Annotated in this window: 39 protein-coding genes and 1 pseudogene; 30 read left to right on the forward strand and 10 right to left on the reverse strand. The window is 69.3% G+C overall.

Going from position 1 to position 44,581, the window contains the following annotated elements:
* Nucleotides 1-329: 329 nt before the first annotated feature.
* Entirely contained in the window at nucleotides 330-1,007 is a 678-nt protein-coding gene (locus ACZ7OI_RS38015) for a GntR family transcriptional regulator (protein ID WP_470268953.1), read from the forward strand.
* Between the two features lie 188 nt (nucleotides 1,008-1,195).
* On the forward strand, nucleotides 1,196-2,347 hold the full coding sequence (locus ACZ7OI_RS38020) for a CaiB/BaiF CoA transferase family protein (RefSeq protein ID WP_470268954.1): 1,152 nt from the start codon (nucleotides 1,196-1,198) through the stop codon (nucleotides 2,345-2,347).
* A gap of 19 nt (nucleotides 2,348-2,366) precedes the next feature.
* Here the strand turns inward: ACZ7OI_RS38020 and ACZ7OI_RS38025 are convergent, their stop codons facing one another.
* Nucleotides 2,367-3,353 (reverse strand): AraC family transcriptional regulator, encoded by a 987-nt coding sequence (locus ACZ7OI_RS38025; RefSeq protein ID WP_470268955.1) that lies wholly within the window; start codon nucleotides 3,351-3,353, stop codon nucleotides 2,367-2,369.
* Between the two features lie 199 nt (nucleotides 3,354-3,552).
* Between ACZ7OI_RS38025 and ACZ7OI_RS38030 the strand changes: the two genes are divergently transcribed.
* Genes ACZ7OI_RS38030 through ACZ7OI_RS38040 form a run of 3 tightly spaced genes read left to right on the forward strand, consistent with a single transcriptional unit; the run spans nucleotide 3,553 to nucleotide 7,153 of the window.
* The gene (locus ACZ7OI_RS38030) at nucleotides 3,553-4,029 is read left to right on the forward strand and encodes a MaoC family dehydratase (protein ID WP_409180707.1); all 477 of its coding nucleotides are present in this window, start codon (nucleotides 3,553-3,555) and stop codon (nucleotides 4,027-4,029) included.
* A 17-nt stretch (nucleotides 4,030-4,046) separates the two neighbouring features.
* Nucleotides 4,047-5,996, forward strand: a complete 1,950-nt coding sequence (locus ACZ7OI_RS38035; RefSeq protein ID WP_470268956.1) for an AMP-binding protein — start codon at nucleotides 4,047-4,049, stop codon at nucleotides 5,994-5,996.
* Nucleotides 5,993-7,153, forward strand: a complete 1,161-nt coding sequence (locus ACZ7OI_RS38040) for an acyl-CoA dehydrogenase family protein (protein ID WP_470268957.1) — start codon at nucleotides 5,993-5,995, stop codon at nucleotides 7,151-7,153. The genes ACZ7OI_RS38035 and ACZ7OI_RS38040 overlap by 4 nt, the downstream gene beginning before the upstream one ends.
* 144 nt (nucleotides 7,154-7,297) lie before the next feature.
* Here ACZ7OI_RS38040 and ACZ7OI_RS38045 read toward each other — a convergent pair whose 3' ends face one another.
* On the reverse strand, nucleotides 7,298-8,638 hold the full coding sequence (locus ACZ7OI_RS38045; RefSeq protein ID WP_470268958.1) for an MFS transporter: 1,341 nt from the start codon (nucleotides 8,636-8,638) through the stop codon (nucleotides 7,298-7,300).
* A 343-nt stretch (nucleotides 8,639-8,981) separates the two neighbouring features.
* Here ACZ7OI_RS38045 and ACZ7OI_RS38050 point away from each other — a divergent pair, with 343 nt between their 5' ends.
* Both ACZ7OI_RS38050 and ACZ7OI_RS38055 read left to right on the forward strand, forming a co-directional pair.
* Nucleotides 8,982-9,926 (forward strand): alpha/beta hydrolase, encoded by a 945-nt coding sequence (locus ACZ7OI_RS38050; protein WP_470268959.1) that lies wholly within the window; start codon nucleotides 8,982-8,984, stop codon nucleotides 9,924-9,926.
* Between the two features lie 61 nt (nucleotides 9,927-9,987).
* Nucleotides 9,988-10,875: a helix-turn-helix transcriptional regulator gene (locus tag ACZ7OI_RS38055; RefSeq protein WP_470268960.1), complete on the forward strand. Its 888-nt coding sequence runs from the start codon at nucleotides 9,988-9,990 to the stop codon at nucleotides 10,873-10,875.
* A 54-nt stretch (nucleotides 10,876-10,929) separates the two neighbouring features.
* Here ACZ7OI_RS38055 and ppnP read toward each other — a convergent pair whose 3' ends face one another.
* On the reverse strand, nucleotides 10,930-11,211 hold the full coding sequence (ppnP, locus tag ACZ7OI_RS38060; protein WP_470268961.1) for a pyrimidine/purine nucleoside phosphorylase: 282 nt from the start codon (nucleotides 11,209-11,211) through the stop codon (nucleotides 10,930-10,932).
* Between the two features lie 127 nt (nucleotides 11,212-11,338).
* Here ppnP and ACZ7OI_RS38065 point away from each other — a divergent pair.
* The 13 genes and pseudogenes from ACZ7OI_RS38065 to ACZ7OI_RS38125 all read left to right on the forward strand — a co-directional run.
* Nucleotides 11,339-11,671 (forward strand): annotated as a pseudogene (locus ACZ7OI_RS38065) (PucR family transcriptional regulator ligand-binding domain-containing protein); the annotation flags it as partial.
* A 13-nt stretch (nucleotides 11,672-11,684) separates the two neighbouring features.
* Nucleotides 11,685-12,014, forward strand: a complete 330-nt coding sequence (locus ACZ7OI_RS38070; protein ID WP_470269173.1) for a hypothetical protein — start codon at nucleotides 11,685-11,687, stop codon at nucleotides 12,012-12,014.
* Between the two features lie 129 nt (nucleotides 12,015-12,143).
* Nucleotides 12,144-12,842 carry a PucR family transcriptional regulator gene (locus ACZ7OI_RS38075; protein ID WP_470268962.1) on the forward strand — a complete coding sequence of 233 codons (699 nt, stop codon included), beginning with the start codon at nucleotides 12,144-12,146 and terminating at the stop codon, nucleotides 12,840-12,842.
* A gap of 149 nt (nucleotides 12,843-12,991) precedes the next feature.
* Complete coding sequence (locus tag ACZ7OI_RS38080) at nucleotides 12,992-13,744, forward strand: MFS transporter (RefSeq protein WP_470268963.1); 753 nt, start codon at nucleotides 12,992-12,994, stop codon at nucleotides 13,742-13,744.
* Nucleotides 13,744-14,454, forward strand: a complete 711-nt coding sequence (locus tag ACZ7OI_RS38085) for an MFS transporter (protein ID WP_470269166.1) — start codon at nucleotides 13,744-13,746, stop codon at nucleotides 14,452-14,454. The genes ACZ7OI_RS38080 and ACZ7OI_RS38085 overlap by 1 nt, the downstream gene beginning before the upstream one ends.
* A gap of 10 nt (nucleotides 14,455-14,464) precedes the next feature.
* Nucleotides 14,465-16,081, forward strand: a complete 1,617-nt coding sequence (locus ACZ7OI_RS38090) for a flavin-containing monooxygenase (protein WP_470268964.1) — start codon at nucleotides 14,465-14,467, stop codon at nucleotides 16,079-16,081.
* Between the two features lie 69 nt (nucleotides 16,082-16,150).
* Nucleotides 16,151-17,734, forward strand: a complete 1,584-nt coding sequence (locus ACZ7OI_RS38095; RefSeq protein ID WP_470268965.1) for a class I adenylate-forming enzyme family protein — start codon at nucleotides 16,151-16,153, stop codon at nucleotides 17,732-17,734.
* Complete coding sequence (locus tag ACZ7OI_RS38100; protein ID WP_470268966.1) at nucleotides 17,731-18,591, forward strand: SMP-30/gluconolactonase/LRE family protein; 861 nt, start codon at nucleotides 17,731-17,733, stop codon at nucleotides 18,589-18,591. Before ACZ7OI_RS38095 ends, ACZ7OI_RS38100 begins: the two co-directional genes overlap by 4 nt.
* An 87-nt stretch (nucleotides 18,592-18,678) precedes the next feature.
* Nucleotides 18,679-19,725 (forward strand): zinc-binding dehydrogenase, encoded by a 1,047-nt coding sequence (locus ACZ7OI_RS38105; RefSeq protein ID WP_470268967.1) that lies wholly within the window; start codon nucleotides 18,679-18,681, stop codon nucleotides 19,723-19,725.
* Nucleotides 19,726-19,747: 22 nt separating this feature from the next.
* Nucleotides 19,748-21,166 carry an aldehyde dehydrogenase family protein gene (locus tag ACZ7OI_RS38110; protein WP_470268968.1) on the forward strand — a complete coding sequence of 473 codons (1,419 nt, stop codon included), beginning with the start codon at nucleotides 19,748-19,750 and terminating at the stop codon, nucleotides 21,164-21,166.
* Nucleotides 21,163-21,963, forward strand: a complete 801-nt coding sequence (locus ACZ7OI_RS38115) for a crotonase/enoyl-CoA hydratase family protein (protein WP_470268969.1) — start codon at nucleotides 21,163-21,165, stop codon at nucleotides 21,961-21,963. Before ACZ7OI_RS38110 ends, ACZ7OI_RS38115 begins: the two co-directional genes overlap by 4 nt.
* A complete protein-coding gene (locus ACZ7OI_RS38120) occupies nucleotides 21,963-23,114 on the forward strand; it encodes an acyl-CoA dehydrogenase family protein (protein ID WP_470268970.1) in 1,152 nt (383 codons plus the stop codon). Before ACZ7OI_RS38115 ends, ACZ7OI_RS38120 begins: the two co-directional genes overlap by 1 nt.
* Nucleotides 23,111-24,127: an acyl-CoA dehydrogenase family protein gene (locus tag ACZ7OI_RS38125; RefSeq protein WP_470268971.1), complete on the forward strand. Its 1,017-nt coding sequence runs from the start codon at nucleotides 23,111-23,113 to the stop codon at nucleotides 24,125-24,127. The genes ACZ7OI_RS38120 and ACZ7OI_RS38125 overlap by 4 nt, the downstream gene beginning before the upstream one ends.
* A gap of 4 nt (nucleotides 24,128-24,131) precedes the next feature.
* Here ACZ7OI_RS38125 and ACZ7OI_RS38130 read toward each other — a convergent pair whose 3' ends face one another.
* From ACZ7OI_RS38130 to ACZ7OI_RS38140, 3 genes are all read right to left on the reverse strand, one after another.
* On the reverse strand, nucleotides 24,132-25,835 hold the full coding sequence (locus ACZ7OI_RS38130; protein WP_470268972.1) for a sigma-54-dependent Fis family transcriptional regulator: 1,704 nt from the start codon (nucleotides 25,833-25,835) through the stop codon (nucleotides 24,132-24,134).
* Between the two features lie 67 nt (nucleotides 25,836-25,902).
* Nucleotides 25,903-26,712, reverse strand: a complete 810-nt coding sequence (locus tag ACZ7OI_RS38135) for an alpha/beta fold hydrolase (RefSeq protein WP_470268973.1) — start codon at nucleotides 26,710-26,712, stop codon at nucleotides 25,903-25,905.
* Nucleotides 26,709-29,627, reverse strand: coding sequence for an AMP-binding protein (locus ACZ7OI_RS38140; RefSeq protein WP_470268974.1), 2,919 nt, complete (start codon nucleotides 29,625-29,627; stop codon nucleotides 26,709-26,711). The genes ACZ7OI_RS38135 and ACZ7OI_RS38140 overlap by 4 nt, the downstream gene beginning before the upstream one ends.
* A 134-nt stretch (nucleotides 29,628-29,761) precedes the next feature.
* Between ACZ7OI_RS38140 and ACZ7OI_RS38145 the strand changes: the two genes are divergently transcribed.
* Nucleotides 29,762-30,619 carry an SDR family oxidoreductase gene (locus ACZ7OI_RS38145; protein ID WP_470268975.1) on the forward strand — a complete coding sequence of 286 codons (858 nt, stop codon included), beginning with the start codon at nucleotides 29,762-29,764 and terminating at the stop codon, nucleotides 30,617-30,619.
* A 31-nt stretch (nucleotides 30,620-30,650) separates the two neighbouring features.
* Here the strand turns inward: ACZ7OI_RS38145 and ACZ7OI_RS38150 are convergent, their stop codons facing one another.
* Complete coding sequence (locus tag ACZ7OI_RS38150) at nucleotides 30,651-31,097, reverse strand: MaoC/PaaZ C-terminal domain-containing protein (RefSeq protein ID WP_470268976.1); 447 nt, start codon at nucleotides 31,095-31,097, stop codon at nucleotides 30,651-30,653.
* A gap of 130 nt (nucleotides 31,098-31,227) precedes the next feature.
* Between ACZ7OI_RS38150 and ribB the strand changes: the two genes are divergently transcribed.
* Both ribB and ACZ7OI_RS38160 read left to right on the forward strand, forming a co-directional pair.
* Nucleotides 31,228-32,391, forward strand: coding sequence for a 3,4-dihydroxy-2-butanone-4-phosphate synthase (ribB, locus tag ACZ7OI_RS38155; protein WP_470268977.1), 1,164 nt, complete (start codon nucleotides 31,228-31,230; stop codon nucleotides 32,389-32,391).
* Nucleotides 32,392-32,403: 12 nt separating this feature from the next.
* On the forward strand, nucleotides 32,404-32,892 hold the full coding sequence (locus ACZ7OI_RS38160) for an NUDIX domain-containing protein (RefSeq protein ID WP_470268978.1): 489 nt from the start codon (nucleotides 32,404-32,406) through the stop codon (nucleotides 32,890-32,892).
* Nucleotide 32,893: 1 nt separating this feature from the next.
* Here the strand turns inward: ACZ7OI_RS38160 and ACZ7OI_RS38165 are convergent, their stop codons facing one another.
* Genes ACZ7OI_RS38165 through ACZ7OI_RS38175 form a run of 3 tightly spaced genes read right to left on the reverse strand, consistent with a single transcriptional unit; the run spans nucleotide 32,894 to nucleotide 35,605 of the window.
* Nucleotides 32,894-33,655: a crotonase/enoyl-CoA hydratase family protein gene (locus ACZ7OI_RS38165; RefSeq protein ID WP_470268979.1), complete on the reverse strand. Its 762-nt coding sequence runs from the start codon at nucleotides 33,653-33,655 to the stop codon at nucleotides 32,894-32,896.
* Entirely contained in the window at nucleotides 33,652-34,416 is a 765-nt protein-coding gene (locus ACZ7OI_RS38170) for an SDR family NAD(P)-dependent oxidoreductase (RefSeq protein WP_470268980.1), read from the reverse strand. The genes ACZ7OI_RS38165 and ACZ7OI_RS38170 overlap by 4 nt, the downstream gene beginning before the upstream one ends.
* Nucleotides 34,417-34,426: 10 nt before the next feature.
* Nucleotides 34,427-35,605 (reverse strand): thiolase family protein, encoded by a 1,179-nt coding sequence (locus ACZ7OI_RS38175; RefSeq protein ID WP_470268981.1) that lies wholly within the window; start codon nucleotides 35,603-35,605, stop codon nucleotides 34,427-34,429.
* Nucleotides 35,606-35,843: 238 nt separating this feature from the next.
* Between ACZ7OI_RS38175 and ACZ7OI_RS38180 the strand changes: the two genes are divergently transcribed.
* From ACZ7OI_RS38180 to ACZ7OI_RS38210, 7 genes are all read left to right on the forward strand, one after another.
* A complete protein-coding gene (locus tag ACZ7OI_RS38180) occupies nucleotides 35,844-36,977 on the forward strand; it encodes an LLM class flavin-dependent oxidoreductase (protein ID WP_470268982.1) in 1,134 nt (377 codons plus the stop codon).
* Nucleotides 36,978-37,091: 114 nt separating this feature from the next.
* Nucleotides 37,092-37,763: a TetR/AcrR family transcriptional regulator gene (locus tag ACZ7OI_RS38185; protein ID WP_470268983.1), complete on the forward strand. Its 672-nt coding sequence runs from the start codon at nucleotides 37,092-37,094 to the stop codon at nucleotides 37,761-37,763.
* A gap of 115 nt (nucleotides 37,764-37,878) precedes the next feature.
* Nucleotides 37,879-39,015 carry an acyl-CoA dehydrogenase family protein gene (locus ACZ7OI_RS38190; RefSeq protein WP_470268984.1) on the forward strand — a complete coding sequence of 379 codons (1,137 nt, stop codon included), beginning with the start codon at nucleotides 37,879-37,881 and terminating at the stop codon, nucleotides 39,013-39,015.
* On the forward strand, nucleotides 39,015-40,034 hold the full coding sequence (locus ACZ7OI_RS38195) for an acyl-CoA dehydrogenase family protein (protein WP_470268985.1): 1,020 nt from the start codon (nucleotides 39,015-39,017) through the stop codon (nucleotides 40,032-40,034). Before ACZ7OI_RS38190 ends, ACZ7OI_RS38195 begins: the two co-directional genes overlap by 1 nt.
* A 19-nt stretch (nucleotides 40,035-40,053) precedes the next feature.
* Complete coding sequence (locus ACZ7OI_RS38200; protein WP_470268986.1) at nucleotides 40,054-40,833, forward strand: enoyl-CoA hydratase/isomerase family protein; 780 nt, start codon at nucleotides 40,054-40,056, stop codon at nucleotides 40,831-40,833.
* A 12-nt stretch (nucleotides 40,834-40,845) separates the two neighbouring features.
* Nucleotides 40,846-43,194 (forward strand): S9 family peptidase, encoded by a 2,349-nt coding sequence (locus ACZ7OI_RS38205; protein ID WP_470268987.1) that lies wholly within the window; start codon nucleotides 40,846-40,848, stop codon nucleotides 43,192-43,194.
* 36 nt (nucleotides 43,195-43,230) lie between these two features.
* Nucleotides 43,231-44,445, forward strand: coding sequence for an LLM class flavin-dependent oxidoreductase (locus tag ACZ7OI_RS38210; protein WP_470268988.1), 1,215 nt, complete (start codon nucleotides 43,231-43,233; stop codon nucleotides 44,443-44,445).
* Nucleotides 44,446-44,581 lie beyond the last annotated feature (136 nt).

Here is a 44,581-nt window from a genome sequence, read left to right on the forward strand (position 1 = left end):
TCCTGCTCGCGCGGAACGACCTTCGCCCGGACGAAGTCGCGCACCAGCTCCAGAATCGGCCGGAAGTCCTCGGGAGTCACCGCTGCTGCCATGCCCCCACTATGACCTACCGGGCTGGCATAGAAAATAGTTTATCAGAAATCATCGGATGGCTCACATGCTACGAGATCGCTGAGGTGCCCCATCGAGGTCGAGTATGTGCAGGTAAACGCTATGACAGTGCGGACTTCCAGGCCGGTCCGGGTGAGCTTCGCGCGATCCAAGCTCGGGCGCAGTATGTGATACTTCATGGGAAGGAACGTCGGGCGGAGGGATGGGAAGTCGTGGCGATGTCCGAGACAGCGAGTGCCGGACCGCGCCGCACCGGCCCGGCGAACCTCAACGCGATGGCCGCCCAGGAAATCCGGCACCGCGTCTTTTCCGGCCAGCTGCGCGCCGGGGCGAAGATCGACCAGGAAGCGCTGGCCGACGAACTCGGCATCAGCAAACTGCCCATCCGCGAAGCCCTGATCACCCTCGACCACGAGGGCGTCGTCGAGCACATCGCCCGCCGCGGCGCGTTCGTCGCCCGGATGGCCCGCGACGACATCCGCGACCACTACCGCGTGTTCGGCGTCGTGTCCGGACTGGCCGCGGAACGCGCGGCGAAGAACCTGACTCAAGGAAGCCTGCAAGCACTGGAAGATCTCGTCGACCGGATGGGGCAAGAGACAGATCCTGCGGAGCTGGAACGACTGAACTTCGAGTTCCACCGCCGAATCAATCACGCTTCCGATTCGCGTCGGCTGATCTCGATCCTGGCGATCCTGGTGAAGACGGTGTCGCACGGGTTCTACGAGGCGCACGCGGATTGGCCGGACAAGGCCGCCGAGGATCATCGCCGGATCCTGAAGGCGCTGAGCACCCGGTCGGCCGCGCGTGCCCGGTCGCTCGTGGAGAAGCATTTCTCCGACGGGGGAGAGCGAGCGGTGGCGTTGCTGGAGAAGCAGGGTTTCTGGGAGCACTGACCGTCCGCTCCGGCCGGATCTTTCGGCTGCTGCGCTGAACCGGCCCCGGTGATGGCTCGGGAGTCGAGCCCGCAGACTTTCCTGGGCAGAAGGTCGAGGCGCGGCGGCCCGGCAGTCGAGGGGTAGCACCGGCAGTAGATAATACATAATATGTTCGAATGCGTGCCCGAACTGCCGAGGGAGTGCCGATGACGACCGAGACGAACCGCCGTGGACCGCTTGCCGGGGTTCGGGCGGTGGCGCTCGCCGGGATGGGGCCGACGCCGTTCGCGAGCATGCTGCTGGCCGACCTGGGCGCGGAGGTCGCCCGGGTGGCGCGGCCGGCGAACAACCGGGGCCGCGCGCTTGGTCAGACCGAGGGCATGGCCGCCGAGCACGATCTCGCCAACCGGGGGGTCGACACGGTCCAGGCTGATCTGAAGTCGGCGGAGGGCGTGCGTACGGTGCGGCGGCTCACCGAAGCGGCCGACGTGTTCATCGAGGGATACCGCCCCGGCGTCGCGGAGCGCCTCGGGCTGGGGCCGGAGGTCTTGCTGGCCCGGAATCCCGCGCTGGTGTACGCGCGCCTGACCGGGTATGGGCAGTCCGGCCCGCTCGCGCAGCAGGCGGGCCACGACATCAACTACGTCGCCCAGACCGGTGCGCTGCACGCGATGGCCCGGGAAGGGGAGGCGCCGCGGCCGCCGATCAACCTCCTCGGCGACTACGCGGGCGGGGCGCTCGTGGCCGCCTTCGGCATCGTGAGCGCGCTGTTCGAAGCCCGCTCGTCGGGTCGCGGCCAGGTGCTCGACGCGGCGATGATCGACGGTGTCGCCTTGCTGACCGCCAAGCTGCAGGGCCTGCGCGCGGCCGGCCGCTACTCCGACGAACCCGGTACGAACTACCTCGATTCGGGCGCGCCGTTCTATGACACCTACCGCTGCGCGGACGGCCGATACGTCGCGGTCGGCGCGCTGGAGCCCGATTTCTACCGGGAGTTCGTCTCCCGGCTCGGCGTCGACTCGGCCGATTGGCCAGACCAGGACGACCGCGCGGCGTGGCCTCGGCTGCGCTCGCTCATCGCGGCCGCTTTCGCGGCGAAGGACCGCGACGAATGGGCCCGGATCTACGCGGGGACCGATGCGTGCGTAACGCCGGTGTTGACGTTCGACGAGGCGGCCGAGCATCCGCACAACGCCGAGCGGGCGGTGTTCGGCCGGGTCGGCGACGTGCTCCACCCGCGCCCGGCCCCGCGGTTCAGCCGGACCCCGGCGCGCGAGCCGTCCGCGCCCGACGCGGCGGTGCTCGACTTGGAGCGGCTGCTGGCCGCGTGGACGCAGCCCCGGGAGCGGTCGGCCTGACGCCCGCGGAGCCCGCCCGTCAGCTGCGGGGGCGGGCGGTCTCCGACGGAAGCATCCCGAACCGTTCGCGATACTGCTGCGCGAACCGGCCGGGGTGGTGGAACCCCCAGCGCGCCGCGACGTCGGTGACCGAGTCCGCCGCGCCGGACAGCAGCTCCCGGTGCACCCGGTCCAGCCGGACCGCGCGGAGGTAGGCCATCGGGGACTTGCCCACCGCCTCTTGAAAGCCCGCCTGCAGCGCGCGGGGGCTGATGGCGGCCATGGCGGCCAGGTCCGCGGTCGTGACGCTCTTCTCGGGATTCCGGTCGAGATAGTCGACGACTTCCCGGATGCGCGACCCCCGGGTGTGCGCGGGGCGGCTGTGCAGCCTCGCGCTGAGGCTGCTGGGCACGGTCATGAGCAGCTGGGTCATCAGCGCCGATTCGAACTCGTGGCACGCGGCGGGAACGGTGGCGAGCCCGCCGTCGCGGCTCAGTTCGGCGTAGAGGAAGCCCACTGTCGCGAGGAACGCCTGTGCGGTGCTGGACCGCAGGGAGAACGTGAGGTCGAAGTCGATCTCCTCGCGGACCGGTTCCCCGGTCAGTTTCGCCGCGTGCGCCTCGAGCAGGTCTTTCGGCAGTTTGACGTGGTACTGCCACGAATCCGCGCTCCACCGCACCAGGACCGGGGACTGCGGCACGAAGGCCACTCCGGCCTCGCCTGCCGCGAACGTCCGGTGCGCGCCGTGCTGCTCCACCGTGCTGGTGCCGGTGGCGGGCAGGTTGACGTGGTAGCACAGCCGCATCGGCGGGCCGACGATCGTGGTGTCCGCGCCGTAGGCCATCCGCCCGATCGTGAGGTGCGCCGACGGCGCGAGGTCGAGCCGGAATCGCATGCCGGCGCGGTCGGCGACCCGCACGTCGTGGCTCGCGAAGGCGCGCGTCACCTGCTCCCGCGCGGTCTCCAGGTCGGCGGTGCGGAAACGGACCGGTCCGGGCGGCACGGCAGGCCGCGGGCGATCAGGCATCGGCGCCTCCTCGGGTTGTCCCAGACGGTCGTCAAGAATATATGATGTGTGCAACCTGGCTAGACGGCGACCTATCGAGAGTATATTTTATATTTATTGCGAGCGAGGCGGCCGCGGAGGCGCGGGCCTGCCCGGACCGCAGCGGCCGAGACGATCGATCAGACGCCGCGTCGAGCGCGCGGCGGGGAGAGGACACCGGATGGCAGGCCTGTACTTCGAGGAATTCGAACCGGGGATGGTCATCGACCACCCGACCCGCCGCACCGTCACCGAGGCGGACAACACGCTGTTCAGCGTCATGACGCTCAATCTCGCTCCGCTCCACCTCGACGCGGAGTACAGCAAGAACAGCATTTACGGACAGCGGCTGGTGAACAGCCTGTTCATCCTCGGCCTCGTGTCCGGGGTGACGGTGCCGGAGACGACCCAGGGGACCACCCTGGGCAACCTGGGCTTCGAGAAGATCACCTTCCCCAAGCCGGTGTTCCACGGCGACACGATCCACGTGCGCACCGAAATCGTCAGCAAGCGCGAGTCCAAGAGCCGCGGCGATTCGGGCATCGTGATGTTCCGCCACCTCGGCATCAACCAGCGCGACGAGATCGTGTGCGACGCCCTGCGCGCGGGCCTGATGCTGAAGCGGTCCGCCGCCGAGGCGTCCGCCGCGCAGAGCTGAGCGGAAAGGGGCCGGACATGGCCGAGGACGAGACAGGCTACGCCTGGGCGCCGCCCGGAGAAGTGCGCGACCGCAGCCGTTACCTCGCCGCGCTGCGGAAGTGGGGCCTGCCCGGAGACGCGGAAGGCGTGTCCGAGGCGAACCGGCGGGCGATCGCCGACCCGGAGTGGTTCTGGCGCGCGGTCGTCGAGGACCTGGACATCGCTTTCGCGGAACCGTTCGAGCGGGTGCTCGACGAATCCGAGGGGAAACCGTTCCCTCGCTGGTTCCCCGGGGGCCGGATCAACGTCGCCGAACTGTGTGCGCACCGGCATGCCCGCGGCGAACTCGCGGGCAAGACCGCGGTGGTCTACGAGGGAGATTCCGGACAGCGGCGCACGCTGACCTTCGGCGAACTGGACGAGCAGGTGCGCCGGTTCGCGGCGAACCTAGCCGCGCTCGGCGTTTTGCGGGGCGACCGTGTCGTGCTCTACATGCCAGTGGTGCCCGAGGCGGTCGTGGCGTTCCTCGCGATCGCCATGCTCGGGGCGATCGCGGTGCCGACGTTCAGCGGCTACGCGGCGGACGCTCTTGCCACTCGGCTGCAGGATTCCCAAGCCGCCGCGCTGATCACCGCGGACGGGACGACCCGGCGCGGCAAGGAAGTCCCGCTGAAAGCGACCGCGGACGCGGCGCTGGCGGACGCGCCGTCGGTGCGCGCGGTCGTGGTAGTCCGCCACCTCGGCATCGACGTGCCGTTGACGGCTGGCCGCGACTGGCACTACGACGAGCTGGACCCGTCGCCCGCGCCGGTCGAGACCGCCGCGACGGAGGCGAATGACCCGCTCACCATCGTCTACACGTCGGGCACGACCGGTCGTCCGAAGGGCATCGTGCACTCCCACGGCGGGTTCGCGGTGAAGACCGCCGTCGATTTCGCTTATGGCTTCGACGTGCACGCCGACGACGTCGTCTGCTGGATCACCGACCTCGGCTGGCTGGTCGGTCCGATGCTGATGACCGGCCCGCTGCAACTCGGCGCGACCATCGTGATGATCGAGGGCCTGCCGACGCATCCCACGCCGGACCGGATGTGGGAGGTGGTCGAGCGCAACGGCGTTACCGTGCAAGGAATCGCGCCTACCGCGGCACGCGCATTGCGTGCGGCGCAAGGCAAATCAGGCCACGAACTGGCTACGTTGCGCTCATTCGTCTCCACCGGTGAAGCGTGGGACGAGCCGACCTGGTGGTGGCTGTTCGACCAGGTCGGACAACGCCGGGTGCCGATCGTCAACTACAGCGGCGGTACCGAGGTCGGCGGCGGGCTGCTGATCGGCTATCCGTTCCTGCCCGCCGCGGCGGCCGCGTTCACCGGCCCGCTGCCCGGAATCGACGCGGCGGTGCTCGACGACGACGGCTCGCCGATCGTCGACGCGATCGGCGAATTGGCAGTGCGCAACACCTTTCCCGGGATGACGCACGCGTTCTGGCACGACCGCGAGCGCTATCTCGACACGTACTGGGCACGGTTCCCGGACGTCTGGGTGCACGGCGATCTGTGCAGTGTGGACAGTTCCGGGCAGTGGCGGATCCACGGCCGCTCCGACGACACGCTGAAACTGGCCGGCCGCCGGGTCGGACCGGCGGAGATCGAGGCGGCCCTGCTGCGGGACAAGCGGATCGCCGAGGTCGCCGTGATCGGCGCGCCGGACGAACTGCGCGGCCAGCGCGCGGTGGCGTTCGCGGTGCTGCGTGCCGGTGGAGCGGAACCCGACGACCTGCAAGAGGTCGCGCTGGAGAACGCGGGGAAGTCGTTCGCCCCGGAGGTGCGCGTCGTGCCGACGCTGCCGAAAACCAAGAACGGCAAGATCATGCGGCGCGCCATCCGGGCGCGGTTCGTCGGGGCGCCGGTCGGCGACCTGTCGTCGCTGGACCCGGCCACGCCGCTCGAAGACATCCCGGTGCTCGCGGAGGAGAACGCGCAATGACCGATCCGGAAAGCAACGTCGAGATCGTCCGGAAGGCGACGCGGGAGCTGGCCCGCAAGTTCGACCACGACTACTGGCTGGACAAAGACCGCAAGCACGAATACCCGTGGGACTTCGTGAAGGCGTTCGCGGCGGGCGGCTGGCTGGGCGCGATGATCCCGGAGGAGTACGGCGGCATCGGTCTGGGCCTGGAGGAGGCCGCGGTGATGATGGGCGAGATCTCCGCGTCTGGGGCCGGGATGGCCGGTGGTTCGGCGATCCATTTCTACGTGTTCCCGCCCGCGCCTATCGTCAAGTACGGCTCGGAGGAGATGAAGCGCGAGTACCTGCCGAAGCTGGCGGCGGGCGAGCTGCTGATGGCGTTCGGCGTGACCGAGCCCGATGCCGGGGTGGACACGTCGCGGATCAAGACCAAAGCGACCAAGGTCGACGGCGGCTGGAAGATCAACGGCAAGAAGGTCTTCATCACCAACGCGCAGAACGCGCAGAAGATCCTGCTGCTGGCGCGCACCTCGCCGCGGCGGGAGGACAAGCCGCTGTACGGGATGTCGCTGTTCTTCGCGGACATGGACCGCGACAAAATCACCGTGCGGGAGATCGAGAAGCTGGGCCGCGCGGCGATCGACACGAACGAGCTGTTCATCGACGACCTGTTCGTGGCCGACGACCGGCTGGTCGGCGAGGTCGACAAGGGCTTCTACTACCTCCTGGACGGGCTGAACCCGGAGCGGATCGTGGTCGGCATGGAAGGCATCGGCCTCGGTCGGGCCGCGCTGGACATCGCCGCCGAATACGCGAAGAACCGGGTGGTGTTCGACCGGCCGATCGGGCAGAACCAAGCCGTGGCGCACCCGCTGGCGGATTCGTGGATCCGGCTGGAAGCCGCGGAGGGCATGGTCATACGGGCGGCGAGGCTGTTCGACGAGGGCAAACCGTGCGGCCCGGAAGCGGCGGCGGCGAAATACCTGGGCGCTGAGGGCGGTTTCGAGGCCTGCGACCGGGCGTTCTCGACGCTGGGCGGCTACGCCTATGCGAAGGAGTACCACGTGGAGCGGTTGTGGCGGGAGGTCCGGTTGCTGCGCAACGCGCCGTTCTCGCAGGAGATGGTGCGGAACTACATCTCGCAGCAAGTCCTGGGGCTGCCGCGCTCGTACTGAGGTCGGCGGCAGCGCGGCCAGATCGCGGCTGAAGGAACGGGCGGGGCTTCCGGCGGATCGCCGGGAGCCCCGCCCGTTTTCGCGTGGGCTGGCACTGACCGGGAGTCCGCCTTGCGGCGGACTCCCGGCCAGCGGCCTGAGGACTCATCCGGCGACGAGTTCTCCCCGGTCCATCTCGTAGTGCCGGGTCTCCTTGAGCCCGAGGGTGCAGACGGCGCTGATCAAGGCCAGCACCGCGAGGAACCCGCCCAGCGCGAGCGATCCGGCGGCTCCGATGATCGGGGCGGCCACCAGAGGCGGAACGGCGCCGCCCAGGATGCCGGCGACGTTGTAGCAGAATCCGGCCGCCGTGTAGCGGTAGCGGGTGATGAACAGTTCCGGCATGAACGCGCTGACCGGACCGAAGACGAGCCCGGCGAAGACCAGCGTCAGGCAGACTCCCGCGCCGTAGGAGAAGGCCGTGCCGATGTCCAGCACCGGGAACAAGGCGAGCGCCCAGGCCACGGAGACGAAGGTGGACACGAGGATGACCCGCCGCCTTCCGAACCGGTCGGACAGCACCGCGCCGAGAATCATCGAGATGCACCACACGACGCCGGCGAGTACGCCGATCGAGAGCACTGTGGTTTTCGCCAGGTGCAGATGGGCAGTCCCGTAGGAAGCGAGGAAACTGCCGCTGAGATAGAAGAAGGCGAACACCATGACCAGCACTCCAGAGCCGAACAGCATCTGGCGCGGCTGGTTGCGGAACGCCTCGGCGAGCGGGGCGGACGAGGTGCCGGACCGGCTGGTTTCGCGGCGGAACACGGGCGACTCTTCGATCTTCAGCCGCACGACGAGGCCGACGGCGATCAGCACCACGCTGGCCACGAACGGAATGCGCCAGCCGTAGCTGACGAAGTCCTCGTTGCTCATGGTGAGCCCGGCGATCAGGAACGTGAGGTTGGCCAGCACGACCGCGACCGCGCCGCCGAGCGAACCGAACATCGAGTAGAAGCCGCGTTTGGCCTTGGGGGCGCTTTCCGCCGCGAGCAGGGTCGCGCCCGCCCATTCACCGCCGACCGCGAGACCTTGCAGGATGCGCAGCAGCAACACCAGCAGGGGAGCGGCCACCCCGATCTGCGCCGCAGTCGGCATCAGTCCGATGAGGACGGTGGAGAGGCCCATCAGGAAAAGCGTGGTGATCAAAGTCTTCTTGCGGCCGACGCGGTCGCCGAAGTGTCCGAACAGGATCGCGCCGAGCGGCCGCCCGAGAAACGCGACGCCCTGGGTCGCGAACGCGGCCACGGTCCCCGCGGCCGGTCCGAGGGCGGGGAAGAACACGTGCGGGAACACCAGCGCGGACGCGGTTCCGTAGATCAGGAAGTCGTAGTACTCGATCACAGTCCCGGTGCTGCTGGCGATCGCGATGCGGCGCATGTCCTTCTTGGACGCCGTGACGGCGGGAGGCGGCTCGACGCCGGCGGTCTGCTGAGGCTGGTCCATAGCTCTTCCTTGAGGGGGCCGAGTGTCAGTCAGAAGTAAAATATAAAATGCAGAGTCACACTCTCCGTTGCGGAAGCGCGTGTGTCAACCGGCAGGCGCCGCCTCGCGAGGATCGGGCAGGAAGCGTTATTTCGGAGAGTTTTTCGCGACTTGCGCACGAGGATGGAGAAGCGTGACCGGGCGCGGAGCCAGGACCGGAAGGACGGCTGCACCTCGCCGGACTCGCCCGGTATCCAGGGATAAATCCTTCCTAGGAAAAAACCCGATCTGGTACGGCCCCGCGCGGAGGACGAGTGTGGAAGACAGGCCGGGGAAACGCCCCGAGCACGAACGAGGAGGCAGCATGGCCACCGGCACCGTCGAACACGTCAAGTTCCGCAACCGCGACATGTACTGGGACATCGCGGCGGATCTGCACTTCCCGCCGGGCTTCGACGAGACCAAGACCTATCCCGCGATCGTCGCGGCCCACCCGATCGGCAGCTGCAAGGAGCAGACCTCCGGCAACGTGTACGCCCCGGCGCTGGCCGAGGCCGGATATGTGGTCATCGCGTTCGACGCCAGCTTCCAGGGTGCCAGCGGCGGCGAACCGCGGTTCCTGGAAGACCCCGCGCAGCGCGTCCAGGACTTCAGCCGCGTCGTCGACTACCTGGTGACCCTTCCGTACGTCGACGCCGACCGGATCGGCGTGCTCGGGGTCTGCGGAGGTGGCGGGTACACCCTCGCGGCGGCGAAGACCGAGAAGCGCTTCAAGGTCGTGGTGTCCGTCACCGGCGCCAACTTCGGGCGGCTGCAGCGGGAGATGGCAGGCCAGAACGGCGGCGTGCTCCAGGCGCTCGGCACGATCGGCCAGCAGCGCACCGCGGAGGCCCGCGGCGAGCAGAGCGCGGTCAACGCGTTCCTGCCGGACACGGCCGAGGCGGCGCAGCAGACCGGGGACATCGACATCATCGAGGCCTTCGAGTACTACCGCACCGACCGCGGCCAGGCGGAGCACGGCTGCGTCCTGTTCGAGGCCGCGCACGGCACCGCCGCGCTGGGCTGGGACGCGTTCCACCTGGCCGAGGAGCTGCTCGACCAGCCGCTGCTGATCGTGATCGGGGACAAGGGCAAGCAAGGCGCGTTCGGTGCCTACCGCGACGGCCACGAGATCTACAAGCGGGCCGCGTCCGCTGACAAGACTCTCCTTGAGGTCGACGGCGCTTCGCACTACGACCTGTACGACCGCCCGAACGGGGCGGGCGAGGCCCTGAAGACGATCGTCCCCTTCTTCGCCGACAAGCTCTGAGCCAACCCGGGGAAGCCTTCTTCCCCTGATAGGCGACGGCGAGGATCGTAGGATGGCAGACATGGCTGACGCGACGGCTGAACTGCGCGAGCTGGGACAGTTCTTCCAGCATCGCCGCGCTGAGCTGCAGCCGCACGAGGTCGGCCTCGATGTCCCGGCGGCGCAGCGCAGGCGGGTTCCTGGGCTGCGCCGCGACGAGGTGGCGCAACTGGTCTCGATCAGCACGGACTACTACACGCGGATCGAGCAGGGCCGCCTCGCTCCGTCCGAACCGGTGCTGGACGCGCTGGAGCGGAACCTGCGGCTGGACGACGAACAGCGCGATTACGTCCGCACCCTGCTGGCCCGCACGGGTGCCCAGCCCGCACCGCGCGAGCCGGCCCGGCGCAAGCGCGCGGTCCGCCCCCAGCTGGAGCGGCTGCTGGGCCAGCTGGACCGGGTGCCCGCGCTGGTGTTCGGCCGGTACCTGGACATCCTGGCGTGGAACGATCTCGCCGCCGCGCTGCTGATCGATTTCGGCGCGATCGCGGAGAAGGACCGCAATTACGTCCGGCTGGTCTTCTCGAATCCGGAGATGCGCGCGCGGTACCCAGAGTGGGAGCAGGTCGCGCGCACGTGCGTCGCGGTGCTGCGGATGAACGCCGCGGGCAACCCCACCGATCCGGTGCTGTCCCGGCTGGTCGGGGATCTTTCCCTGACCAGCCCGGACTTCGGCCGCTGGTGGGCCGAACGCCGGGTGGCGCACCAGAACTTCGGCACGAAGACGGTCGCGCATCCCGAAGTGGGGGAGATGTCGCTGGACTGGGACAGCTTCCAGCAGGCAGGCAACGTCGACCAGCAGCTGGTGATCTGGTCGGCCGAACCCGGGACGGAGTCGGCGGAACGACTGGCCCGGCTGCGGGATTCCGTCGCGCAGAAAGCCAAGCATCGGCGCACCGCGCGACAGTGAAGCCATGGGCCCGCAGACCGGCAAAAGGCGTGCAGGCCCAGGACTTCCGATGGATCAGGCGTACGGGCAGAGGTAAGCGACGGTGTCGCTGACGCGCACGGTGAACGACTCGTCGGCCTCGATCTGGAACGAGTCGCCTTCGCCGAAGGTCTTCCATTCGTCGGAGCCGGGCAGCTTCGCGTCCCACGAGCCGCGGGTGAGGATCATCCACTCCCGCGTGGGTGCTTCGAAGGTCCATTCCCCGGGTTTCATCACGCCTACCGTGAACTTGCCCTGCGCGTTGGCGAACTCGAGGCTGCGGACGCGGCCGTCGTAGTACTCGTTCTGCTGGATCACCACATCTCCTTCCGTCCGGATCGGTCGCGCTCACGCTAAGAGCGCTGCCACGGGCGAACAATCTCCGCGCCGGACAATTCGGACCCAGTCGAGTCGCCGTCAACGCGAAGGTTCGTAGGACCCGGGGATGGAAAGCACCGCCCACCGGGTCACGGTCGCCGAGGTAGCGCGTCTCGATCGATTGCATCTCGCCGTCGTGCACGCGGGTTCCGGGATGGACGCGGAGGTTGGCATCCCGTATGTCGCGGAGCTGCCTTCGCCGGGACGCGGCCACTCCGGCGGCGAGCTGGTGATGACGACCGGCGGCGTGCTCGGGGAGGACGAGCAGCACTGGGAGCGGTACTTCGGCGAGCTGCGAGCGCACGACGCCGCGGCTGTGGTGGTCGGGTTCGGTCCGGACCGGACCTTCGCGCGAGTCCCGGAACTGCTCGTCGGTCTCGCGCGCAAGTACGACGTTCCGTTGCTGGCCGCGGGTGACGACGTCGTTCGTCGCCGTCACCCGCGCGGTCATCGCCGCGAAAGCCGAGGCGGAACGGGCCGTGCTGCAGAGTTCGTTCGCGATGCAGGTGGAGCTGACCCGTATCGTCGCCCGCGGCGGGAACGTCGACCGGCTGCTCGCCGAATGGCACCGCTCGACCGGCGAGAGCGCAGGAGTGCTCGACCGGGTGGGGCGGGCGTTCGGCAAGAACGCGGGTCTGGGCGGGGAGCTCCTCGCCAGGGCCGGGAACGGGTCCGCGCGGAGCCGCCTGGACCAGGCGGCGATCTGCGACTTGCCACGGACGACGGTGCCGATCTGGTGGTAGTCCCGTTCTCCGGCTAGGCGACCGTGCGCGGTTACCTCGTGCGGACCGATTCCCAACGGACCGAAGCCGAACTGGGCGTGCCGACCCTGTTGTCGCTGCTGGCGCTGGAAGTTGAACGACGCTGGTTCCTTGACGAACCGGCCCGCCGACGTCGCGCGCGCTCGTTCGCCGAGCTCCCTGTCCTGTGCTGAGGAAGCGTCGGCACGGGCGGTGCTGAAGAGCGTCGGCGCGGCGGACGGGCCGCTGTGGGGCATCGCGGTCGAAGCCCGGTCGGAGACCCACGCCGAAGTGCTCGTCGACGATCTCGCCGTGGTGCTCGGGACGCCGTTGCTGCGGCACCGCGACCGGTTCGTGGAGTGTCTTGCCGGCGTCGAGCCCAAACGGCTGCTGACCGAGTACGGGCTCGACGTGCCGGCGGGCATCGGCACCGCGGTGTCGCCAGGACAGGCTTCGCGCACCGTACGGCAGGCGACGGCCGCGCTGGCGACGAGCAAGCGGATGGGATCGGTGATCGAGTTCGTCGACGGCGCCGCGCACCAGCTCCTCCTCGCGATCGCCGACACCGAATACCTCGACTCGTTCGCGGGTTCGGTGCTCGCGCCGATCGAGGCCGCCAGCAACGGCGAAGCTCTGCTGCACACCCGGCACACCTGGCTGATCGAGCGGAGATCCGTCGAGGCGTGTGCGGAGCGCATGGGCGTGCATCGCCACACCGTCCGCAATCGGATCCAGCGCATCACCCAGCTGACCGGGCACAACTTGGAGAGCGTGGACGCGCAGACCGAGCTGTGGCTGGCGCTCAAAGCGCGTGGATTCCGCGAGGACTGAGCTTGGCCACTGTGGACACTTGCTGATCACTGAGTTGTCCGCTACGGCGATTTACCCAGGTCGTGGCCGCTGGCATCGTGAGCGCACCACGCGCTCCGGTGCGTGCCCAGCCGCCTTCGGCAAAGGCCCTGCGGATCAAGGAGACAGCCATGAGCACCGCCGCCCCCAGAACCGCCGCGGAGGACCGCGCGGTCCTCCGCCGTGTCGTGACCGCGAGCGGCCTCGGCACGCTCATCGAGTACTTCGACTACGCGTCCTACAGCTACCTGGCCACCACGATGGCAGTCGTGTTCTTCCCGTCCGAGGACCGGTCGGTGGCGCTCCTGCACACGTTCGCCATCTTCGCGCTGCCCTTCCTGGTGCGTCCGCTCGGCGCGCTGCTGTGGGGTTCGCTGGGGGACCGGCTCGGACGCAAGCCCGTGCTCGCTACGACGATCCTGCTGATGTCCGGGTCGACGTTCGCCATCGGGCTGGTGCCGGGCTACCACTCGATCGGCGTCGCCGCCCCGATCCTGCTGCTCCTCCTGCGCATCACGCAGAGCTTCTCCGCGTCCGGGGAGTACGCCGGTGCCGGGATCTTCATCGCCGAGTACGCGCCGGACCGCAAACGCGGGCTTTCACCGGAATGGTCCCGATGGCCTCGGCCGCCGGATTCCTGCTCGCGTCAATGCTGGCCACCGGGCTCTACTCCGGGCTCGACCCGGCTGCGGTCGCCGGCTGGGGCTGGCGCATCCCGTTCCTCGTGGCCGGTCCGCTCGGACTGGTCGGGCTGTACCTGCGGCTGCGGCTCGAGGACACCCCGGCCTACCGCGACGTCGTGGAGCGCGAACAAGGAAAGCCGCTTGCCCGCCGGCCCCGACTGCGGGCCGACCTGCCGCGGATGGGGCGGCTGCTGCTGGTGATGGCGCTCAACGCCGACGGCTGTTACTTGCTGCTCGGATACGTGCCGACCTACCTCGTCGAGGAGGTCAAGATGAGCGAGGCCGCGTCCAACCTCGTGGTGACCATCGCGCTGGTGGTGTACCTGGCGATCGTTCCGGTCGCCGCGGCCTTCTCCGACCGGTTCGGGCGCAAGTGGACTTTGGTGTTGGCGTGTGTCTTGCTCTCCGTGGCCACCTACCCGCTGATGATCGCGCTTTCTCGGGGCGGAATCGCGGTGGCGACGACAGCGCTGGTGCTGTTGCTCGCGATGTTTTCCCTCAACGACGCGGTATTCCCGGCCTTTTTCGCGGAAACCTTAGGCGCTCGCTCGCGCTATCTCGGGTTCGCCCTTCCGTTCAACGTCGGCGCGGCCCTGTTCGGCGGGGTCGCCCCGTACGCGGCCACCTGGCTGATCGGGTGGACCGGGAACCCGTGGTCGCCTGCGTTCTTCCTGATCGCAGTCGCGCTCCTGTCGCTGCTCGGATTGCTGCTCGCCAAGGAAACCTCGGGCAAGCCGCTCCCGGAGACGCGGAGGGAAACGTGGTGGCGGCTTCATCAGCCGCGGAGTGACCGGTCGAGCGGCGGGCATCGGCAGGGCATGGCCGTTCTCGCCGTGTCTCACATTGATACGCGGCACAGGTGCTCGCCGTCACAACTATGGGACTCAGCACAAGCCACCACAATGATGTGAGGGAGTCCCCATGCCCACTGCGGAGTCCGCCGAACTCGACGTTCTGGTCGTCGGCGCTGGATACGCGGGTCTGTACCAGTTGGACAAACTGCGGAAGCTGGGCCATGACGTGCGTGTGTTCGAGTCGGGAGCGGGCCTCGGCGGCGTGTGGTACTGGAACTGCTACCCCGGCGCCCGCACGGATTCGCCCGGGCCGATGTACCAGTTCGGCGACGAGGAGCTGTGGCGCGGCTGGCGGTTCAGCGAGCTGTACCCGTCCTGGTCGGAGGTGCGCGACTACTTCGCCCACGTCGACAAGAAACTGGCGTTGTCCAAGGACATCTCGTTCAATACTGAGGTCACCGGGGCGCGGTTCGACGAGAGCGCTCGACGGTGGACGGTCGAAGCACGAGACACCGTGAGCGGTGCGGTTCGGACTGTGCGGGCGCGTTATGTCGTGCTGTGCACCGGTTTCGGGTCGAAGCCGTACGTGCCGGACTTCCCGGGCCTCGAGACGTTCGAGGGCGAGGTCCACCACACTGCGCGGTGGCCGCAGGACCGCGAAGTCCCGCTTGCGGGCAAACGGATCGGAGTGATCGGCAACGGCGCGTCCGGGGTGCAGATCATGCAGGAGGCCGCGCCGGTCGCCGAGCATCTCACGCTGTTCCAGCGCACGCCGATGCTCGCGCTGCCGATGCGCCAGCGCCCGGCGACCGACGAGGACCAGCAGCTCGCCGAAAGGATGGCCGCACGCAACGGGCACTTCGCCGGCGTCGACTACGACTTCCTCGAGCAGGCCACGTTCGACGTCTCCGACGAGGAGCGGCTCGCGACCTACGAACGCCTGTGGGAGATCGGCGGGTTCCGGCCGTGGCTCGGCAACTTCAACGACCTCTTCTTCAGCGAAGAGAGCAACCGGAAATTCTACGACTTCTGGCGGGACAAGACGCGAGCCCGGATCGACGACCCGGCCCTGTGGGAGGTCCTCGCGCCGACCGAGCCGCCGCACCCGTTCGGGGTGAAGCGTCCGTCGCTGGAGCAGAACTACTACGAGATCTTCAACCAGGACAACGTCGACGTGGTCGACCTGCGGGCACACCCGATCGCGCGGATCACGCCCCGCGGGGTGCGCACGGCCGACGGCGTGGAACACGAGCTCGATCTGCTCGTGCTGGCGACCGGCTTCGACGCGGTGACCGGCGGGATCACCGCCATTGACATCCGCAACGGCGAAGGTGAATCCTTCGCTGACTCCTTCAAGGACGGAGCGCACACCGCGCTCGGCTCGGCGTCCAGCCGGTTCCCGAACATGCTGTTCGTCTACGGTCCGCAGAGCCCGTCGGCGTTCTGCAACGGCCCGACCGCCGCCGAGGCGCACGGGCAGTGGGTCGTGGAATTCATCGACCACTTGCAGCGCAACGGAATCACCCGGGTCGAGGCGACCGCCGAAGCGGAGCAGCGCTGGCAGACCACGATCGACGAGATCGCCGCGGCAGCTCTCTTCTCGAGGGCGAAATCCTGGTACATGGGCGCGAACATTCCGGGCAAGAAGGTTCAGCTGCTGATGTACCCGGGCGGGCTTCCCGGTTTTCTCGCAGAGGTCAACGAGTCCGCCGGTAAGGGCTACCCGGAGTTCGTGACTGCCTGAGCTGCCGTGCGCCGGGAGGACGCTTCCCGGCGCACGGTGCCCACCCGAGGAGAGAAAGGGGTGTGCGCCATGGGGATGAGCCTGGCATTCGTGACGGATGCGGTGGCGGGCCAGTTGCCGCCGGCAGCCTCGGACAAACCGGCGATCGCCTGCGGCGAGGAGGAATCCCTTACCTGGGCCGGGTTCCGGGAGACCGAACTCCGGTACGCGCAAGCGCTGTGGAAGGCCGGGGTCAGGAAGGGCGACCGGGTAGCCCTGCTGTTGCGCAATTCCGCCGATTACGTATGCCTGTACTTCGCGTGCGCGCGGGCAGGGGCGATCGCGGTTAAAGTGAACTGGCGGCTGACTGCGCCGGAGATCCGTTTCGCACTGCAGGATTCCGAGTCGGGGACTCTGGTGTTCGACGCGGAATTCGCCGAGATCGTGGAAAAAGTGCGGCCGGAGCTGCCCGTCGATCGGTATGTGGCGCGAAACGACGGGCATCCGCTGCCGGGATGGGCTGTACCGCTGGGCGAGTTCGCCGCGGAACCGGGCGGCACTGACGGCCTGCCGGAAGTGGGCCTCGACGATCCCGTGTCGATCATGTACACCTCGGGCACCACCGGAAGGCCGAAAGGCGTCGTGTTCACGCACGCCAACGTGCTCTGGATCGCGGCCATCCAGACGCAGAAGTGGAAGATCGACAGCAACGCGGTGCTGCACACCGCCGGCCCGCTGTTCCACATCGGCGGGTTCGAGGCGTTCATCCTGCCAGGATTGACGAATCACGCGTCCGTCGTGACGACTCCGTCGGGCGGGTTCACGGTCGGGGGCTTCATGGCCGCGGCGCGTGCGCACCGGTCGACGAACGTCCTGCTGTACCCGGGAATGGTCGCGGAGCTGCTGACCGCGCCCGACCCTGCGCAGCTGGTCCCCGAGTCGGTGACGCAGATCCTCACCGGCGGCGACGTGGTCGCGCCGTGGATGTACGAGCGGCTGGCCGAAACGCTCCCCGGCGTGCGACTGGACCAAACGTACGGCCTCACCGAAGGCGGCGGTCTCAATTCGACCCTCGACTTCGCTGATGCGCGCGGGCACGAGAGCAGCATCGGCCGGGCGCAGGCGATGTCGGAAGTGCGGGTGATCGCGCCCGGAGGGCGACTCGCCGACGTCGACGAGGTCGGCGAGATCCAGGTGCGCAGTGGCGGCATGAGCGTGGGCTACTGGCGCCGACCAGAGGCGACCGCGGAGACCTTCGCGGACGGCTGGTGCCGCACCGGCGATCTGGGCCGGGTCAGCGCCGACGGTTTCCTGTACCTCGCGGGGCGGGCGAAGGACATGATCCGCAGCGGCGGGGAGAACGTCTACCCGGCCGAGGTCGAGATGGCGATCACCAGCCACCTCCTCGTCAACGACGCGGCCGTGATCGGGGTGCCGGACGAGAAGTTCGTCGAAGTCGGCGTGGCGTTCCTGGTGGCAGAAGCGGATTTGGACGCAGCGGAGCTTCGGACGTTCCTCTCCGCCCGGCTCGCGAAGTTCAAGATCCCGCGCTACTTCGTCGTCGTGCCCGAACTGCCCCGCAACCCGAGCGGCAAGGTGCAGAAGGCCGTGCTGCGCGACCGGTACCCCGATGCCAGGTCGCTGCCGGCGGTCCAGAAAGGAGAGTCATCGTGAAACAGCACGACATGGCGGAGTTCAGCGCAGGGCACGGCTTCCTGGAGTCGCCCCGGTGGCACGACGGGAAGCTGTGGCTGAGCGATTTCTTCCGCAAACACGTCATCACCGTGGACGAGGACGGCTCCGTCGACAAGATCGCGGAGGTCGAAGCGTCCCCGTCCGGGATCGGTTTCCTCGACGACGGTTCGGTCCTGGTCGTCTCCCAGTACGACCGGAAAGTGCTGCGGGTGGCCCCCGACCGGACAGTGTCCGAGTACGCCGACATCGCCGCGTTCACCGGCGGGATCGCGAACGACATGCTGGTAGGCCCGTCCGGGCACGCCTACGTGGGCAACTTCGGTTTCGACGTCGTCGGCGGCGAACCACCCAAGCCGACGCATCTCGCGCATATCGCGCCAGGCGGCAAGGTACGCGAAGTGCCCGGGGAAGTGCTGTGCCCGAATGGCGCCGGCTTGACTCCGGACGGCTCGACGCTGGTCCTGTCCGAGACCTTCGGCCACCGTATTTCCGCCTATGACGTGAACAGCGACGGTTCTCTCACTGGTTTTCGGCTGTGGGCGGAGCTGCCGGAGACGTTCAGCCCGGACGGCCTGGCAGTCGACGCGGACGGCGGAGTGTGGGTCGCGAACGTCTTCGTCGACCAGCCCGAAGGCGGCTTCTACCGGGTCGAAGAGGGCGGTGAGATCACCGACTTCATCCCGGTGCCCGACGCCTGGGCGGTCGCCTGTGCGTTCGGCGGTCCTGATCGCGACGTGCTGTACCTGGTCTGCAACGCCACCACCCTCGCGGATTTCGGCGCCGGCCGATCACGCGGGTTCGTGCGCACGGCGCGTGTCGGCCGCCGCGGCGCCTGAAGCATCCCATCGGAAAGGACGAAGTCGTTGTACCAAGGACGGATCGCGCGGTTCGACGCGCCAGGACAGCCCTTCACTCTCGAAACAGTGAGCTTGGACGACGTCCGGCCGGGCGAGATCCTGATCAAGGTGACCCGAGCCAATATCTGCGGCTCGGACTTGCACGCGTGGCACGGCGAGTTCGCCACCGGCGGGCTCGGCGGCCAGTTGCCCACGGTGCTCGGCCACGAGATGGTCGGCGAGATCGCCGCGCTGGGAGACGGAGTCGGCGCGGACGCGAACGGGAAACCGCTCGCGGAGGGAACGCGGGTGGTGTTCCCGTACTTCACGGTTTGCCACACCTGCCGCAACTGCTTGTCGGGAAGGCGTGCCGCTTGCCCGAATCTGACGATGGCCATGCTCGGCCGTGCGGACAAGCCGCCGTACTTCGTCGGCGGATACGGGGATTACTTCGTGCTTCCCGTCGGCTCCGTGGTCTACACCGTGCCGGACGCGGTGTCCGACGAACTCGCCTCGGGGGCGAATTGTGCCTTGTCCCAGGTGATGCACGGGCTGGAGCGAGTTGGGCAAGGGTTTGGCGAAACCGTTGTGGTGCAGGGAGCCGGTGCGCTCGGCTTGTACGCCGTAGCGGTCGCGAAGGCGCGCGGGGCGAGCCGGGTGATCGCGATCGACGGGGTGCGCGAGCGGCTCGAGCTGGCGACCGCTCTCGGCGCGGACGACGTGCTCGACATTGCCGAGGTCGCCGAAGCCAAAGACCGGGCGAAGCGGGTGCGCGCGCTGACCGGCGGGCAGGGTGCGGACGTCGTGGTGGAGGTCGTCGGGCATCCGTCGGCGGTCGATGAGGGGCTGAAGATGCTCGGCCAGTTCGGTCGTTACCTGGAGATCGGCAACATCAACTTCGGCAAGACTGTGGAGATCGACCCGTCGCGGCTGGTGTTCTCCAACAAGACGATCGTCGGCGTTTCGCTGTACGAGCCGATCGTGCTGTCGCGCGCTTTGACGTTCCTCGAGCAGTATCACGACAAGCTGCCGCTCGAACGACTCGGCTCGGCGACGTACCGGCTCGACGACATCAACGCGGCGTTCGCGGCTGCCGAAGGCAAGCGCGACGTCCGCGCCAGCATCGTTCCCTGAACCCACGCGCGTAAGGAAGAAAATGCACAACTACGACCGCAGGTCGCTCTACATCAGCGGGGAATGGGTGCCGTCGTCGGGCGACGAGGTCATCGAGGTGATCGACCCGTCGACGGAGCAGGTGCTGGGTTCGGTACCGGCCGGCACGGCGGACGACGTGGACGCGGCGGTGTCCGCGGCCCGCCGCGCGTTCGACCCGGTGATCACCGTCGCCGAACGCCGGAACCGGCTCGAGACCGTCATCGCGGCGATGGAGAAGGCCCTGCCCGGCCTCGCCGAAACGATCGGCCGGGAAATGGGCGCACCGCTGCGGACCGCGCAGGGCGTCCAGACCCAGCTCGGCCTCACCGCCGCGCGCGGCATCCTGTCCGTTCTGGAGAGTTACGAATTCGGAGAGCGGGTGGGGAACTCGCTGCTGGTGCGCGAGCCGTACGGCGTGGTCGGCGCGATCACCCCGTGGAACTACCCGATCTACCAGGTCGTGGTGAAGGTGCTGCCGGCGATCGCGGCCGGCTGCCCGGTCGTGCTCAAGCCGGGCAATGAGGCGCCGTTGTCGGTGTTCGAACTGGTCGAGGCGATCGGCGAAGCCGGGCTGCCGCCCGGCGTGCTCAACCTGGTGTCCGGCCCCGGCCGCGAGGTCGGGGAAGCGATCGCCGGACACCCCGGAGTCGATCTCGTGTCGTTCACGGGCTCGACCGCCGTCGGCGCCCGGGTTGCCGAACTGGCGGCGTTGTCGGTCAAGAAGGTGACGCTCGAGCTGGGCGGCAAATCGGCGAACGTCATCCTTGACGACGCGGATCTGCCGACGGCAGTGAAAGTCGGTGTGGGCAACGCTTTCCTCAATGGCGGGCAGACCTGCGTCGCGTGGACCCGAATGCTGGTCCCGCGCTCTCGCTACGACGAAGCACTGCAACTGGTGGCCAAGGCGGCATCCCGGTACACGGTTGGAGATCCGTTCGACCCGGACACCCGCATCGGGCCGGCCGCTTCGGCGAAACAGCTCGAGATCGTGCGCGGGTTCATCGAGCGCGCGCAGCGGGACGGCGCCCGGCTCCTCGCTGGCGGCGCCGGGAAACTCGCCGACACGGGCTACTACGTGTCTCCCACGGTGTTCGCGGATGTCGATCCGGACTCCGAACTGGCGCAGCAGGAAGTCTTCGGACCGGTGCTCGCGGTGATTCCTTACGACACCGAAGAGGATGCGCTGCGGATCGCGAACGGCACGGACTACGGGCTGTCCGGAGCAGTGTGGGCCGGATCGCTCGAACGCGCGCTCGCGTTCGCGCGCCGGGTGCAGACCGGACAGCTGGACATCAACGGAGGCCGGTACAACCCGCTGGCACCGTTCGGCGGTTACAAACGTTCCGGCGTCGGACGGGAACTCGGCCGGGCCGGGCTGGAGGAGTACCTGCAGCTCAAGTCTCTGCAGTTGCCCGAATGATCGCGGGGGAGACAGACGCCGTGCACAGCCCTCTCGACATCGCGACGGACGGAGCGGTCCGCACCTGGACCGTCAACCTGCCCGACCAGGGCAACGCGATCGCCGGCCCGGAGTTCGTCTCGGAGCTCGAATCCGCGGTCGACTCGGTCAACGGGGACTTCTCGATCCGCGCGGTGATCCTGACCGGGGCGGGCCGGATTTTCTCGGCGGGCGGCAACGTGAAGGAAATGGCCGACCGGCGCGGAGTCTTCGGCCTGGACGCCCGCGCGCAGCGCCACGGCTACGTGGACGGAGTCCAGCGCATCCCGCGCGCTCTCGCCCGGTTGGAGGTGCCGCTGATCGCCGCGGTCAACGGACCGGCGATCGGTGCCGGCTGCGACCTGGCGTTGATGTGCGATTTGCGGATCGCGTCCGAACGGGCGTCGTTCGCCGAGAGCTTTGTCCAGGTCGGGCTCGTCCCCGGAGACGGCGGCGCATGGTTCCTGCCTCGCGCGGCCGGTTGGGAGCGGGCGGCCGAGATGACGTTCACCGGGGACCGGATCGATGCCGCCACGGCGCTGTCGTGGGGGCTGGTCGGCCGGGTCGTGCCGCACGAGGAGTTGCTTCCGGCCGCGCGCGCCCTCGCCGAGCGGATCGTCAAGAACCCCGCGCACGCACTGCGGATGGCGAAGCGGTTGCTGAGGGAATCGCAGGGCAGCGGCTTGGAATCGGTGCTCGGCATGGCTTCGGCGATGCAACCCTTGGCGCACGGCGATCCCGAACACGCCGCCCGGCTGGAGAAATGGAGGACCCGCTGATGGCTCTGCCCCGATTGGTGCCCCCGGCCGCCGCTGCCGGCCCCGGACTGGACGCGTTGCGCACGGAAGTGCGGGAGTTCCTCGCCCGGCAACTGGCGGACGGCGCGTTCACCCCGTTCGTCGACTGCTGGCTGTGCGGCTGGGACGAGGACTTCACCGCCGCTCTCGCGGCCCGAGGCTGGCTCGGGATGACCATTCCGGCGGCATACGGCGGGCACGGCCGGTCCTTCGTCGAACGCTACGTGGTGACCGAAGAACTGCTCGCCGTCGGCGCTCCGGTAGCGGCGCACTGGGTGGCCGACCGCCAGATCGGGCCCTCTCTGCTCAAGTACGGCACTGAGCTGCAGAAGACGCGTTTCCTCCCGCGGATCGCGCGTGGCGAGTGCTTCTTCGCAGTCGGCATGAGCGAGCCGGATTCAGGGTCCGACCTGGCGAGCGTCCGCACCAGGGCGGCCCGGAGCGAAGGCGGCTGGAACCTCACCGGGACCAAAGTGTGGACGTCGGGCGCACACCGGTCCGAGGCGTTCATCGTGCTCGCCCGCACCGCGCCGGCCGACCCGCAGCATCGGCACGCCGGGCTCAGCCAGTTCATCGTGGACTTGCACGCACCCGGAGTGGAGGTGCGTCCGATCATCTGGATGAACGGCACGCACCATTTCAACGAGGTGATCCTCGACGAGGTATTCGTCCCGGACGCGATGGTGTTCGGCGAGATCGGCTGCGGCTGGCAGCAGGTGACGTCCGAGCTGGGCTTCGAGCGCAGCGGTCCGGAACGGGTGCTGTCGACTTTCCCGGTGCTGGCCGCGTGCGCCGAGGGCATGGCCGCGGGCCGCATCGAGCCGGACCCGGACTTGGGCCGGCTGGTCGCGCGGGTCGCCGGGCTGCGCCGGATGTCTTCGGCAGTGGCCGGGGCGCTACAGCGGCACGAGCCCGCCGACGTCCCGGCCGCCGTGGTGAAGGTGCTCGGCACCGCCACCGAAGGCGACATCGCGGACTACGCGGACCTGCTGACCGGCGACCGGCCGGACAGCGATCGCGAGCTGCGGGAGCTGGCTGAGGTCGCCGCGGACCAGCGTCCCGGGTTCACGATCCGAGGCGGTACGAACGAGGTGCTGCGCGGCGTGATCGCGCGGGGATTGGGGCTTCGATGACGAGCGTGGACCAGGATCTGGCCGATCTGGTGGAGACGGTCTTCGCCGACTACCGGACCGCGCACCCGGAGGTTTCGGCGGAGCCGGATCCGCGGCTGTGGCAGAGCTTGGCGGATCTCGGCCTGGTGCGGCTGACCGGACCGGAAAGTTCCGGCGGCAGCGGGGCCGGATTGCCGGAAGCCGCGGCCCTGCTGTCCGCGGCGGTGCGGCACGCGGTGCGGATCCCGTTGGCGGAGCACGATCTGCTGGGGTGCGCCGTGCTCGACGAACTCGGCGTGGCGGCCGGGGACGCGCTGCGGACCGTGTGCGTCCTCGACGAAAGCGGCACCGCCGCGGGCACCCCGTGGGCGCGCGGCGCCGAGCGGATCGTCGCGATCTACCGGCGTGCCGGCGACTGGTTCGTGGCCGATGCCGATGCCGCGAAACTGAAAATCGACTACGCCGTCAACACGATCGGCGAGCCGCGCGACACCGTGTCCGCCGACGTGGCGACGCTCGAGGGAATTCGTGCTGACGATGGCCTGGTCGAGCGGCTGCGGCTCAAGTCGGCCCTCGTCCGGGCGATCCAGGTGTGCGCGGCGCTAGACCGTGCCGTGGAGCTGTCCGTGGAGCACGCGGCGACGCGCGTTCAGTTCGGCCGTCCGATCGCACGGCTGCAAGCGGTGCAGCACCTCCTCGCGGACATGGCCGCCGAGGCCGGGCTGGCGCGGGCCGCCACCGAGGCAGCGCTGGACGCTGCTGTCGCGTCGTCGTGGGCGAGTGCGGACCTCGGGTTCCTCGTGGCCGCTGCACGGTCGTGCGCGGGCCACGCCGCGTCGGTCGTCGTGCGGAACGCACATCAAGTCCACGGCGCGATCGGCGCTACGAACGAACACCGGCTGCACCATTTCACGCGACCGGCGCTCGCGTGGCGGGGCGAGTTCGGATCCGTCCGCGACTGGGATGCGGAGGCGGCCAGGCTGGCGATGGCCGCGGCCGCAGGCGACGGGTTGTGGCGGTTGGTCACCTGCTGACGTTTCAGCGCGCCAGTTCGTGACCGGAGGCGATGCCGAGCGCCCGGATCTTGCGGTAGAGCGTGGCCCTGCCGATGCCCAGGATCCGGGCCGCGTCGGTCCGGTTGTTCTGCACGCTGGCCAGGGTTTCGATGATGAGGTCCCGTTCGGACTGCTCCATCGGCGTCAGCTGCCGCCGATGGGCCCGCTTCAGCAACCAGGCCGGCACGTGCTTCAGGTCGATGTCGCCGGATCCGGCCGCGTCGAGCGCGGACGCCAGCACGTCGCGCAGTTCGGCTGTGTTGCCCGGCCACGAGTACCTCATCAGCGCCTGGACCGCGGGCAGCGTGCAGCGCACGGTCCGGCGGGGCTCGAGGTGGGCCAGCAGCGCCGGCACCAGGTCGGCGACGTCCTCGCTGCGCTGGCGCAGCGGCGGCAACCAGACGGTGCTCGGGAAAGCGGCCAGGACGAGGTCCGCGCGCGGGGAATCCTCGTCGCAAGTCACGATCAGCCGCCCCGGCGCGCCGCCTTTCCTGGCGAGTTCGGCGAGCCCCGTCCGAACGTCCGGGGCCAGCTGATCGATCCGGCGCACGACGACTGTGCTCCCGTCGCGCAGCGCCGCGTCCCATTCCGGCAGCAGGTTCGCGCCGTCGTCCGGATTCGAGTCGTGAAGCCGCAGGACGCCTCCGCGTAGCCGGTGGAGATGCTTCGCCAGGTGGATCTTGCCGGTGCCGGTCTCGCCGAGAACCGCGAGCGGACGCGGGTCGGCGGCCAGCGATTCGACGCGTTCCCGGACCAGGCTCCACTGCGCGCTCCGGCCGGCCAGTGCAGCGGGATGCGGCGCTGCAGCCGAAACCGTTCCGCGCGGCGCACGGGCGAACTGGGGGCTGAGCCGCACGACAATGCCGGGCGCGGACCGGGCCGGTCCCGCGTCGACGACGGTCAGGTGGATGCGATACGTGCCCGCCGCGAGCGGGACGCTGCCCGTGTCGCGTCCGTTCGCGACCAGTGTGGTCGCGGCGTCCCAGAGGACGGCTTGGTCGGCAGGCCCGATGTGTTCCGCGGCCGCGGTGTTGCCGAGAAAGAACTCGGGACGCATTGCGACCACTGGGCCGCGCACTGTGGTGCAGGTGCGCACGAATCGTTCGAGCAGCGCCACTTCCGCCGCCGAGGACAGATGCGACAGCCGCGTTTCGATGTGCTTGGCCGCCTCGACCAGCAGCGGCTGCATGAGCGGATGAAAGTCCCGGGCCAGACAGGTGAAGTCGAGAACCCCTTCGACCCGGCCGCTGACCGGATGCCGGATCGGCACGCCCACGCAGGAGAAGTTGCGCAGGAAATCGGCGTAGTGCTCTTCGCCGCGCACGACAACGACCTTCGCCTCTTCGAGCGCGGTGCCGACGCCGTTCGTCCCGGCGAACTCCTCAGGGAAGCCGAAACCGGGAGCGACGCTCGATTTGTCCAGTTTGTGAGCGAGGCCGGGCATGCCCACCCAGCGATGGAGGATCCGGGCATCGCGGTCGGCGAGGAACACGCTGTGGTGGGTGTCGGACATGCTGGCGACGAGCCGGTCGAGCACCGGCCGGGCGGCGCGCATCATCCGGCTGTCGTCGTCGAGGTCCTGCAGATAGGGCAGGTCCGGGTGCACGCCGTGGTCCAGCCCGCACGCCGACGACCGCTTCCACGAGCGCGCGATGACCGCACGCGGGGCCTCGCTGCCGGCCGCCATCTCACACCTCCTCGTGTGACGCAGGTCTCGCTCGACGGTACTCGCCGGCCAAGCGGGCGGCAGCGTCTCATTCTGAGACACCTCGGAGGAACTGCTCGATCAGCGGCGTTGCGCGCTCCGGTTCGTCGAACAGAAGCAAGTGTCCCGTTCCGGCCAGGATCTCCAGCCGCGCGTCGGCGAGGCGGCTCGCGAGCCAGCGCCCGTTGAGGACCGGCACGACCGGGTCGCAGTCGCCGTGCAGGACAAGCGTCGGCACTCGCATGGAGGGCAGCCACCAGAAGCTCGACCAGCAGAGAGCCGCGAACATCTGGAAGCGGTAGCCGGCCGGGTCCGGCGGCTGGACGGCGCGCGCATCGACAATCTGCCTGCGCACCTGCGGGTCGCGCGCGGTGCGGCCGCCGGCGAGCAAGGCCAGATCGCGCTCAGCCGCTGCGGTGTCCCGGTGGCACCGGGTGGACAACAACGCGCGCAGCACGGAGGGGCCGGGCGGCACCGCTCCGAACCCGAACGTGGTCCCGCAGAGCACGAGTCGCCGGACGAACCGCGGATGCCGTCGCGCGATCTCCTGTGCGACGAGCCCGCCGAACGAGAACCCCAGGACATCAGCGTGCGCCACGCCGATCCGGTGGGCGGCGGCGACGAGCAGATCGGCGATCGCGCCGATGCCGATCGGCATCGGCGGCCGGTCGGAACCGCCGGATCCGGGATTGTCGATCATGATCAAGTCGCGGTCCGGCAGACGTTCGGCCAACGGCGCCCAGCTTTCCACGGCGCCGCCGATGCCCTGGACGAGGAGGAGCGGCGGCGCCGTCGGGCCTGGCCGGTGCCACACCCGGATGCGCAGCCCGTCGATCACGAGGTGGCGTTCGAGCGTCATCGGCGGCGGTATCCATCCCGCTCCGGACCGAGCTGCCAGGTCTCGAGCGGCTCAGCCGCGCGGAGGGGACCGGCCAGCGGCCGGGACGAGGCTCCGACCGGGATCTCGGCGAAGACGAGGACTGTCAGCGGCCATTCCGGGCGAGGCAGGCGGCGCACCGCGGCGTCGAGGTCTTCCGCCGTGAGCGTTCTGCCCGGCAGAAGGGACACCGCGGCGGTGACCCGTTCGCGGTCGCCGTCAGGAGTCCCGTAGGCGAGGGCGAGGTCCACCGCGTCGATCCGCCCGAGTGCGATGCGGATCGCGGCAGGGGCGACCACCCCGTCCCGGGCACGGATCAATGCGTCGACCGGGTCGAGCAGCCACAAGTCGCCGTCGGCGTCACGGGTGAACAGGTCTCCCGTCGACTGCCAGACGTCGTCTGGGGCGAAAACACCGCGCAGCGCCCGGTCGCCGCCGCGGGCGAGCAACAGGCCCGCCTCTCCGGTCCGGCATTCGCGGCCGAGCCCGTCCGGGCCATACGCCAGCTGACGCGTTTCCGCGTCGTAGGCTGCCACCCTCACTTCCGCGGTGCCGGGCAGCGGCCGTCCGACCGCGCCGATCTTCGTGGTGCCGACGTTGGCGAGGATGGCTTCGCCGTCCGGCGACGCATAGAACTCGAGCACCTTGGCGGGTGCGAACCGCGCGGTGACGCGGCGCCACAGGTTCGGAGGCATCCCGGATCCGATGAACAGACGGATCGAGTGGTGCCGCTCATGGGGATGGGCGGGCCCGTCGGCGATCGCGCGCAGCGAGGTCCAGGTGTAGGAAACGTGGGTGGCACCGTAGCGGCGGACTTCCTCCCAAAAAGTGTCCGGATCGGTTCCGCCGGGAAGCGCCAGGCGAGCCCCGGACGCGATCGCCGCGCCGACCGCCATCAGCAATGCGGAGGGATGATGCAGCGGAGTCGCCGAGTACACGGTGTCGCTGCGTTTGAGCGCCGCCGCGCTTGCGGTTCCCAACGCGCCCAGCGCCCAGCGCCGGTTGCTGATCTGCCTGGCCCGGGTCCGGCCGCGCGTTCCAGTGAACAGGATGAACGCGATGTCGGAGCCGCGGCGCGGGTTCGGCCGGTACCACGCGGGCAGTTCGACGTCGTCCGGGTCGATCCGCTCCATGTCGACGACGTGCGCCGGCAACGTGCGCGGCGTGGCACCGCCGCCGAGTACACACCAGGTCGCCCCGGGGATCGGGTCGGGCAGCGCTTGTTCCGGATCGGAGATCAGCCAGTGCGGCGCGCTCGCGGCGACTTCGGCTGCGAGATCTCCGTCCGGACGGAGGAGGACGGCCGTCGCGCCCAGCCGGCTGATCGCAGCGATGGCGCTGAGGCCGGACGGCCGGGGGCTCATCAGCACTGCCACCCGGTCGCCCTGACGCACGCCCAGGCTGATCAGTCCCTTGACGACGCTGTCCACTCGGTTGGCGAGTTCGCGGGCGCGCACGACCCGGTCTCCCCACAACAGCACGATGCCGTCCGGGTCGCGCTGCGCGGATTCGTGGAGCAGCAGACCCAGCGAGATCTCCGTCGCCGGGCGGAGCCCGTCCAGCCGGTTCAGGAGCGGCAGTTGCGCGCCGCGCTCCTGCGCGACTGATTTCAGGAGGCTGGTGGCCGTGGACACGGTGCGAAACGCGCCGTGCGAGAGCCCCACTCCGAGGTCGACGCCGGACTGCACGCGACGGGACAGGACGCTCGGCGTCCAGGCCCGGGTCGATTCGACCTGCCCCGCGGGGATGATCCCGTCCGGTGGGTGCGCGTCCGCTCCGGCGCGCCACCGGATCCACCGGGCGACCTGGGGCCAGGTCCGCTTGCGGGCACCGGAGCCGGCGACGATCCCGAAGTGGCCGCTGGTCAAGGTCAGCTCGTAGACCTCAGCGCGCGGCGCGGCCCGGACGATGCTGCGCACCGAGTGCGGGTGCCCTTCGCGGTCGGCCTCGCCGACCGCGATGAGGACCGGGCATTCTATGTCCGCGAGCGTCACCGTGCGGTCGCCGATGACAAGCCCGCCGTCGAGGAACTGGTTGCGGATCACGGCCTGCTGGAGAAAATCCCGGACCGCCGGGCCGGACCAGGCCGTCCAGCCCTTCGAATCGAGGAAGACCCGTTGCTGCTCGCCGGGGAGGAGCTTTTCCCGATCGTGCAGCTGACTCAGGTACCGCAGCCGGCCCCGGACCGTCGCGACCGGATCGAGCAGCCGGGTCCAGCTTTTGTTGAACCAGCCGGGCAACGAAATGTGGTCGAGTACCTTGCTGTCGAGCAAGGCCTGAGCCAGGTGCGTGTAGGACTCCAGGGAGATCGGAATGGGCAGCGGGGCGGCCGAGAAGTCCAGCGGGGCGCCGAACGCGATGACCGAGTCGATGCCCTCGCAGCGCCGGTAGGCGGCCGCCTCGTAGGAGAACATCCCGCCCTGGGAGTAGCCGCCGAGCACGACGTCGCGTCCAGTCGCCTGGCGCGTCCGGTCGACCGCGTCCACGACTGCGAGAACGTGGTCGGCCATGGTCCGCTCGTGCCCGCCTGGCTCGTCCTCCGGCCGGCCGAAGTCGACCAGCCACACATCGACCCCGTTCTCGTGCGCGGCGCGGACGGAGCTGGACCGCGGCGCGACGTCGTACACCTCGGCGGCCATCATGAGCGGTGGGACCAGGACCAGCGGCGGCAAGTCTCCGGGAGGACCGGCGGGGAAATAACGGCGCAACCGGTACATCCGGTCGCCCCCGACGACTTCGTAGGGCGCCGACTCCTCGTCGACGCGCAGGCCGCCGTGCCGCGCGTACTCCGCGAAATTGCGTGCGGTCGCTTCAGCGCGTCTGATGCGGCCGACCGTCTCGCCGGCCGCGCCGCCGAGGCGTTTGCCGAGGTTCGCCGCCACTGACAACGGATTCATCGCACCCCCGTCCATTCGGGACGCCCACGGTAATCCGGTGCCGGATGCCGGCAGGCGTCTCACTTTGAGACGCCTGCACACGCTCCGCAGGCGACAGTCTCGATCCCGCACCGCTCGTGGAGTGAGGAGTTCTGATGACCGCACGACTCTCCGGCCGCACGATGATCATGTCCGGCGGAAGCCGCGGGATCGGTCTCGCGATCGCCGAACGAGCCGCCTCGGACGGGGCGAATGTCACGCTCATCGCGAAGACCGATCATCCGCACCCTTCCTTGCCTGGCACGATTCACACCGCGGCCGCGCAGATCGAACGGGCGGGCGGCAAGGCGTTGAAGATCGTCGGCGACATCAGGGACGACGAGCAGGTGGCCTATGCCGTCGAGCAGACGCTGGCGCGTTTCGGCGGTGTCGACCTGGTGGTCAACAACGCGTCTGCCATCGACCTGTCCGGCACGGACGAGATCACGATGAAGAAGTACGACCTCATGCAGGACATCAACTGCCGGGGGAGTCTTCTGCTGTCCAAGATGTGCCTGCCCGCCCTGCGAAAATCAGCCGCGGCCGGTCGCGACCCGCACATCCTGACTCTGTCCCCGCCGCTCAACCTGAATCCGGCATGGGCGGGCCGAAGCCTCGCTTACACCATCGCGAAGTACGGAATGTCCCTCACGACGCTGGGCCTGGCCGAGGAATTGCGCGAGGAGGGCATCGGGGTGAACTCGCTCTGGCCGCGCACCACTATCGCGAGCGCTGCTGTGCGAAACCTCCTCGGCGGTGCCGAGACAATCGAGAAGTCCCGCACCCCCGCCATCATGGCCGACGCCGCTTACGCGATCCTCACCTCGCCCGCCCGCGAAACGACCGGCAACTTCTTCCTGGACGACGAACTCCTCGCCGCGCGCGGAACCACTGACTTCCACCAGTACCGCGTCGTCCCCGGAGACACGGAACTGCGCTTGGACGTCTTCGTCGACGGCCCTCTCGGCGGCTGAGCCGATCGGCTTTCCCGCGGCTGCGGCCTGGCTACTCCGGACGGCAGCGCGTCAGCGACACCATTTCCCCGGCCTGCACCACCGTGTGTTCCTGGTTCACCACCTCCACCCGCTGCACCACCACGCCCCGGCCCGGGTTGGAGGTGCGGCGGGCTTCGGTGACCTCGTTGCGGACGCGGATGGTGTCGCCCAGGCGGACCGGCGCGAGGAACTGCCAAGAGCGGATTTCCAGGAACGCCACCAGGGTGTCGTCGAAGTACCCGGTCCGCGCGCGCAGGCCCACGGCCATCGACAGCACCAGGGCGCCGTGCGCGATGCGAGAGCCGAACGGCGTCGTGCGTGCGTGTTCGGCGTCGGTGTGCAGGGCATGCACGTCCCAGGACAGGCCCGAGAACGCGACCACGTCGGCTTCGGTGACGGTGCGCGCCGGGGTTTCGAACGCGTATCCGACGGGGAGATCTTCGAACCATTTGCCCATGTGCTGATGCTCCTTCGAGGAATGGCGGGCGGTCGACCGGAGGGGACCACCGTGTTATGTTCATACTAACCGGTCGGTATTAGCAAGGGCGGGGAGCGATATCCGCCCCAGAGCGAACGGAGGCACGGGCATGGCCGACGCATTCCCTTCCGGGCGCGGGGTCGGTTTCGATCCGGTGCCTACGGCGATCGCGGCGATCCGGGCTGGGCGGCCGGTGGTGGTTCTGGACGACGAGGGGCGGGAGAACGAAGGCGACCTGGTCTTCGCGGCCGAGGCGGCAACTCCGGAACTGCTGCACTTCACCGTCCGCTACACGTCGGGCTTTGTGTGTGCCGCGCTGCCCGGCGCAGATCTGGACCGGCTCGGGCTCCCGCCGATGACTCCCGTCAACCAGGACCCTCGAGGCACCGCGTACGCGGTCACGGTCGATGCGAAAACCGGGGTGACCACAGGCATTTCCGCTCGGGACCGCGCGCGCACGATCCGGATGCTCGCCGATCCGGCGACTGTTCCCGAGGACCTGAGCCGTCCGGGGCACGTCGTTCCGTTGCGCGCGGTGGCCGGGGGAGTGCTGCAGCGAGCCGGGCACACCGAGGCCGCGGTCGAGCTGGCCCGGCTCGCCGGGCTGCGGTCGGCCGGAGCGTTGTGCGAGCTGGTCAACGACGACGGCACCATGATGCGCGCGCCGGAGTGCCGGCGGTTCGCCGACGAGCACGGGCTCGCGATGATCTCGATCGCCGACCTCGTCGCGCACCTGCGCCGCACCGAATCTCAGGTCGAACGCGCCGCGGACACCCGGCTGCCGACGGCCTTCGGGACGTTCCGGGCGGTCGGCTATCTCTCGCCGCGGGACGGGCGAGAGCACCTCGCGCTGGTGTTCGGAGACCTCGGCGACGGCGAGGACGTGCTGGTCCGGGTGCATTCGGAGTGTCTCACCGGGGACGTGTTCTCTTCGGTGCGCTGCGCTTGCGCGACGCAGCTGCAGACGGCCCTGCGCACTGTCTCGCAAGCCGGTCGGGGTGTGGTGGTGTACCTCCGCGAGCACCGGGAAGTCAGTCTGCTCGACAAGCTTCGGAGGTACGAGCTGCAGGATTCCGGGGTGGACACAGTGGAAGCGAAGCTGGCGGCCCGGGACTACCCCGCGTGCGCGCACCTGCTGGCCGACCTCGGAGTGCGGTCGCTGCGGGTGCTCACTGAGGATCCAGCCGACATGACCGGGCTCGCGGACTGCGGGTTGTCCGTGCTCGGCCGGATTCCGGTGGAAAGCCTCGCTGCCGCGGACAACGTCGCGTAGGGGAGCGCGGCCGTGTCGGACGAATGGTTCGTGGCCGCCGACGGTCGGCGACACTGGGGGCGGTACGGCGCGGCGGGAATACTGCTCGTGACCCGGCCGCCGCGCCGGGCTCTGCTGGTGCGGCGGGCCGGCTGGGTGCACGGCGGCCGCGGCGAATGGTCGATCCCGGGCGGCGCACTGCTGGCGGGAGAGACGGCGGCCGAGGCCGCGGTGCGGGAATTCGCCGAGGAGATGGGCCGCCTGCCGGATGCGTGGCGGCCGCTCGCGCGGTACGTGGACGACGTGGTGCCGGGGGAATGGAGCTACACCACCATTCTCGCCGAATGCGCCGAGACACCCGACTATTCGGAGACGTTGTCCGACGAACATGACGCGCACGTGTGGGCGCCGGTGGACGACGCGCGCCGGATGGACCTGTTCGCCCCGTTCGCCCGGGTTCTCCCGCGTTTGCTCGCGGTGCTGGACGCGCGGTCCGCCGAGCGACTGACCTCAGGCCGGTAACTCAGCGGCCTTCCCACGCTGGTTCGCGTTTCTCGGCGAATGCCCGGGTGCCTTCCTGCGCGTCGCGGGATTCCCTTACCGGCACAGAGATTTCGCGAGAGCGCGGGAACCTTTCTGCCGTCGGCCAGTCCCTGGCGCGGGTCATGATCTGTTTCGTCGCGCGGACGGCCAGCGGGGCGTTCGCGGCGATTGCCTGCGCCAGTTCGAGTGCGGTGGCGGCGGCCTGGCCGGGCTCGGTGAGCCGGTTGACCAAACCGGCTTCTGCGGCGCGTTCGGCCGGAACATGCGCGCCGGTGAGCGCCCATTCGAGCGCCAGCGCCTGCGGGACGCGGTGCGGCAGCCGGAGGAGTCCGCCGCCCGCGGCTACGAGGCCGCGCTTCACCTCGGGCAGGCCGAAGACCGCGGTACGGGACGCGACGAGAAGATCGCAGGCCAAGGCGATCTCGAATCCGCCAGCGAGGGCGTAGCCCTCGACCGCGGCGATGATCGGCTTTTCCGGCGGCGCCTCGACGATCCCGGCGAATCCGCGCTCCGGCACAATCGGCCGTTCGCCGGCGAGGAACGCTTTGAGATCCATGCCCGCGCTGAACGTGCCGCCCGCGCCGGTGAGGACGGCGGCGGTCAAGTCGGCGCGACTGTCCAATTCGGTCATCGCCGCGGCGATCGCTTCGGCGGCGGGCAGGTCGATCGCGTTGCGGGCGTGCGGCCGGTCGATGGTGACGACGAGGACGCCGCCCGCGGTTTCGGTGCGCACGCCGGTCATCGCGGGGCCATCCGGATCGCGCCGTCGAGCCGGATCGTCTCGCCGTTCAGCATCGGGTTGTCGACGATCGCCAGCGCGAGACTGGCGAATTCCCCCGGGCGGCCGAGGCGGGCCGGATGCGGCACGGTCGCGGCGAGCTTGTCGCGGACCTCCGGGCCGTGCCGGTCGAAGATCGGCGTGTCGAAGATGCCCGGCGCGATCGAGCAGACCCGCACCAGCTTCCGGGCGAGGTCCCGCGCCGCTACGAGCGTCATGCCGACCACGCCTGCTTTGGCCGAGGCATAGGGAATCTGGCCGATCTGCCCTTCCCAGGCGGCGACGGAAGCGGTCAGCACGCAGACGCCCCGTTCGCCCTCGACGGGTTCGTTCCGGGCCATCCGGGCCGCGGCTAGGCGCAGCACGTTGAACGTCCCGATCAGGTTCACCTGGACGATTTCCTCGTAGTCCGCGAGCGACCCGGGGCTGCCGTCCTTTTCGACGACCCGCACCGTCGCGCCCTTGCCCGCGCAGTGGACGACCGCTCGCAGCGGCGCGCGCTGCTCGGCCAGGTCGAGAGCGGTTCCGACCGCCTCGGGATCGCGGACGTCGGCGGGAGCGAACCGCACGTTCGGCCCGATCTCGGCGGCCACTTCCGCGCCGCGCGACGCGGGCCGGTCGAGGATCACGACTTCCGCGCCGCGTTCGGCCAGTTGCCGTGCGGCGGCCCGGCCGAGTCCCGAAGCACCTCCGGTGACGAGCGCGGACGCTGTGGCGAGTTCCATGGCGTTCCCTTCAGCCGAGCCGTTCGAGGACAGTCGCGTTCGCCATGCCGCCCGCCTCGCACATCGTCTGGAGGCCGAACCGGCCGCCGGTCGCTTCGAGGTGGGCGAGCATGGTGGTCATGAGCCGGGCGCCGGACGCGCCGAGCGGATGCCCGAGCGCGATCGCTCCGCCGCGCGGGTTGAGTTTCTCCTCTGGCACCGGGAATTCGCGATGCCAGGCCAGCGGAACCGCCGCGAACGCCTCGTTGACCTCGTACGCGTCGATGTCGTCCAGTGTGAGGCCTGCCCGGCCGAGCACCCGGTGCGTCGCGGGAATCGGACCGGTGAGCATCAGCTCCGGGTCGGAGCCGCACACTGCTGACGCCACGATGCGAGCCCGCGGCCGCAGCCCGAGCACGGCTGCCTTCTCCTCGCTCATCACCAGCAGCGCGGCCGCGCCGTCGGTGATCTGCGACGAGTTGCCCGCCGTGACCGACCATTCGACGTGCGGGAAGCGTTCTGCCAGTTCGGCGGTGCGGAACGCGGGGGAGAGGGCGGCGAGCCGTTCGGCCGTCGTGCCCGCGCGGATCGATTCGTCGCGGTCCACCACCGAACCGGATGCCTCGACCGGCACGATCTCCCCGTCGAACGCACCGCCGGCCGCGGCTTCCGCGGCGCGAGCGTGCGACCGGACCGCGTACTCGTCCTGTTCCGCGCGGGACAGGCCCCATTTCGAGGCGACCAGCTCGGCGGCGACGCCTTGCGGCACGAGTTCCGGGAACCGCTCGCGCACAGCGGGCCCGTGCGGGTCCGCGTCCTGCCGGTTCGAACCGATCGGCACCCGGCTCATCGATTCGACCCCGCCGGCGATCACTACGTCGTAGAGCCCCGCGGCGACACCGGCAGCGGCGAACTCAACCGCTTGCTGCCCGGAACCGCATTTGCGTTCGATCGACACAGCGGGCACCTCGACCGGCCAGCCCGCCGCGAGCACGGCCTGCCTGCCGGGCGTTCCGGCTTGTTCTCCGGACAGGGTCACGCAGCCGACGAGCACGTCGTCGATCTCGCGCGGGTCGAGGCGATTGCGCTCGGCCAGTGCGGAGAGCACATGCCCGAGCAGGTCGGCAGGGTGCAGCCCGGCGAGCGCGCCGGAGGCCTTCCCCCGGCCCATCGGGGAGCGGACAGCGTCGACGACGACGGCTTGCGGCAACGGTTTTCGCCTCTCTTCCGGAGTGGCTTCGTCAGGCCAACATACCGATTGGTTGGAAGAAGGGGAAGTGAGCTGGCTCGCCCGAGTTCTGCGGGCGGTGCGTGCGCGAAACCGAAGAAAGGCTTGTGTGTCAACGTGATGGAGCAATGCTGTCCACGGAGTGATCGAATCGTTGACGCCCGTTCGCGGACGACCGTATGCTTCACATACCAACTAGTTGGAATCTAAGGGAGTCGAGATGCACACGGGACTGACCCTGGTCTTCCAGAACCTGGAGCGGCAGCGCGGCGACGGCGACGTCTACGCGCACGAGCTGCGCTACGCCGCCAGGGCCGAGGAGCTGGGCTTCGACTCGGTGTGGACGCCGGAACACCACTTCACCGACTACCAGCTGACGCCGAACGTCCCGCAGTTCCTGTCCTGGGTCGCGGGGCAGACCAGCAGGCTGCGGCTCGGTACGATGGTGTCGGTGCTGCCGTGGCACGACCCGATCCGCATCGTGGAGAGCTTCACCATGCTGGACCACCTTTCCGGCGGCCGGTCGCTGCTGGGCATCGGCCGCGGCCTCGGCCGGGCGGAATTCGACGGTTTCCAGGTGGAGATGGGCAAGTCGCGGAAGCTGTTCACCGAGTACACCGAGGCGATCACGAGCGCGCTGGAGACCGGCGTCCTGGAGTACGGGGGAGAGGTCTACACGCAGCCGCGGGTGGAGATCCGGCCGGAACCGCGCGGGTCGTTCCGCGGCCGCACGTTCGCCTCGGCGGTGTCGCCGGAGTCGATCGACCTGATGGCGCGGCTGGGCATCGGCCTGATGGTCATCGCGCAGAAGCCGTGGGAAACCGTGCGGGCGGAGCTGACCGCCTACCGCAAGCGGTTCTACGAGATCAACGGCCGCGAGGCGCCTAAACCCGTCATCTGCGTGTTCGTCGGAGCAGCGGCGACCGAGCGGGAAGCGCAAGAACTGCGCGACGTGTACCTGCAGCGGTACGCCCTCTCCACGGTCGAGCACTACGAGTTCGACAATGTGGGTTTCGCGGAGATCGAGGGCTACGAGTACTACGCGGGCCTCAGCCGCAACATCGCCCGGCACGGCATCGACAAGTTCAGCGGGTTCCTCGCCGACCTCCAGGTCTGGGGAACGCCGGAGCAGGTGGTCGAAAAGCTGCTCGGCTACGTCGAGTTTCTCGATGCGGGCGCGGTTCTCCTCGTCCCGGCTTACGGCGGGATGCCGGCAGAGGTCGCGGATGCGAACTTCGACCTGATCACCCGGGAGGTGCTGCCCGCGCTGAAGGCGCACGATGTCGGCGGCGACATCGGGGTCAGGTACGCGGAGGAGCCGGTCCGCGACGAGGCACAGGCAGTGTTCGGCTGAGCTGGAGACCCGGCACGCGCGCCCCTGGATGCCCTGGTCAGAGGTTACCGTCTGCTACAGTCTGAACGGTCGGTATCCACAACCCGCACGGGTTGGCCAGATGAGGAGCACGGGATGGCCGCCGCCCAGGCGCGCACCGGGAAGCGCGCAGCCGCACAGAGCCGGACCAGGGCGCCCCGTGACCCGGAGGCCACCCGGAAAGCGCTCGTCGACGCCTCGCTGAAGCTGTTCGAACGGGACGGTTTCCACGCCACTTCCGTGCAGAAGATCGTCGACGAAGCGCGGCTCACCAAAGGCGCGTTCTACTACCATTACGAGACCAAAGAAGACGTCCTGCACGAAATCCACGACCAGTTCATCGATTTCCAGCTCAAGCGGCTGCACTCGGTGCTGGACGAGGGCGGCGAGCCGGACGAGGTGCTGCGCCGGATCATGACCGACGTGCTGATCGAGCCGATCAGCATCTACCGGTCCGAGATCTCCATTTTCATGCAGGAGCACCGGTTCCTGTCCAGCAAGACTTTCGCCTCGATCGGGCGCAAGCGCAACGAGTTCGAACAACTCGTCACGCAGGTGATCGAGCAGGGGATCGAGGCGGGCGCGTTCAAGCCGGTCGCCACCCCCCGGGTGCTCGCGTTCGCGGTCATCGGCGTGGCGGCGTGGGCGCACACCTGGCTCGACCCGCGCGGTGCGATGACGCCCCGGCAGATCGGCGAGGCCTTCGGCGAGATCGTCGTCGACGGCCTGCGCAAGGGGTCGTTGCCGAAGGGCAAGAAGCGCGCCTGAAGGCCCGGTCGCGCGGGCGGTTTCCCTTGTGGTTGACGGGAAGGACTCTCATCGCTACCTTAAATACCAACTAGTCGGATTGTTCAAGTCCGCCGCGTCGAACAGGACGGTGCTCATGACCCTGCCCAGGCTGGTGCCCCCGCCGTCCGGAGACGGCGACTCCTGGCAGGACCTGCGCGCCGAGGTCAGGGAGTTCCTCGCCGCGCGGCCGGATGGGCCCCGGCGCGTCGATTCGTGGCTGACCGGCTGGGACGAGGAGTTCACCCGTGCCCTGGCGGCCGAGGGCTGGCTCGGGATGACCGTCCCGCCCGAGTACGGCGGCCACGGGCGCAGCCATCTGGAGCGGTACGTGGTGACCGAGGAACTGCTCGCCGCGGGCGCGCCGGTGGCGGCGCACTGGATCGCGGACCGGCAGATCGTTCCTTCACTGGTGAAGTACGGGACCGAGGAACAGAAACGTCGCTATCTGCCCGCGATCGCCCGGGGCGAGTGCTTCTTCGGGATCGGGATGAGCGAGCCGGATTCCGGCTCGGATCTCGCGAGCGTGCGGACGAAGGCGGAGCGCGCGGACGGTGGCTGGCGGATTGCCGGGACCAAGGTGTGGACGTCCGGTGCGCACCGTGCCGACGCGTTCATCTGCCTCGCCCGCAGCAGTCCCTGGGATCCGGAGCACCGGCATGCCGGGCTCAGCCAGTTCATCGTGGACCTGCGGTCGCCGGGCGTCGAGATCCGGCCGATCCTGTCGATGAACGGCGAACATCACTTCAACGAGGTGTTCCTCGACGAGGTGTTCGTTCCGGACGAGCTGGTGTTCGGCACGATCGGCGAGGGCTGGGAGCAAGTGACCTCGGAGCTGGCGTACGAGCGCAGCGGACCGGAACGGTTCCTGTCGACGTTTCCGCTGCTGGCCGAGACCGCCGAGCAGATGCGGGCGGGTGCCGTCCCGCGCCGGTCCGACCTCGGCAGGTATGTCGCCCGGACGACCGGACTGCATCAGATGTCGCTGGCCGTCGCCGGTGCGCTGGAGCGGGGCGAGCCGGCCGACACCGCGGCCGCGGTGGTGAAAGTCCTCGGCACCACGACCGAGGGCGACCTCGCCGAGTTCGCCGATCTGCTCGTCGAGCCGGATTCGCCGCCGGAGTTCCGCGAACTGGCCGGAGAGGCGGTGGTCCAACGCCCCGGGTTCACCCTGCGTGGCGGCACGAACGAGATCCTGCGCGGCGTGATCGCGCGGGGATTGGGGATGCGCTGATGGCTGCGGTGGACCCGGTGGACCAGTCGGTAACCGAGCTGATGGCGACGGTGTTCGCGGACTACCGGACTGAGCAAGCCGAACCGGTGCCAGGCGACCCGAAGCTGTGGCGCGCGCTTGACGAGCTGGGTCTCGTCCGGCTGACGGGCAGCGAGGAGCCCGGCGGCAGCGGAGCGGGATGGCTGGAGGCCGCCGAACTGCTGCGGGCCGCGGCCTGGCACGGGGTGCGGGTTCCGCTGGCCGAACACGACCTGCTGGCGTGCTGGCTGCTGGACGAGGTCGGCATCGAGCCGGACAGAGCGCGGCGCACCGTCTGTCTGCTCGACGACGACGCGACAGCTGCCGGTGTCCCGTGGATTTCTCAGTGCGACCGCGCGGTGCTGGTGTGGCGGCGCGGCGGGAAATGGCGGGTCACCGACGCCGCCGTAGCCAACCTCACCGTCGAGCGGGGCGCGAACCTCGCCGGGGAGCCGCGCGACCGCGTAACCGCTGATCTGGGGATTTTCCCCGGAGCGTCCGCATCGGACGAACTGGTCGACAGCCTGCTGCTGCGCGCCGCGCTCGCGCGTGCGGTGCAAGTGTGCGCGGTTCTCGATCGGATCGTCGAATTGAGCGTCAAGCACGCGAGCGAACGCACACAGTTCGGGCGTCCGCTGTCGAAATTCCAAGCGGTGCAGCATCTTGTTGTTGACGCCGCAGCCGAAGCGGGGCTGGCGCGTGCTGCTACCGACGCCGCGTTGGCGGAGGCTGTGCGGACCGAATGGGCCGACCCGCAGCTCGAGTTCCGCGTTGCCGCAGCTCGTTCGTGCGCCGGGCACGCAGTGTCCACTGTGGTGCGGAACGCGCATCAAGTACACGGCGCGATCGGGACTACCCGCGAGCATCCGCTGCACGAGTTCACGACCGCGGCGCTGGCGTGGCGCTCGGAATTCGGGTCCGTCCGGCATTGGGACGAACTGCTCACCGACCTCGCGACGGGCGCCGGGCGACGCGGCCTGTGGCCGCTCGTGTGCTCATGACCGGAGAAAGGACGTCCGCATGGCCGACCTCGAGTACACAGTGGACGACGGGATCGCGACGATTCTGCTGAACCGTCCGCACCGCAAGAACGCCTTCACCCTCGCGATGCTCGACGCCTGGGCAGAAGCGCTCCAGTCCGCTCGAACCGATCCTGCGGTGCGCGTCGTTCTGGTCGCTGGAGCGGGAGGCGCGTTCTGCGCGGGTGTCGATCTGGACGACTTCGCCGAGATCAGTTCGACCCTGGCGCGGCAGGAAGTGCTCACCCAGCGAGTGCACCGCGTTGCCGCCGCAGCGCTGGAACTCGACAAACCGCTGATCGCGGCTGTCGACGGGGTCGCAGTCGGAGCGGGCATGGACATGGCGCTCGCGTGCGATATCCGGCTCGCTTCCGATCGTGCGAGGTTCTCCGAGGCGTACGTGCGCGTCGGGCTGATTCCCGGCGACGGCGGCGCACATCTGCTGCCCCGGATCGTCGGCCGGGCCCGTGCGCTGGAGTTGTTGTGGACCGGCCGGTTCGTCGAGGCGGACGAGGCACTGGAGCTGGGCTTGGTGCTGTCCGTGCACAGTCCGGAGGCGCTGACCGAGGAGGCGGCGCGGCTGTGCCGGCGGCTGGCGGACGGGCCGCCGGTGGCCATCCGGGCGATCAAACGCCTGGTGCGCGACGGCGAGCACGTCGACTTCCGCACCTCGCTGTCGATGGTCGCGGCGGAGCAGGCGGTAGTGCAGTCCACTCGGGACTCCGCGGAGGCGATGGCCGCGTTCCGCGAGAAGCGGAAGCCGCGCTTCGTCGGCGCGTAGGGGAGGGACACGATGAGGCCGGACAACCAGGCTTTGGGGCCGGAAGACTACGAGCGGGCCGCGCAGCTGTGGCCGAGCGAGCTGCTGAAGCGAGCCACGAACCTGCTGATCGTCCCGACCTGGCTGCCGGGGGAGGACCGGTTCTGGTTCCGGCACGAGCACGGCGACGGGCACGAGTTCCTGCTGGTCGACGCTGCGACCGGCGCGCGCGGTCCGGCATTCGACCACGAGCTGGTCGCGCGGGCGCTCGGCGCGGACCCGGCCCGGTTGCCCGTCGACGCACTCGAATACGACGGGGATTCCGTCATCGTGTCCGTCGAGGGCACCCGGCTGCGGATCGACACCCGTGACGGCAGCACCACCGAACTGCCGGTCCCGGACCCGAACGGTTTCCTCGGCCCCTCCGGCGACGAACTGTTCGTCCGGGACCACAACCTGTGGGTCCGCAGCGCGTCGGGCAGCGAACGGCAGTTGACCACCGACGGCGAGGAGCACTACGGCTGGGCGGAGGCCCCCGACGCATCCGACGACCGGATCGACCGGGGCCGCACCGGTCGTCCGCCCGGCGCGATCGGCTGTTTCTGGAGCACCGGCGGGACCCGCGCGCTCGTGCCGCGCGTCGACGAACGCGCGGTGACCGCGTACCCGTTCGTCGAGAACATCCCGCACGACGGCGACATCCTGCCCAAGGTGCGTTACGTGCGCGGGAAAATGAGCGGCGACGCCGAAGATTCCCGGTGGGAGTGGTACCTGCTCGACGTGGCGGACGGCTCGCGCGTGCGCGTCGGTCCGCTCCCCGGAGAACTGCGGATTCTCCCTTGGCACGCATGGTGGACCGGGCACGGCACGATCGTCGCGCTGGCGTCCACGACCGCGCAGGACCAGGCCGCGGTCGTCGAGATCGACGCGGAGACCGGCGGGTCGCGCGCCGTCTATCTCGAATACGACCATATGTTCCGGTTCAACAACATGTGGTTCCACGACGACAACGTCCGGTACCTGCCCGAGCGGCACGAACTGCTGTGGTTCACCTTCGCCTCCGGCTGGCCGCATCTGTGGCTGATCGATCTCGCTACGGGGGCGACGAGGCAGGTGACCGACGGGGAGTGGGTGGTCCAGGACGTCGTCCGGGTGGCCGGCCGCCAGGTCTTCTTCACCGCGGGCGGGGTCGAACCAGGACGCAATCCTTATCTGCGCGCGCTGTATCGCGTCGACCTGGGCGGGCCAGGACCGAACGCCGGATTGAAGTGCCTGACCCCGGAAGACGCCGACCACGCTTTCCCGGCGGTCCCGTTCGGCACTGTGACCCGGGACAGCGGGCAGTCCGCCGATCTGCGCTCTTGCCTGGCCCCGTCCGGAAAGTACTTCGTGGACAACATCTCCCGCGTCGACCGGCCGCCGGTGATCATGCTCCGCGACGCGGACGGCGCGGACGTCTGCGAACTGGCACGTTCCGACACCAGCGGACTCGACGAGATCGGCTGGACGCCTCCCGAAGTGTTCCGTGCCAAAGCTGCCGACGGCGAGACGGACGTCTGGGGCGTGATCGTCAAGCCGCGTCGGTTCGGCGAACGGGACAGCTGGCCGGTCCTGGAGCGCATCTACGGCGGCCACCAGGTGCTGGCGCAGCCGCGCAGCTTCCTCGACGGACTCAACGGCATGTTCATGTTCGGCCTGCACTCGCTGGCCGAGATGGGCTTCGCCGTCCTCCTGCTCGACGGCCCCGGCACCCCGATCCGCTCGCGGGCGTTCCGCGACTCGACCTGGGGCGAGCTGGACCGGTTCGGCATCAAGCACCACCGCGCCGCGATCGAAGACGCCGCCCGCACCCGGCCCTGGATGGACCTTTCCCGCGTCGGCGTGAGCGGGCATTCCTCCGGCGGCTACGGCACGGTGATGGCGATGCTGCTCGAACCGGACTTCTACGCGGTCGGTTTCGCCAGCTCGCCCGCGCTCGACCCGAGCGCGTCCTCGGCTTACGTCCCCGAACCGCACTTCGGCAAACCCGATTACGGCGGCGGCCGTGCGGCCAAGCGGGCCCCGGACGAGATCGCGCCGAATTACGCGCGATGGTCGCCGAGCACCTACGCGGCGCGCCTTTCCGGGCAGCTGGCGATCGTCTACGGCGACCTCGACGAACAGGTCGAGCCGTCCGGGGTGCTGCGGTTCATCGGGGCGCTGATCGACGCGGACAAGGACTTCGACGTGCTGCCGCTGCCCGGCCGCGACCACCACTACACGACCGAGCCGTACTTCCAGAAGCGGCTGTGGGACTACTTCGTCGAGCACGTGCAAGGCCGCGCGCCGCTTCGGCACCACCGGCTGGACGTCGCTCCCTGCGAACGCCTGCACGTCACCTGAGCCGGGAACCATCCGAAACTCCAAGCAGGAGGCGAAATGCCCGAGTCGATCCGACAGCTGAAGTCCGATACCGAAAGGGCGGAGGTCCTGCGCGGGCCGTTCGATCCCGGCGGTCAGCCCGACCTCTCCGGCGACCACCCGCTGCATCTGTCCCTGTTCGCGTGGAACGTGCGATCGGGGCTGTCGGCCACCAAGGCGGTGCTGAGCGATCCGCCGCGGCTGCGCGACTTCTGGGAATGGCCGTCGGCGTCGAAACTGCTGAAAGGGGCCGAGGCGGCGGGCTTCGACAGCCAGCTGCAGTACGGGATGTGGAGCGGGTTCGGCGGCGAGATCGGCTGGAACGACTCGGCACTGGACTTCGCCACCGCGCCCGCCGCCGCCGCGGCCATCACCGAGCGCCTGGGCCTGCTCACGACGTTCCACGTCGGCTACGGCGTCCATCCGCTGTGGCTCGCGAAGATCACCTCAGCCACCGACCACGTTTCCGGCGGGCGGCTCGGCGTCAACATCGTCGCGTCGACGAACGCCAACGACTACGCCCAGTTCGGCATCTCCGACAAGCCGTCCCGCGAACAGAAGTACGAGATCGCCGACGAGTTCACCACGCTGCTGAAATACCTGTGGACCTCGGACCACCCGATCGACTTCGAGGGCAAGTACTTCCAGGCGTACGGCGCGCAGGTCAGCCCGCGGCCGAAGTCGTCGCCGCGTCCGCTGCTGATGAGCGCGGCGCAGTCGGACATCGGGTTCGACTACGCCGCCCGGCAATGCGATCTGATGTTCATCGCGAGCAACGTCACCGGCGGCAGCCTGGAGGAATACCGCACCAAGGCGGAGAAGATCCACGATGCGGCCGCGCAGTACAGGCGCAAGATCCGGATCTGCGCGATGTGTTACGTGGTGATGGAGGAGACCGACGCCGAAGCGGAGAAGAAGGTCCGCTGGATGGCCGACGAGATCGACCGCGAAGCGCTGCGCAACCACATCATCCGCACCGGACTCGGTCCCGAGGCCGACCTCGAAGATCGGTATCTGGGCTTGGGGGAGGACCGCTACACGCAGTTCGGTCTCGGCATGCACGGCTACCAGCTGTTCGGTTCGTACGACACGGTCGCGGACAAGCTGGCAGGCCTGCACGAAGCGGGGGTTGGGCAGGTCGCCCTGTGCTTCTTCGATCCGCACCGGGGCGTCGAGCAGATGCGAGACCACCTGATGCCGCGGCTTCGCGAGCGCGGGTTGCGCAACGACTGACCGGCTGCGCAGTGAAGAGGCCCGCCGTCGCGACGGCGGGCCTCCTCCCCTCCGGTTTTTTTGCACCCCCGCAACAGGACGAACCCCCCCCCCCCCCCCCCAGTTTTTTCCCCCACCGCCGGAAAGAGCCTTTGTC

Source organism: Amycolatopsis sp. NPDC114503 (genome assembly GCF_055633655.1).

Bases quoted from the DNA above. Each gene is read 5' to 3' on its own strand.
- ACZ7OI_RS38210 (WP_470268988.1), top strand. From the start codon at position 43,231: ATGCCCGAGTCGATCCGACAGCTGAAGTCCGATACCGAAAGGGCGGAG.
- ACZ7OI_RS38115 (WP_470268969.1), top strand. From the start codon at position 21,163: ATGATCGCGGGGGAGACAGACGCCGTGCACAGCCCTCTCGACATCGCG.
- ACZ7OI_RS38090 (WP_470268964.1), top strand. From the start codon at position 14,465: ATGCCCACTGCGGAGTCCGCCGAACTCGACGTTCTGGTCGTCGGCGCT.
- ACZ7OI_RS38185 (WP_470268983.1), top strand. From the start codon at position 37,092: ATGGCCGCCGCCCAGGCGCGCACCGGGAAGCGCGCAGCCGCACAGAGC.
- ACZ7OI_RS38035 (WP_470268956.1), top strand. From the start codon at position 4,047: ATGGCCGAGGACGAGACAGGCTACGCCTGGGCGCCGCCCGGAGAAGTG.
- ACZ7OI_RS38200 (WP_470268986.1), top strand. From the start codon at position 40,054: ATGGCCGACCTCGAGTACACAGTGGACGACGGGATCGCGACGATTCTG.
- ACZ7OI_RS38015 (WP_470268953.1), top strand. From the start codon at position 330: ATGTCCGAGACAGCGAGTGCCGGACCGCGCCGCACCGGCCCGGCGAAC.
- ACZ7OI_RS38040 (WP_470268957.1), top strand. From the start codon at position 5,993: ATGACCGATCCGGAAAGCAACGTCGAGATCGTCCGGAAGGCGACGCGG.
- ACZ7OI_RS38050 (WP_470268959.1), top strand. From the start codon at position 8,982: ATGGCCACCGGCACCGTCGAACACGTCAAGTTCCGCAACCGCGACATG.
- ACZ7OI_RS38170 (WP_470268980.1), bottom strand. From the start codon at position 34,416: ATGGAACTCGCCACAGCGTCCGCGCTCGTCACCGGAGGTGCTTCGGGA.
- ACZ7OI_RS38110 (WP_470268968.1), top strand. From the start codon at position 19,748: ATGCACAACTACGACCGCAGGTCGCTCTACATCAGCGGGGAATGGGTG.
- ACZ7OI_RS38095 (WP_470268965.1), top strand. From the start codon at position 16,151: ATGGGGATGAGCCTGGCATTCGTGACGGATGCGGTGGCGGGCCAGTTG.
- ACZ7OI_RS38130 (WP_470268972.1), bottom strand. From the start codon at position 25,835: ATGGCGGCCGGCAGCGAGGCCCCGCGTGCGGTCATCGCGCGCTCGTGG.
- ACZ7OI_RS38055 (WP_470268960.1), top strand. From the start codon at position 9,988: ATGGCTGACGCGACGGCTGAACTGCGCGAGCTGGGACAGTTCTTCCAG.
- ACZ7OI_RS38125 (WP_470268971.1), top strand. From the start codon at position 23,111: ATGACGAGCGTGGACCAGGATCTGGCCGATCTGGTGGAGACGGTCTTC.
- ACZ7OI_RS38020 (WP_470268954.1), top strand. From the start codon at position 1,196: ATGACGACCGAGACGAACCGCCGTGGACCGCTTGCCGGGGTTCGGGCG.
- ACZ7OI_RS38180 (WP_470268982.1), top strand. From the start codon at position 35,844: ATGCACACGGGACTGACCCTGGTCTTCCAGAACCTGGAGCGGCAGCGC.
- ACZ7OI_RS38080 (WP_470268963.1), top strand. From the start codon at position 12,992: ATGAGCACCGCCGCCCCCAGAACCGCCGCGGAGGACCGCGCGGTCCTC.
- ACZ7OI_RS38085 (WP_470269166.1), top strand. From the start codon at position 13,744: ATGGCGCTCAACGCCGACGGCTGTTACTTGCTGCTCGGATACGTGCCG.
- ACZ7OI_RS38140 (WP_470268974.1), bottom strand. From the start codon at position 29,627: ATGAATCCGTTGTCAGTGGCGGCGAACCTCGGCAAACGCCTCGGCGGC.
- ACZ7OI_RS38205 (WP_470268987.1), top strand. From the start codon at position 40,846: ATGAGGCCGGACAACCAGGCTTTGGGGCCGGAAGACTACGAGCGGGCC.
- ACZ7OI_RS38145 (WP_470268975.1), top strand. From the start codon at position 29,762: ATGACCGCACGACTCTCCGGCCGCACGATGATCATGTCCGGCGGAAGC.
- ACZ7OI_RS38195 (WP_470268985.1), top strand. From the start codon at position 39,015: ATGGCTGCGGTGGACCCGGTGGACCAGTCGGTAACCGAGCTGATGGCG.
- ACZ7OI_RS38150 (WP_470268976.1), bottom strand. From the start codon at position 31,097: ATGGGCAAATGGTTCGAAGATCTCCCCGTCGGATACGCGTTCGAAACC.
- ACZ7OI_RS38120 (WP_470268970.1), top strand. From the start codon at position 21,963: ATGGCTCTGCCCCGATTGGTGCCCCCGGCCGCCGCTGCCGGCCCCGGA.
- ACZ7OI_RS38030 (WP_409180707.1), top strand. From the start codon at position 3,553: ATGGCAGGCCTGTACTTCGAGGAATTCGAACCGGGGATGGTCATCGAC.
- ACZ7OI_RS38045 (WP_470268958.1), bottom strand. From the start codon at position 8,638: ATGGACCAGCCTCAGCAGACCGCCGGCGTCGAGCCGCCTCCCGCCGTC.
- ACZ7OI_RS38135 (WP_470268973.1), bottom strand. From the start codon at position 26,712: ATGACGCTCGAACGCCACCTCGTGATCGACGGGCTGCGCATCCGGGTG.
- ribB (WP_470268977.1), top strand. From the start codon at position 31,228: ATGGCCGACGCATTCCCTTCCGGGCGCGGGGTCGGTTTCGATCCGGTG.
- ACZ7OI_RS38025 (WP_470268955.1), bottom strand. From the start codon at position 3,353: ATGCCTGATCGCCCGCGGCCTGCCGTGCCGCCCGGACCGGTCCGTTTC.
- ACZ7OI_RS38165 (WP_470268979.1), bottom strand. From the start codon at position 33,655: ATGACCGGCGTGCGCACCGAAACCGCGGGCGGCGTCCTCGTCGTCACC.
- ACZ7OI_RS38190 (WP_470268984.1), top strand. From the start codon at position 37,879: ATGACCCTGCCCAGGCTGGTGCCCCCGCCGTCCGGAGACGGCGACTCC.